This window comes from Brevundimonas sp. 1080, assembly GCF_040545985.1.
GTDB lineage: Bacteria > Pseudomonadota > Alphaproteobacteria > Caulobacterales > Caulobacteraceae > Brevundimonas.
In genome coordinates, this window is record NZ_JBEPMW010000001.1 from 665,442 (window position 1) to 720,387 (window position 54,946).

A 54,946-nucleotide genomic window follows, 5' to 3' on the forward strand; every position below is an offset into this window, starting at 1 on the left:
ACGAAGTTCAGCACTGCGCCAGCCATCATCATCAAGACGCCCGGTCCGAACTCTTCACTCAACATCGCGCTTTGGCCATAGGCCGACAGAATGCTGGGCGCGCCGACCAGAAGCGCGGCTGAGCCGAAGAGAACGGCGGCGTTCTGCTTGATCGCGCCGAAGGTCCGCTTGATCACACGGCCAAGGTCGAACACCCCGCTGCCTCTTCCGCCGCCTGTCGCCGAGACGGTCACCTTCGGCGGTAGCATGGCGATGATCTGCTGTGCGCGTCCGTCGGTCTCGGCGATGAAATCGACCCGCTGGCTGCGTTCCAGAACCGAGGGCGGCTGGACGTCCTCCTTCGTGAACGAATAACGCTCGCCGTCGTCGCCGAGGATCAAACCGAATCCGGTCGCCTCGTCGAACGTTTGAACCTCACCCCGCAAACCTGCCTCCCCTGCTGATGCGTCGCACGGTTGTAAAAGCTGCACCGCAGCCTCGCCAGCGCATTTGTCATGTCAGTCCGTGCGTCGAACCTCGAACAATCGCCTGTCCTCGAAAGCCCGGCCGTATGTAGCAAACACTTTTGCGGACAATGGTATTAAGAGCGCTGCGGATGTTCAAAAGCGCTGCGGGAAATGGTCGGTCGACTTGGGGTTCGTCTGCACTGTGTTGCTGACAGTCGCGTTTGCCATGCCCGCGTTTGAGACCCATGCCTTTGCGGCGGAAATCTCCGGCGGCACCCAAGTGGTCGAGAGGGGTCGCCGGCGTTGATGGTCAATGTCTTGACTGCGGCCCGGCCTGCGCCAACGGCAGCCGTCATGCGCCGCATTCTACCATGTCCAGCGACTTGGCTACGCCGCGTTTCAGCGCGGTCTTCGGCCAGCCCCAGGCGTGGAACGACTGCATCGCGGCCCGGCCGTGCGCTGGGCGAGGATCGATCAAAACCATGCAGACATACTAGCTGATGACCGGCGCCGCCGTGATCATCGCATTAGGCGCGGTCTTCGCCACCGCGGACATTCCGGACCGACCGCCGACCGAAGCAAAGCACGCCGAGAGCGTTTGAATAACTCCGAGCAAATAAAATTAGGTTAGAGCTCAATATCTAATACAGGACGCTGCATACCGATAATTCGCACCTGCCATTTCTATTCTGATTCATTACTAACGTACCGCCTAAAGCGCAGCGGCGTTTTTCAGCAGAGGAAGGAACAAACTGCAAGAACATTCCATTCCGATGTTATAAATTTAAAAGCACAAATCGAACTCGAAATCTCCCCGCAACACTCCGGGCTGAGCGAATGCGATCCCCTAAGCACTAATCCCCCTCGTCACCCACGGGTTGGTGGGTGAAGCCTTTTGCTCCGCTCAAAGACTTGGCGTCACGGCTGATTTCGACATCGCTTTCGGCATAGGCGATCAGCAGGCGAGACAGGTCTTCCAGCGCGCTTTCGTGGATGCGTTCATAGCCGTGGCTGGCGTCGATGCCGAAGGTGACCAAGGCGGTCCGGATGTCGGCGCCGGCTTCCAGGGCCGAGGCCGAGTCCGAGCGATAGTATCGGAAGACGTCCTTCTGGTGCGGGATGTCGTGGTCGCGGGCCAGTTGAACCAGTTTGCGTGACAGGTGCCAGTCGAAGGGTCCTGTCTGGTCGGCCATGGCGATGGTGACGCCGAACTCCGAAGAGTTCTGACCCGGTGCGGTCGTGCCATTGTCGACCGTCACCATGGCGGCGACATCCGGAATCAGCACCGACGAGGCTCCCAGCCCGACCTCCTCGGCGATCGTGAACAGCCACCAGGTATCGACCGTCGGCGTGCGATCTTCGCGTATCATACATTCCAGCGCGGCCAAAAGGGTGGCGACGCCCGCCTTGTCGTCCAGATGGCGCGAGACGACGAAGCCGGTATCGATGAACTCGGGCTGCGGATCGATGGCGACGATGTCGCCGACATCCACGCCCAGGGCCAGGGTGTCTTCGCGGCCGTGGGTCACGGCGTCGATGCGCAGTTCGACCTGGGCCCAGTTCACCGGCTGGGTGTCGACCTCTTCGTTGAAAGTATGGCCTGACGCCTTCAACGGCAGGATGGTGCCGCGATAGGCGCCGCCCTCGGAGAAGATCGTCGCCCGCGCACCCTCGGCGAAACGCGACGACCAGTGACCGATCGCGACCAGTTCCAGCCGGCCGTTCGCCTTCACCTGTTTGACCTGCGCGCCCAGGGTGTCGACGTGGGCGACGATGGCGCGCGCCGGTTTTGGCGTCCGGCCCGGCAAGCGTGCGCGAAGGGCGCCGCGGCGGGTCATCTCATAGTCGAGGCCCAGCCGCTCGAGTTCTCGACACAAGAGCCAGACGGCCTCGTCCGTATAGCCGGTTGGGCTGGGCGTGTTCAGCAGGTCGGCCAAGCGGGCCTTCAGGTAGTCGAGGTCTATCGCGGGGCGGGCCAAGGGGCCTCCTTCAGGCTTCGGGTCGCGAAAATGTCCGCGCAGCGGCCGGTGCGGACAGTGGAAAGAGCAGATCCACGAAACGCTCGGCAGTCGGTTGGGGTTCGTGGTTGGCCAGGCCGGGGCGCTCGTTCGCTTCGATGAAGGCGTAGTCGGGTTCGCGCGGCGACTTCACCATCAGATCGATGCCGGTGACCGGAATGTCGATGGCGCGCGCGGCGGCGACGGCGGCGCGGATCAGGGCCGGATGCACCTCATCCGTCACATCATGGATGGTGCCGCCCAGGTGCAGGTTGGCCGCCTTGCGCACCAAAATCTCGGCCCCTTCCGCCGCCACGTCGTCGAGACGATAGCCGGCCTCGGCCAGGGTGCGTTCCGTCTCGGCGTCGATCGGGATGGTGGATTCCCCACCGGTGGCGGCGGCGCGACGACGGCTTTGGTGTTCGACGAGGGCGCGCAAGGTCGAGCGGCCGTCGCCGAAGACGCGCGGCGGACGACGCAGGGCGCAGGCGACGACCTTGTAGTCGATCACCACCAGCCGAAGGTCCTCGCCCTGAACCTGTTCCTCGACCAGAACCTCGGAACAGATGCGGCGTGCCCGAACCAGAGCCGTCTGGACCTCGCTCATCGTTGTCAGGCCGACCGCGACGCCTTGCCCCTGCTCGCCGCGCGCCGGTTTGACGACCAGAGCGCCGAACTTGCTCAGCGCTGCGTCGATGGCCGATGGGCTTTCGGGATCGATCCTCTCGGGAACGCGCACGCCGGCCGCCTCGACGATGCGTCGCGTCATCCGCTTGTCGTCACAGATGCTGAGCGCGACGGCCGAGGTCAATTCCGACAGACTTTCGCGACATCGGACCGACCGGCCGCCCCAGTTCAGGCGAAACAGCCCGCCCTCACCGTCGATGATCTCGGTATGGATGCCGCGCCGACGCGCCTCGTCCACGATGATGCGGGCATAGGGATTCAGGTCATGATCGTCGGTCGGGCCGACGAACAGGGCCTCGTTGATCGGGTTCTTGCGTTTGACCCCAAAGAAGGAGACGCGACGGAAACCCAGCTTTTCGTACAGGGCGATGGCTTGATCATTGTCGTGCATGACCGACAGGTCCATGTGCGCCAGGCCTTGGGTCTTGAAATGTTCGGCCAGACGCCGAACCAGGGCCTCGCCGACGCCCGGCTGGGTCGCCTGGGGATCGACCGCCAAACACCATAGCGAAGAGCCGCATTCCGGATCCTGAAAGGCGCGGGCGTGGTTGACGCCCGTCACGGTGCCGATCACAGCCCCCGTCACGGTGTCCTCGGCGACGAAATAGGTCAGGGTCCGGTCGTCCCGATGCGACCAGAAGAAGTCAGGCGGAACCGGCACCATCTTGCGCTTGGCGTAGATGTCGTTGACCGCCTGCGCATCCGTTTCCGACGTCAGACGGCGCACGGTGAAGCCTCGGGGCTGACGTCGGCTGGCGCGATAGGTCGCCAGTTCCAGCCGATAGGTGTGCGACGGATCCAGGAACAACTCCTGCGGCGCCGAGGCCAGCAGGACGTGCGGATTGCGGACATAGAAGGCGATGTCGCGCCGGTCCGGCCCTTCGGCGCGGAGGGCCTCGACCAGCGGCTCGGCCGTCTCGAAGGTCTGGGCGAACAGCAGTCGGCCCCAGCCGCAATCCAGCACGGCATCGGGGTTCGGTCCGTCCCCGGACTGAACCGGGGGCTTCAGGCCCTCGTGCCGCAGACGTTTCAGCCGATGCGCCTTTGATCGCTCGGGGCGGATATCAGACGCCATGCTGCTGCATCCACATTTCCAGCACTGCGACCTGCCAGAGTTCGGAGCCGCGAAGGGGTGTGATGTGCTCGGTGGGATTGCCGAACAGGGTGTCCAGATAGCCCCGGTCGAACAGGCCGCGATCGCGCGCCGCCTGATTGGTCAGGGCCTCGCGCACCATCTCCAGATACGGACCCTGGATGTATTTCAGCGCGGGCACGGGGAAATAGCCCTTCTTGCGATCAATGACCTCGGAGGGGATCACCAGACGCGCCGCTTCTTTCAGCACGCCCTTGCCGCCTTGCGCCAGCTTGTGCTCGGGCGGGATGCGGCCCGCCAGTTCGACCAGCTCGTGATCCAGGAAGGGCACGCGCGCCTCCAGACCCCAGGCCATGGTCATGTTGTCGACCCGCTTCACCGGGTCGTCGACCAGCATCACCTGGCTGTCCAAACGCAGGGCTTGGTCGACCGGCGTCGCTGCGCGGCCTTGCGCGAAATGGGCCTCGACCAAGGCGCGGCTGACGTCGGTGTCGGCCATATAGGCGCCGTTCAGCTGGGTCTTCAGCGTGGCATGGCTGCGGTCGAAGAAGGCCTTGGCATAGGTTTCGACCGGATCGGTCGCGCCCAGCATCGGCGGATACCAGTGATAACCGGCGAACACCTCGTCGGCGCCCTGGCCGGACTGCACCACCTTGATATGTTTCGAGACTTCCTGGCTCAGCAGGTAGAAGCCGACGTTGTCGTAGGAGACCATCGGTTCCGACATGGCGCCGATGGTGCCCGGCAGGGCCTCCATCAGCCGCTGGTGAGGCACGAAGATCTGGTGATGCTTGGTGCCGTAATGTTTGGCGATCAGGTCGGAATAGAGGAACTCGTCGCCCTTCTCGCCATTGGCCTCTTCGAAACCGACGGAGAAGGTCATCAGGTCCTTCTGACCCAGTTCGGCCAGCAGACCGACGATCAGGCTGGAGTCCACTCCACCCGACAGCAGCACGCCTACCGGCACGTCGGCGACCATGCGGCGCTTCACGGCTTCGCGCAGACTGTCCAGGACCCGATCGCGCCAATCTTCGGCCGTCAGGGCCGCGTCCTCAGCATGGCGGGTCATGTCGGGCTGCCAGTAGAGGCGGTCCTTGGCCCTCCCATCCGCCTCGATCACGCGGATGGTGGCCGGCGGGAACTTCTTGACGCCCTTCAGGATCGTGTGCGGCGGCGGCACGACCGCATGGAAGGTCATGTAGTGGTGCAGGCCGACGGGATCGATGGTCTTGTCCACGTCGCCCGCCGCCAGCAGGGCCGGCAAGGTCGAGGCGAATCGCAGACGCTTGCCCTGTTCGGTCAGATACAGCGGCTTGATGCCGAAACGATCCCGGGCGATCACGGTGCGGCCGGTGTCGCGCTCATGCAGCACAAAGGCGAACATGCCCTTGAATCGCTCGACGCAGGCTTCCCCCCACGCCTTCCAGGCCTTGATGATGACCTCGGTGTCGCCGTGCGAGAAGAAGCGGAACCCCATCCCCTGCAGCTCTTCGCGCAGTTCGGGATAGTTGTAGATGCAGCCGTTGAACGCCAGGGTCACGCCCAGGTCAGGGTCCACCATCGGCTGCTGGGCTTTCTCACTCAGGTCGATGATCTTCAAACGGCGGTGACCCAGCCCCACCGAGCCGCGCATAACAATGCCGGAGCCATCCGGTCCACGCGGCGAGAGCGCATCGGTCATGCGTTGAACGGCGCCGGCATCGGCCGGTCGTCCGTCGAAATTGATCTCGCCGCTAAGACCGCACATAGGTCCTCCTTGAATTGTGGAAGCAGCGGGTACAAATGGTTAGGGCACGAAAGAGTTCAACCCGAATGGCCGATATTTCCCATGAGCCAAGCCCTGACGCGGCGGTTGACGCCACCGCATCCCTTGTCCGGTCAGTCCGACGCATCGCCCAGGCGATCGATGTTCGGTCTCGAGAAATTTCACGTCTGACCGGGCTGACGCTGCCGCAGCTCCTCGTGCTGCAATCCATCCGCGCATTGGGTGAAGTCAGCACCAGCGCGATATCGCGGGACGTTTCCATGTCGGCGCCGACCGTCGTCGCCGTGCTGGACAAGCTCGAAGCCAAGGGCATGGCCGCCCGCTATCGCTCCACCGTGGATCGCCGCGTCGTCCATGTGCGTTTGACCGACGCGGGGCGGCAGGCATTGCAGACGTCCCCGGGCCTGCTCGGCGACGGCTTTCTCGCCGCCTTGGCTGAACTTCCACACAGCGAACGACTGGCGATGGCTGAAGCTGTCGAACGCCTCGCAGTTTTGATGCAGCCTCGCGAAGCTCAGGCCTCTTTGAAGCCGCATTATCAGGGTGTCAGGCCCTCATAAGCGGCTCGGGATGGCGAGCCGGCGAACAGCCGGAAACGGTGATCCTGACCTGTCTGTTCCAACGCTATCTTCTGACCTCGAGCCAATCAAAGAGGCCAAAACAGCAAGATGAGCGATGGCCCCGTGACCAGAACGAGCGCGCTCAAAGGCGCGCCCAGCCTGGGATAATCAGAAAACTTGTAGCCCCCAGGTCCCATGACCAGCGTGTTGCACTGGTGACCGATGGGCGTCAGGAAGTCGCACGCCGCGCCGACCGCGACCGCCATCAAGAATGGATCCGGATTGTAGCCAAGCTGCTTGGCCAGCGTCGCTCCGATCGGGGCGACGATCAGAACGGTCGCCGCATTGTTCAGGAAGGGCGTAACCGCCATTGAGGCGAGCATGACGCCGGTGATAGCAACAACGCCCGGCAAGCCTGTGAACACGTGACGAAGCAGTCCCGCGATCAGGTCGGACCCTCCTGTGGATTGGATCGCGTCTGAGACGGGAATGAGGGCTGCGATCAGAACCAGCAGAGGTCCATCGAGAGCGGCATAGGCCTCACGCATCTTCAAGCCGCCCAAGGCGACGATCACGACGGCGGCGCCGAAGAAGGCGACGGCGACTGGAACCAGGCCAAGGCCGACGAGGGTCATGGCGCACGCAAGAACAACAGCCGGCATGAAGCGCCTGCGCACGCTCCCGAGTTGAACCTGACGCTCCGCCAGGGGGAGTAAATCCAGCGCCCTCAGCGCGACCGGCAGCGCCTGTTCGGCGCCTTGAAGCAGGATGATATCGCCGGGCGCCAGTTTTGCCGTCCGCAGATGCTGGGTGAGTTGAAAGCCGCTTCGCGACACGCCCAACAGATTGATCCCGTGCTGGCCGTACAGATCCGAGCTTCGAACAGACTGCCCTTGAAGCGGGGAGTTTCGGCCGATGACCGCCTCTACGATCGCAATCTCCTCGGATGCGGTCGCTATGGGAACCGGGCGATCATCGCGGATGAGATTCATCTGAGCCCGACTGACGAAGCCCTCCAGCGCCTGCTGCTCGCCCTCGATCAGCAGCGCGTCACCCGCTTTGACGACGACATTGCCTCTGGGACTCAGCCGCCGTTTCCCTGAACGGATCAGCGCCATGATCTTGACCTCGTCGTCGCCGAGGGCGGCAAGAGCGGACACGGTCATAGACCCCGGAGCCCAGCCTTCAGGCGCCCTGACTTCCGTGGCATAGGCGTTGGCGGCCAAGGCCGCGCTCATGGACGTTGCGCCCTGTCGATCGCGGGGCAACAGGCGATAGCCGAACGCCAAAAACGCCAAGGCGATCAGCGTGAGCGCTAAGCCCACTGGTGCGTAGTCGAACATGGCGAAGGGTTCGCCAACGATGCCTTGGCGCACTTCGGCGACGATGATGTTCGGAGCGGTCCCGACCAGGGTGACCATGCCGCCCGCCATGGCGCCGAAAGCCATTGGCATCAGGAGCCGGGACGGAGACGACTTCGTCTGGCGCGCCACCTGAAGCGCCACCGGCATCATGATCGCCAGGGCTCCGACATTCTTCGTCGCCATGGAAAGCAACGTCACAGCGCCGGTCAGAACCGGGACTTGAGAACGCTCAGTCTTTAGCAGCGGCATCACCCGCCGCATCGCGAGTTCAATGACCCCCGATCGGGCGAAGGCGGCCGAAACGATCAGCGCGCAGGCGATGATGACGGTGACGTCGTTTTTGAAACCGTCAAATGCAGCCTCGGCGGGGATGATGCCGATCGCCAATCCTGCAACCAACGCGACGACCGCGACCAGGTCGTAACGAAACCGACCCCAGATGAAGGCGCCGATTGTCAGCCCGACAAGGCCGAAGGCCAGTCCCTGTTGAAGCGTCACTCGCCTAGCGCCCTTGCATTATGAGCAGAGAGCGTAGGCTCGATGCTAGAAGGCAGCCAGCTCTCTGGGGCTGCCAACGTCAGAAGAGCATCTGCCGTCAATCCTACATAGCGCATGCATCGACAGGGCGATGCCCTTAGCCGACCGCCACAAATGCCCGCCCCTTCCTGTCGCATTAGTGGCCGTGTAGAAAGCGGGCTTCTCGAAGGTCTGCAATGAGCCATAAGCAGACATTCCACCCCGACTGCTCAAACTCGCCTTAGCTTGCTTTTCGCGTCTTAAGTTGGATTCGTGCCAGCCTTAACTTGCACTGACAATGACGATGGCGACCCCGGCAGGACTCCAACCTGCGACCTCGGCTTTAGGAAAGCCTTGCTCTATGCAGCTGAGCTACGGGGCCACGCCTGACGCCGTAGCGGGTCGGGGCGGCGGGGGGAAGTCGGGGCGGCGAAAAAGTCGGGCGGCGGCTAGACGACTGCGGCGTCGGGCGTTTGTGGTTAAGGGGCATTAACCTACAAGATATCGCGGTGAACAAAGGACGAAACGGGCGATGTCAGCGATTCGGTCCTGATTCGTTTCGTCCTTGTTCCTCAAGAACGGAACGGCCGTTAACCGACGGGCGGGACGTGGGCGGTCAGGGCGCGCAGGCCCTCAAGCAGGCGGTCGGAATCGGCGCTGGTCTGGCCCTGGGCGGCCAGGGTCAGGCGAAGCGCGCGGACGTGAACCTCGACCGAGGGCCATGACCAGCTGCCGGCGTTCTTCATCCGGTCGGCGATCTCGCACAGGCTGAAGGCGGCCTCGAAGAAGGTTGGGACGTCCAGATAGCCGGCCATGTCGACCATGGCGGAAGCGAAGGCGTAGATTTGGTCCGGGGCATCATGCGGGCGGGTCGCGCACAGGGCCTCGATGGCGTCGACGTTGGCCGTCAGCAGGGCGAAGACATGGTCGCGCTGTTCATCCAGCGCCTGGTTGGCGCGGGATTCGGCCTCGATGATCAGACGGCCGCCGGGTCGCGCCATCTGACGCTGGAGCGAGGTGTGAACGCGGCGGACGGTGGAGGGTTTGGGCGCGGCGACAGGCTCGGTCACAGGCTGACCTTCATCGGCTTCATCAGCATGTCGATCTCGTCCTGATCCATGTTTTCCTCGACCGCCTCGCCCAGATCGCCGGTCAGGTCGCTCTCGCGACGACCGTCGGTACCGGGAGGCGGTCCATAGTTGTGCACCCGGCGGTCGGGGCCGATGTAATGTTCGGACTCGACAAAATCGCGGTCCTCCCCGCCCAACCAGATGATCCGTTTCAACAGCAGCGACGGCGACAGGGGCTTGGCGACGATGAAGCTGGCGCCGCAGTCGCGGCCCTGGTGGACCTTGGCCTGTGAGGCGTGGCCCAGGATCATGATGACGGGCACATAGCGGGTCGGCGCGGGGGCGTCGCGCCGCAGCCAGCGCACGAAGTCATAGCCGTCCATGTCCGGCATGATGCAGTCGATCAGGATCAAGTCGACCGAGCGGCGCGCCAGCAGTTCGACGGCCGCCTGGGCCGAGGCGCATTTGATCTGCTCCTTGCAGCCGAAGCCCTGGACGATGGAACCCAGCATATCCAGCGACGTGGGCTGATCGTCGATCAGAAGGACCGTCGTGTGCGCCAGATTGACCCGATCGCTCTTGGACATGGCGTCAGAACAGCATGAGGTCGCCGGCGTCGGCGTTCGATTGCGGGCGATGCTCGCCGGCGGCGGGACGAAGGCGGCCGGCCATGTCGGCCAGCGACAGGCGGCTGACGGCCTCGGACGGGCTGGCGCCGCCGCCCAGCATGCGCAGGACGCCGGACAGAGCCTCGAGACGCTGGGTCAGGGCGTCCAGGGCCTGGGCCTGGGTCAGGGCGTTGGGACGTTCCTCGGGCGGGGCGCGGCGGACCAGATCGCTGACCAGGGCCTCGATCCCGTCGATGCCTTCGCGCACCAGCATCAGCTCGTCGGCGACGGCGGCCAGCAGATCGGCGTGTTCGGGAGGGGCGCTCATGCTCAGAACAGTTCCAGGGCGCCGGTATCGACCGGGGCCATGACGGGCACGGGTTTGGGGGCGACGACGTCGGTGACGGCGCGTTGAAGGGCGCGGCCGGTGACGGGCCAGTAGTGCAGGCGCCGACCGCCGTCGCCGCGCAGACTGCCGCCCACGACGGGAATGCCTTCGTCGCGCAGGAATTTCTCAGCGAAGTCGGCGTTGCTGCGCCCGACGTCGCGCAGGCTGTCGAACATGCGGCCGCCGCCGAACAGCTTGGCCTCCAGCCGATCGCGACGGGCGCCGGCCTTGAGCATGTCGTTGATCAGCAGTTCCATCGCATAGGCGCCGTAACGACGTCCCGCGTCGGTGCCTGCGCCCGAGCCTTCGGGCAGCAGGAAGTGATTCATGCCGCCAACGCCCGCCAGCGGATCGCGCACGCACATGGCGACGCAGGACCCCAGGATGGTGCTGAGCACGACATTGGGATCAGACGTGATGAAATGCTCGCCCTGACCGACGTGAACGCGCTTTTCGACCGTGTCCTTCAGGGCGGTGAAACTCATGTCAGAGGACCGAAAACGGCTTCCAGCTTGCCCTTCAGCTGGGCGACGGTGAAAGGCTTGACCAAGTAGTTGTTGACGCCAAACTGCACCGCACGTTGGACCAGCTCGCGGTCGGCGCGGCCCGTCAGCATGATGAAGGCAGTCTTGGAGGTGGGGGGATGGGCGCGCACGGCGCGCAGCAGGCCCAGACCGTCCAGGTTCGGCATATTGTAGTCGGAGATGATCAGGTGCGCGGGCTTGGACACGATCTCGCGCAAGGCGATTTCGCCGTCGGCGGCCTCGCGGATCTCGCGCACGCCGAGTTGTTGCAGGCTGGTGCGGACCAGCGAGCGCATCGTCATCTGATCATCGACGACCAGGCAGTGAAGTGAGGCGGCGGCGGGCATAGGTTACGCTCCCGATTAGGCGACTGACCGCGCAGCCGGATCGGCGCACAGTTCGAGAATGGCGGTGGACAGGCGGTGCAGCGGCAACTGCCGCTCCACGGCGCCGATTTCATGGGCGGCCTTGGGCATGCCGTAGACGACGCAAGTCGCCTCATCCTGGCCCAGGGTGCGGCCGCCGGCCTGGCGCATGGCGAGCAGGCCCTTGGCGCCGTCACGGCCCATGCCGGTCAGGATGACGCCAGTCATCGGACGCTTCAGCCGGGCGACGGAGTCGAACATCACATCGACCGACGGGCGGTGGCCGTTGACGGGATCGCTGGCGATCAGGCGGCAACGGGGCGTCAGGCCGCCGGACACCTCAAGATGGGTTGCGCCGCCGGGGGCCAGATAGATGTGGCCCGGCTTCAGCGGGGCGCCGTTCACCGCCTCAGTCACGGTCGGGGCGCAGACACGGTCCAGACGGGCGGCGAAGCTGGCGGTGAAGGTCGCCGGCATATGCTGGGTGATGACGGTCGCGGGGCAGTCCAGAGGGAAGCCGCTGAGCACGGTCAGCAGAGCCTCGACCCCGCCGGTGGAAGAACCGATGGCGAGGATCTGATTGGGGTCGGCATGATAGGCGCGCGGCGCCTCGGCGGCGGCGGGCGTATCGCCGCGGGCGCGGACGCGCGAACGGGCGGCCGTCTTCACCTTGCCGATCAGGTCGTGGAAGGCGTCGACGCTGGCCACCGCCGGCTTGGCCACAGCGTCCACGGCGCCGATCTCGAGCGCGGCCAGGGTCACGTCCGTGCCCGCCGCCGTCAGGGTCGAGACCATGACCACCGGCATGGGCCGCAGCCGCATGATCTTTTCCAGGAACTCCAAGCCGTTCATGTTGGGCATTTCGACGTCGAGCGTAATGACGTCGGGGTTCAGGGCCTTGATCGCGGCGCGGGCCTCGATGGGGTCGGCGGCGGTGCCGACGACCTCGATCTCAGGATCCGACTTCAGGGCGGCCGAGATCAGCCCGCGCATGGTCAGGCTGTCGTCGACGACGAGGACGCGGACGGGGCTCATGCGCCACCCAGGCGATAGGTCGTCAGGCCGGCGGTCTGAAGCTGGCTGGTCGCCGGGCCGGAGACGCGTTCGGAGTGACCGATGTAGAGGGTCGCGCCGGGGTTCATCAGCGGGGTGAACCGCTTCCACACCCGCTCCTGGGTGGCGTCGTCGAAGTAGATGACGACGTTGCGGCAGAAGATGACGTCAAACTTGCCCTTCATCGGCCAGTCGCCGATCAGGTTCAGCTCCTTGAAGCTGACCAGACGCTTCAGCTGCGCGCCCGCGACCCACTGGCCGCGATCGGCGCGGTCGAAATATTTGCGCCACAGGGTGACGGGCGCGGGCTCCAGCGCCTCTTCGGAATAGACGCCGTCATGGCCTTGGGCGACCATGTTGGGATCGATGTCGGTGGCCAGGATTCGCACATCCAGCTCGGCCGCTTCGGGCAGGGCCTGAAGCACGGTCAGGGCCATCGAATAGGGCTCCTGCCCGTTCGAGCAGGCCGCCGACCACAGACGGACCCGGCCGCCGGCGCGGGCGCGCGCCGCCAGTTCGGGCATGACCCGGTCGCGCAGGTCGTCGAAATGGTGCGGCTCGCGATAGAAGCGGGTGACGTTGGTGGTCAGGGCCGCCGTCATCTTCTGACGCTCGTCCACGCCGTCCACGCCCTCGACCAGGGCGCAGTAGTCGCGGAAGCTGGTCAGACCCAGGGTGCGCAACCGCTTGGCCAGGCGCGAATACACGAGCGCGGCCTTGCCCTCGTTCAGGGCGATGCCCGCGTGGGCGTGCAACATCTGGGCGATGTGGCGGAAATCCTCGGCGGTGAAGACGAACTCGCCCTCGACGATGGATCCCCGGCCGGCGGCGGCGGTCATGCGGCTTCGGCCTCGACTTGCGGCAGGATGTAATCCAGTTCGATCAGGCTGATCATGCGGCCGTCGATCGAGAAGATGCCCTTGACGAAGGTCTTGACCTGATCGCTGGCGACGTCGGGCGTCGGCTGGACCGAAGCCTCGCTCATCTGCAGGATGTCGGACACGGCGTCGACCAGCAGGCCAACCATGCGGCCGCCGATATGGGCGACCATGATGACGTGGCGCGCCGTCGGTTCCGAGGTCGTCAGGCCGAAGCGCGCGCCCAGATCGATGATCGGCAGGACCGTGCCGCGCAGGTTGATGACGCCCTTCATGTAGCCCGGCGAGCGGGGCAGAGGCGTCGCCGGCGTCCAGCCGCGGATTTCGCGCACTGACATGATGTCGACGCAAAATTCCTGACTGCCGATGCGGAAGGCGATCAATTCACGCTGGAGATCTTTGGCTTCGGTCATGGTTCAGCTCGCGAGCTTGAAGTCGGGACGGACGGATTTGCGGCGCATGTCGGTGACCAGCACGTCGACATCCAGGATCAGGGCCACGCGCCCGTCGCCCAGGATGGTGGCGGCGGCGACGCCCTCGACCTGCTGGTAGTTGGTTTCCAGGCTCTTGATGACCACCTGACGCTGGCCCTGGATGGCGTCGAACAGAAGGGCCGCCTGCTGGCCGCCTTCGGTTTCGACGACCACGGCGACGCCTTCGGTCGGGTTCATCGGCTGTTCGCGGAAGCCCATGATCAGGGCCACGTCGATCAGCGGCAGGAAGCGATCGCGGAAGCGGATTACGGGATCCACGCCGCCGACGAAATGCAGGTCGACGGCTTGCGGGGTCAGGCTCTCGACGATGGCCGGCAGCGGCGCGATCAGCGTCTGTTCAGCGGCGGTGACGACCATGCCGTCCAGCACCGCCAGCGTCAGCGGCAGGCTGAGGGTGAAGGTCGAGCCCTTGCCCGGAACCGAGCTGATGGAGATGCGACCGCCTAGGGCCTGGATCGACCGTTTGACCACGTCCATGCCCACGCCCCGGCCCGAGATGTCGGACACGACGGCGGCGGTTGAGAAGCCCGGCGCGAAGATCAGATTGTCAATCTGTTCATCGGTCAGGGGCGCGTCGGCGGCGATCAGACCCTTGTCGACGGCGATCTTCTTGACGCGTTCGCGATTGATGCCGCGGCCGTCATCGGAAATTTCGATGACGATCCGGCCCGAGCGGTGCAGGGCCGCGAGACGCACCGTGCCCTCGGCCGGCTTGCCGGCGGCGACGCGCTCCTCGGGCGTTTCCAGACCGTGGTCGATGGCGTTGCGCAGCATGTGGGTGATCGGCTCGGCCAGGCGTTCGACCACGGTCTTGTCGACCTCGGTGTCCTCGCCGGCCGTGACCAGACGGACCTGTTTAGAGACCATGTCGGCGACTTCGCGGACCAGGCGCGGCATGCGCTGGAACACCGACTTCACCGGCTGGGCGCGGATGGCCATCACGCTGTCCTGGATCTCGCGGGTCAGCAGTTCCAGGTCTTCGAGACCGAGCGCGATGCCCGAGGAGCGGGCCAGGCCGCTTTCCAGCACGCGTTGCGACAGCATCGCTTGCTGGATGACCAGTTCGCCGACGACGTTGATCAGACGATCCACGCGGTCCAGATCGACGCGGATCGTCACCGGCGCGGGCGCGACAGGGGCGGAAGCCGGCGCGGGGGCCGCCGCCACGAGTGCGGCGACAGGGGCGGCAACCGGCTCGACGACCGGCGCAGCGGCGATCGGGGCCGGCGCGGGCTCGGGCTCCAGGGGAGCGAAGGGCACGACCTCGGCCGCCGGCTCGGCGGCGGCGACGGAAGCCTTGGCCAGCAGGGCGGCGATATCCAGATCGTCGCTGGCGGGCAGGACGGCGGCCGGTTCGTCTTCGAACGCAGCGAGTTCGTCACCGCCGGCGCACAAGGGCGTGATGGTCAGATCGCAGTCGCTTTCGACGAAGTCGAAGACCTCGCGCACGGCCGCCTCGTCGACGGCGGCGGCCAGATCGACTGTCCAGGTCAGGCAGCCGTCCTCGATCGACAGCGCGTCCAACGTCGGCGTCTCGCTGTCGTCCACGACGACCGTGACCGGGCCGAGACGACCCAGCTCGCGCAGCAGCAGGCTGGTCTCGTTGGCGTTCACGTACATCCGGCCCATCGGCTTGAACACGATGCGCCAGCCGACCGACGGCGCGTCGGCGCCCAGGTCGGCGCCCAGGTCGGCGATGGGCAGGGGCGCAGGCTCATCCAGCGCCATGTCGAAGGCCATGGGGGTGAAGCCGAAATCGTCTTCGTCTTCCTCGACCTCGACCGGCGCCTCGCCGCCATGGGTCAGGACCTGCATTTCGGCGACCAGGGCGGCGGACCGCGCCTCGTCCACCGGCGGGATCAACCCTTGCGCGGCCTGGATGTGATCGGCCAGCACATCGGAGGCGCGCAGCAGAGTCTTGATGGTGATTGCGTCGCACGGCTTACGGCCCGCGCGCAGTTCGTCCATCAGCGTCTCGAAGACGTGGGCGAACCGGACCAGGGCCTCCAGGCCGAAGGCCCCTGCCCCGCCCTTGACCGAATGAACGGCGCGGAAGACGGCGTTGATCGTCTCCAGGTCGGTCTGACCCTGTTCAAGCAGCATCAGCTTGGCTTCCAGGTCCGCGAGCAGTTCGTCGCACTCCTGGAAGAAGGTGGCTTTGATGGCTTCGAAGGCGTCCATTAGGTCGGTGTCCGGCGGGCTTCAGCGATCAGAGTCGGGCGATCAGGCGGCGACGCGGCGGACAGCGTCCACCAGCTTTGCGGGGTCGAACGGCTTGACGATCCAGCCGGTGGCGCCGGCGGCGCGGGCGCGCGCCTTCTTCTCGACGTCGCTTTCGGTCGTCAGCACCAGCACCGGGGTCGTGCGGTGGTTCGGATCGGCGCGCACGCCCTCGATGACGCCGAAGCCGTCCATGCGCGGCATGTTGATGTCGGTGATGATGACATCGGCGCCCTTGGACGCCAGGGTCTCCAGACCGTCCACGCCGTCCACCGCCTGGATCACGGTATAGCCCGCGTCTTCCAGCGCCATCAGCAGCATGTCGCGCATGGTGCGTGAATCGTCGATCGTCAGAACGGTCTTGGTCATGCCAACGCCCCCTCGGTGTTGAAGTCCGGCGCGCCATAGGCCGCCCATTGTTCCGTCCAATATTGGGACACAGACCCTAAACTTAGGTTGACGCCGTCGGCCGCCCACGTCTTTCGGGCCGACAGCAGGATCTGCAGGCACAGGCCGCCCAGGCGCTGAACGGCGGAGGCGTTCAGGACCACCGGATGACCGCGCAGGGCCAGCAGTTCGGCCTTCAGCGGCTCGGCCGCATTCAGGTCCAGCACGTCGGACAGGATCAGGGTTTCGGTCATCAGAACTCCTCCCAACCGTCTTCGACGGCGGCGGCTTGAGGCTTGGGCGCGGCGCCGCCACGGCCGATGGTCTTCAGCGCGGCGACCATGTGGCTGGAGCGAGCAGCGGGCTTGGAGACCGGCGCAGGGGCGCGAACCGGCGCAGGCGCAGCGGCGCGCGGCGACGAAGCGCCGACGCGGAACTGGGCCACCGAGGCTTGCAGGCTCTCGGCTTCCTGGGCCAGCGAATGGCTGGCGGCGGTGGACTGCTCGACCATGGCCGCGTTCTGCTGGGTCACCTGGTCCATCTGGTTCACGGCGGTGTTGACCTGGGCCAGGCCGACGGCCTGTTCCTGGGCCGAGGCCGCGATTTCGGTGACCAGGCTGTCGATCTCGGCGACCCGGTCCACGATGCGTTGCAGGGCCTCGCCGGTCTCGCCGACCAGTTTGACGCCCGAGCCGACCTGACCCGTCGAGGCCGAGATCAGGGTCTTGATCTCCTTGGCGGCTTCGGCCGAACGCTGGGCCAGGGCGCGAACTTCGGAGGCGACCACCGCAAAGCCGCGACCGGCCTCGCCCGCACGAGCGGCCTCGACGCCCGCGTTCAGGGCCAGAAGATTGGTCTGGAAGGCGATCTCGTCGATGACGCCGATGATCTGATTGATCTGAGTGGACGAGCTTTCGATGGCGGTCATGGCCTGGACGGCGTCGCGCACGATCACGCCGCTCTTCTCGGCGTCGCCGCGCGCAGCCTGGACCACGTCCGAAGCCTGGCGGGCGCCCGAGGCGGTCTTGTTCACCGTCGCGGTGATTTCATCCAGGGCGGCGGCGGTTTCCTCCAGCGAGGCGGCCTGCTGTTCAGTGCGGCGCGACAGATCGTCGGCGGCCTGCGAGATTTCGCCGGCGCCCGAGCGAATGCCCGAGACATTGTTGACCACGACCGAGACGGCCTGCTGCAGCTGGGAGATGGCGGCGTTGAAGTCGGTTTTCAGCTGAGCGGACTTGGCGCTGAATTCGATGTCGATGCGGTGGGTGAGATCGCCGTTCGACATGGCCGAAAGACCTTGGCCCAAGGCTGCGATGGCCCGGGCGTCCTCGGCGGCTTCGCGCGCCTTTTCGGCCTCGCGTTCGGCGCGTTCCTGCTCGGACATAGAACGCTGCGACAGCGCATCTTTTTCGACGCGGACCTTCTCGATCGCGGCGTCGCGGAAGGCCACGATGGCCTGGCCCATCTTGCCGAACTCATCCTTGCGCTCGGCGCTGGCGACCTTGATGTCGGTGTCGCCAGCCATCAGCTTTTGCATATAGCCGATCATCGTGAAGATCGGGCGCACGATGGAGCGCGTCGCGACGAAACCGGCGATGACGGCGATCACCAAGGCCGAGATCAGGCCCACGATCGTGGCGATCAGCGCGGTGCGGCTGGCGGCTTCCTGGGCCTCGGTCGAGGCCTTGCGCGCCACATCGTTGGCGCTCTTGATCTGATCGATCGTGTCTTCGATCGGCGCGACGTAGTTGTCGGCAGTTCCGTTGCGCCCGACCATCTGAACGGCCTGGGCCGCGCGACCGTCTCGGACCATCGCAGAACCGGCTTCCACGACATTCTTGTACCAGGTCGCATTGCCTTCCACGGCCTTGTCGACCAGGGCGGCGCGGTCGGCGGGCAGTTCGCCGCGCAGCTCGTCCATGGCCGCCAGGAACTTGGCGCGATGCGCATCGACGCGTTCAATGTAGTAGGCATCCTGAGACAGGAGGTAGCCGCGGAAGGCGTTCTCCTGGCGCGCCATGTAGAACTCGGCCGTCGCCGTGGTGCGATTGACCTGGTTTTCCACCGTGCGCACTTCGCCGGCCTTCTCCAACTGGAGCAGGCTGGTGACGACGACGACGCCCATGACGGCGATCGCCGCCAAAACGAGACCAAAGGCCGCGAACAGCTTGCGGCCGACGGGCATATTTTCAATCAACTTCAACTCAGCATCCCCCGGTGGATCGGTAACTCAGAACGAATAGGTGGCGGCGGCGACGAAGCGACCCTCATAGGGTTCGCCTGCGCTGTGGCGGTCGGTGTCGTACCAGCGCAGATCGACGGCCAAGGCGTCGGTCAGCTTCTGTTTGGCGCCGACATTCCAGGCGTTGTAGTCGACGCCGCCGTCCGCCATGCGGTTGGCGACGGCAGCCGAAATCTTTGTCTTGGCGGCGACGGCGACCGTGCCTTGCAGCTCCAGCCACCAGGCCTCTTTCGTCGCCGCAAAGCCGTCGGGCGAATAGTTGACGCGCAGGCGCGTCGCCACGGGGCCCAGCTTGCGTGAAGCGTCCGCCTGATATTCCCAGTAGTTTTTGTCGACGCCGGCGCGCGACCCTGGCAGGTCGCGGTTCATGATCCCCAGATCGAAGGTGAAGCCGCCCGCCTTGGGCCGCCAACCGACCATGCTGACGATTTCCAGGTCGTAGCCTTGAGATCCGGCGGCGTCAGAGACGAAGACGCTGGCGTAGCCTTCGCCGAAGCCGGCTTCGGCCTTGGCGAAAGGCGCCACGTCCCGATTGCTCTTGCCCAGCCCTTTGCCGACATACTGGCTGGCGACACCGACATCGAGGCCGAACGATTGGGCCTGGGACGTGATCGGTGCCGCGAGGCCTACTGCCGCGACAACAAAGAAGGCTGACGAACGAAACATGGTGATCCCTGAAGCTTCTGCATTCTGAAGCCCAAGGATGAGGCGATGATTAATATTAAATCTGAACCGGACCGTATGTAGGATTGCGTAACCCATGAGGTGTGTCGCACAGCGTCCGGGCTGCGTCGTTGGCAAGGGTACAGGTCACTCCAAACCGATTTTGAGCGAATACGTATGTTCACGTAGTCGAAACAAGCCTATACAAAAGTTGTCAGAAAAGCGGCGACGCCCGTCAGCCCAAGTTTTGGCGAGTTCTCGCATCCCAATTCATACTCCGGTGAAATATATCCAGCGGCCCAGGAACAGCACGAAGACATGATCTTCAGGTCCAGGACATGGTGGAGCGGGGTCTTGATCGCGTGCTTGGCTGTCCTTGTGGCGACGCTGGTTCGTAGCGCGCTCGAACCGTTTGGAAACTTCTATTATCTGCCGCTGGTCCCGGCGGTGATTGTTACGGCTCTGCTGGCGCAAAGGGGGGCGGTCGTGCTGGCGATCCTGTTGGCCATCGGGGCCAACCTGTGGCTGGTGCATCGCGAGAGCGTGCTGGATGCGGCGACCAACGCCGCGCTTTTTGCGATCATCGCTTGGGTCATCGCCGAGGTCTGTCGTCGGCTGATCGACGCCTTGGAGCAGGCTCGCGCCCTGACGCGGGATCTGGCGCTGCGCGAGATGCTGCTCGACACCATTGTGGCCACGACGCCGATCGTGACGCTGGACCGGGAAGGACGCACGCGCCGCGTGACCCCGGCCGCCGCCGACCTGCTGCGCGTGGATCGAGAGGCGGCGATGGCGCAGCCTTTCGGAACGCTGCTGCCCGGCTTCGACGATGCGGCCCTGGCGAAGGCTCGCCAAGGGGGCGAGGTTCTGGGCCCGTCCTCCGGACCTTGGACGAGCGGCAATATAAATACACCCGGGCCGTCGCTGACGCTTCACGCCAATGTCCTGCCTGACGACATCGCTCCCGAACACATCGTCCTGACGCTGGGCGATCAGAGCCAGGCCGAGACGATCCGCAAGGGCGAGCGCGACCTGAACGACAAGCTGAGCAGCGTCTGGCGTCTGAACTCGATGGGCGAAATGGCTGCGACCCTGGCCCACGAACTGAACCAGCCGCTGACCGCCGCCACCGTTTATTTGCATGCCGGCCAGGCCGAACTGACCCGGCTGGGAACGGTCGCGGAAGGGCCGGCCAAGACCATCGATCTGGCCAAGACCCAATTGCTGCGTGCGGGCGACATCATCCGGCGCATGCGCGAACAGGTGGCGACAGGTTCGCGGTCCTTTACCGAGGAGCGCGCCTCGCTGATCGTCCTGGACCTGGCGCCGGTCTTCGCCCTGACGGGACAGGACACCGACACGACGATCACTCTGGATGTCGAAGAGGACGACGATCAGGTTCTGGCCGACCGCATTCAGATTCAGCAGGCGCTGGCCAATCTGGTGCGCAACGCCGTGGACGCCGTCATCGGACGCGAGGGCGCGCGGGTGACGGTGACCGGCCGGACGCTGGGCGCGGACGGCTATGAGATCGCGGTGTGCGACAATGGCGACGGCATCCCCGAAGACAGAATCGACAGCATCTTTCATCCGATGGCGACGACCAAGGCCGGCGGCATGGGTCTGGGGCTGTCGGTCACGCGTTCTATCGTCGAGAGCCATGGCGCGACCCTGGTCGTCAGCCGGAATTCTCAGGGTGGAGCGACCTTTTCGTTTCGTCTGCCGCGTCCAACGGAGTCCGAAATCTGATGAGCCCGCACTCCGTTTTCATCATCGACGACGACCCCGCCATGCGCGACGCCCTGGTGCTGATGCTGCGCGGGGCTGGCTACCGGGCGCGCAGTTTCGTCAGCGCGGACGACTTTCTGGACAATCTGCCCGAAGACCGCAGCGCCTGCGTCATTACCGATGTGCGGATGCCGGGACTTCAGGGTTCCGAGCTGGTCGGGCGTCTGAAAAGCCTGCGCGGCGACACCTGGCCGGTGATCGTCATCACGGGTCATGGGGAGGTGACGCTGGCGGTTCAGTTGATGAAGGCGGGCGTCGTGGATTTCGTCGAAAAGCCGTTCGATCCGCAGCGAATGCTGGACGCGGTTTCCAGCTGTCTGGCCTCCCTGACCAGTCTTGAGGCCGAGCGGATCGCGCGCGAGGATGCCAAGGCCCGACTGGACACCCTGACCCCGCGCGAGCGTCAGGTATTCGACGCCCTGATCGACGGCTGTTCCAACAAGGAGATCGCCCAAAGGCTGGAGATCAGCCCGCGCACGGTGGAAATCTTTCGCGCCAAGGTGATGACGAAAATGCAGGCCGCGAACCTGTCCACCCTGGTCCGGATCGGAATGCGCGCCGGCGACGCTTGAGCCCGAAGAGATTCGTCGCCACCTTAGTCGCGACATGAGCGACCGGTCCGCAGGCCTCGCCCCGTCCCGCGTGACTGCGGTCCTGGGGCCCACCAACACCGGCAAGACCCATCTGGCGGTCGAGCGGATGCTGGGTCACGCCTCCGGCATGATCGGCCTGCCGCTGCGGCTGCTGGCGCGCGAGATTTATGAGCGGATCGTCAAACAGCGCGGCGCGGCGGCCGTCGCCCTGATTACGGGCGAGGAAAAGATCGTCCCGCCGCGCCCGCACTATTTCGTCTGCACCGTCGAGGCCATGCCGCTGGAGCGATCGGTCGAGTTTCTGGCCATCGACGAAATCCAGCTAGTCGCCGACCCCGAGCGGGGTCACGTCTTCACCCAGCGGCTTCTGCACGCGCGCGGCAGGTTCGAGACGATGTTCCTGGGCGCCGGAACCATGGAGCCGCTGATCCGCCGCCTGGTCCCAGACGTGGAGATCGTGACGCGCGACCGGCTGTCCACCCTGTCCTATGCGGGCTCCAAGAAACTGACACGCCTGCCCCGCCGCAGCGCCATCGTCGCCTTCTCGACCGACCGGGTCTACGCCATCGCTGAACTGATCCGGCGTCAACGCGGCGGCGCGGCCGTGGTGATGGGCAGCCTGTCCCCCCGCACCCGCAACGCTCAGGTGGCCCTGTATCAGTCGGGCGAGGTCGATTTCCTGGTCGCCACCGACGCCATCGGCATGGGGCTGAACATGGATGTGGACCATGTCGCCTTCGCGGGGTTGAGAAAGTTCGACGGGCGGCGCACGCGTTGGCTTTACGCCCATGAGATCGGCCAGATCGCCGGGCGGGCGGGCCGGCATCTGCGCGACGGCACCTTCGGCGTCACGGCCGAGGCCGAGGATCTGGACCCCGACCTGGTCGAACAGGTGGTCGAGCATCGGTTCGATCCGATCGAGGCGGCGGAGTGGCGGAACGCCCGGCTGGATTTCGACACCCTGCCCGATCTGCTGCGCTCGCTGACCGTGACGCCGCAGCGTTCGGGGCTGAGCCTGACGGCGGAGGCGCTGGACGAGACCCTGCTGCGTCGCCTGATCAAGGACGAGGACATCGCGCGCGTGGGGCGCTCGCGCGGGGCGGTCATGCGTCTGTGGGAGGCGTGCCAGTTACCCGACTTCCAGAAGACGACGCTGGATGAACACGCCCGGCTGGCCAAGGACGTCTTCCACGCCCTGACCGGCAAGCGCGGCCGGCTGACCGACGACTGGATGGCGCCGCGCTTCGCCTTCGTGGATCGCGACGACGGTCAGATCGACCAGCTGTCGGCGCGGCTGTCGGCAGTGCGCACCCTGTCCTACATCGCCAACCGGCCGGACTGGGTTCACGACGCGCAAGGCTGGCGCGACAAGACCCGCGCGCTTGAGGACCGGCTGTCCGACGTACTACACGAGCGGCTGACCGCCCGGTTCGTGGATCGCCGCACCACCGCCCTGATGCGAGCGCTGAACGTGCGCGAAGACACGTTTGCAGGCGTCGCCGATGACGGCGATGTCACGGTCGAGGGTCAGGTCGTCGGCCAGCTGGAGGGCGTGCGCTTCCACATGGAGAAGGGCTCGTCGGCCCTGGAAGACCGGACCCTGCGCCAGGCGGCCGTGCGTGCGGTGACGCCCGAGATCAATCGACGGCTGGGGCGTCTGGCGGCCGAGACCGACGACGGGTTTTCGATCACGCCGGACGGGGCGGTGCTGTGGCGCGGCGTGCTGACGGCGCAGATCAATGCGGAGCCGCAGGGGGTCGATCCCTTTACGCCCTCCGTGCGCCTGCTTGGCGATCTGGGACCGACGCCCGCCCGCGAGCGCGCCCAGCGCCGGATCGAGGCGTGGCTGGCGGCGGAAGCGGGCCGTGCGCTGCGCGATCTGCGACGGCTGCGTCAGGCGGTGGAGTCGGGGACATTGAAGGGCCTTCCGCGCGGCATCGCCTTTCGCCTGATCGAGGCCGGCGGCGTGATCGACCGGCGCGAGGTCGAGCGCGATCTGGCTGCGCTGAGCCAGGTGGAGCGCCGTACGCTGCGCAGTTTCGCCATCCGCATCGGGGCGCATTCGGTGTGGCTGCCCGGCCTTCAGAAGCCGCGCGCGCGCCATTTCGCCCAGGCCTTCGTCGCCGCGCCGTTGATCCCGGCGACGCCCGATCTGATCCCCGCGCCCGTGGAGCCGCCGTCGGCGCGGCTGTTGTCCGCGCACGGATTGCGATTGGCGGGACGCTGGCTGGCGCCGGTCGAGACGCTGGAGAAGATGGCCGAGCTGCGGGCCGCCAATCACGGTCGGCTGTCCGACGAGGCCCTGGCCGATCTGGGCTGGCGCGCCGATCAGGCCAAACAGATCATCGCCGCCCTGAAGGTCGAACGCGCCCGCCTGCCCGACAAGCCGGGCGCAGCGCCGAAGATCGTCAAGGACTCGCCCTTCGCTGCGCTCGCCGCCCTGACGGAGGCGCCGCCGGCGCGGCCCAAGCGTCGTCGTCCGCGTCGAAAGGCGAAGGCTTGAACGAGAACGCCTGTCGCATCGACATCTGGCTGTGGCGCGCGCGGTTCGTGAAGACGCGCGGACTGGCGGCCGGTCTGGTGGAGCGGGGGGCGGTGCGGCTGACGCATCAGGGGCGCGAGACGCGGCTCGACAAACCCAGCCGATGCGTTCACGTCGGCGACTTACTGACCTTCGCCCAGAACGGACACGTCACCAGCCTGAAGGTCGAGGGGCTTGGCGAAAGGCGCGGGCCTGCCGAAGAGGCCCGCGCGCTCTATTCCATGACGTCTTGAGGAATCAAGCAGCGCGACCCGGAGTGCGGCGCGAAGCAGCCAATCGCGCTAGCCTATTACTTTTGGATCACGAACTCGCCTTCGATGTGCAGCTTCACCTCGTCGGAGACGGCCGGCAAGGCGTAGTTGATGCCGAAGTCCGAGCGTTTGATGGTCGCTTCGCCGTCGAAGCCCGCCTTGTAGGCGCCCATGACGGTTCCGGCGCCGTTGAACTCGACCTCGATGGTGACGGGCTTGGTCACGCCCTTCAGGGTCAGATCGCCCACCACGGTCGCCTCGTTGGCGTCATCGGCGTCGACCGTAACCGAGCGCGAGACGAAGGTTGCGGTCGGGTATTGGGCGGTGTCGAAGAAGTCGGCGGTCTGCAGGTGGGCCTTCAGACGGTCGTCGTTGGGCGCCACGTCGGTCAGCGGGATCGTCGCAGTCAGGGTCGAAGCCGACGGGTTGGCCGGGTCCAGCTTCAGCACCGCCTTCACGTTCACGAACTGGCCCGTATAGGTCGACAGGCCGAAGTGATTGACCGACCAGGTGATCTTGCCGTGGCCGGAATCGAGATCGTAGTTCCCGGCGGTGACTTCGGCGGGGTTCTTGGTCAGGGCGGCCTGAGCCACGACCGCGCCGCCGGCGATCAGGCTGAGGGCGGCCGCGCCGGCGACGGCGTATTTCATGAAGGGGGTGCGCATGAGAAGTTCCTGTCGATGGGGCGGATATGCAATCAATACAGTTGCGATTGGGCGCTGTTCTGTCAAGGCGCTGCGAATGGCTCTCGCCTTAAGCCGCGCTGTTGACAGTTGGTTGCGTGGCCGCCATGTCGCAGGCCTCCCGCCCACAGACCGACACCCGTTTTTCGCCCAATGACCTACATCGTCACCGACGCCTGCGTGAAATGTAAGTTCATGGACTGCGTCGAGGTGTGTCCGGTGGACTGCTTCTACGAGGGCGAGAACTTCCTCGTGATCGCGCCGGACGAATGCATCGACTGCGGCGTGTGCGAACCGGAATGCCCTGTCGACGCCATCGTGCCGGACACCGAGGACGAGCCCGACGGCAAATGGCTTCAGGTCAATGCCGAATACGCCAAGGTCTGGCCGAACATCACCGTCAAGGGCACGCCCCCCGCCGACCGCGAGCAGTACGAGCGCGAAACCGGCAAATACGAGAAATACTTCAGCCCCAAGCCGGGCAAGGGTTCCTGATTTAAGGACTGGCGGCGCTCAAGCCTTGCCGTATTTGCACGTCCGCCCTGTGGACGTTTTGAAATTCCGCAGATTTGTGATAGGTTCTGTTTCATTGGATCGGGCGGTCCGCGAAATCTTCGCGCCGCCCGTGTTTGCGACAGAATCCCGCCCTAGACGGGATCGGCCAGAGGTTTGGTGATCCGTTTCCGCTTTTGACGCCCAACATCATCCCCTCCGACGGAGCGTTCCGGCGGATGAGATCCTGTTTGCGTTTCCTGCGCCTTCGTTTCGCCCGGCCCTGACCGGGAAAGGACGATTATGACGAGCAAGACTGGTCTGGAGTTCAAGGTTGGCGACGCGGTCGTCTATCCGGCGCACGGCGTCGGCAAGGTGGCGGCGATCGAGACCCAGGAAGTCGCGGGCATGTCGCTGGAGGTCTATGTCGTGACCTTCGACCACGAGAAGATGACCCTGCGCGTCCCGACCAAGAAGGCCGTCACGGCCGGTCTGCGTTCGCTGGCCGCCGACGACGTCGTGACGAAGGCCCTGACCACACTGAAGGGCCGCGCGCGCATCAAGCGCACCATGTGGTCGCGTCGCGCCCAGGAATACGAAGCCAAGATCAACTCGGGCGACCTGATCTCCATCGCCGAAGTGGTTCGCGACCTGCACCGCGCCGACACCCAGCCGGAACAGTCCTATTCGGAGCGCCAGCTCTATGAATCGGCCCTTGACCGCATGGCGCGCGAAGTCGCCGCCGCCAACAAGATCGACAAGGACGCCGCCGTCGAGCTGCTCGCCAAGTCGCTCAGCGCCAAAAAGCCGATCCCGACCGCCGAAGCCGCCTAAGCTTCGAGTCGCGGACTAAAGAAAAGGCCCCGGAGCGATCCGGGGCCTTTTTTGATGCGTCGCAGAGCCGCTGTCAGAAGTATTCGGCGTTGGCCGGGCACTGGGCGCTGATGCGGCGCGCGGTTATGCTGGCGGGGATATAGGGGGTGCCGCGCACGATCTGGGCGCCGCCACGGAAGCTGAAGCTGGTTTCCGTGTAGGTCCCATTCAGGCGGACAGCGATGCGACGGCCCTTGCGGTCCTGGCAGGTTCCCTCGAAGCGGGCATTGCCGTTGCCGACCACGCGGGTCGGATAGGTGCAGCGCCACTTGTTGGTCGACAGGCCGCCGAAGAATCGGTTGATCTCGCTGGGCCGCACGCACTTCTGCTCGGTGTCGCGCTGGCCCACCGCGCTGGTGGTGTATTCCCAATAGCCGGGCAGGACTTCGGACTGAGCCGCAGTCTGGGCGGGCGCGATGGCGGGCGAGGCCAGCATGAAGCCGCCGGCCATCACCGGGGCCAGGACGGCGAGCGCGCGCTTGGGCAGGCGATCGATCAAGGACGGACGGGACATGGAAGCCTTCTGTTCTGCTTGGGTCTCTTTTGAGGTCGTCATCATATGGGCCATACAGGGCGGCATTTGAATGACGGCTGAACGAGGCGTGGGGACGATGGGTCCAGACTCGGCTTGACGCCGAACCGCCTCTTCCCTTATACGGCCCCCTCTCGCGCGGGCTGGTTCCCGCGCGCAACTGTTTCATGCGTCCTCTCCCACGCTCGGGCTGGACGCCGCACCTTAAGGATCTGACGATGTCGCGTCGTTGCGAACTCACCGGTATCGGCCCCATGGTCGGCCACAACGTGAGCCACTCGAACATCAAGACCAAGCGCCGCTTCCTGCCGTCGCTGAAGACGGTCAAGGTCACGTCGGAAGCCCTGGGCCAGACGTTCAGCCTGCGCATCTCAAACGCCGCGCTGCGCACCCTGGACTACAAGGGCGGCCTGGACGTCTTCATCGTCAAGGCCCGCGACGAGCAGCTGTCGATCGCCGCTCAGCGCATCAAGCGCCAGATTCGCGCCAAGCTGGCCGAACAAGCCGCCGCCTGATCGGCGACCGCGACATAGAGTTCTGGAAGAGGCCGGTGGAAACACCGGCCTTTTTATTTGCGCCATTGCCCGCTCGCGCTAGCCTGTCACCTAAGAGAGGGACGGCCTCATGCGCATCAAGATTTTGCTTTTGGCCGCAGCCAGCGCCCTGACGCTGTCGGCCTGCGCCACCGTCGCCCAGCCGGCGCCGACGCCGACGCCGACGCCACGTGAATCGACCGCCTTCACTCTTGCCACCGATCAGCCGCTGACGCCGGAACAGCAGGCGATGCAGTTCGACAAGGCCGATTTGTCGATCAAGGTCCTGCCCGAAGACAAGGCCATCGACGCGGTCGCCGTGCTGGACTTCACCGCCAAGGCGCCCCTGACCGCTCTGGTCGTAGAACTGGACACCCTGCTGACCATTTCCTCGGTCCAGATCGACGGGGTCGAGGTCGCTGTCGATCGCTGGTCCAACCCCGAAGGCCGGCTGACGGTGCAGCTGCCCGAGACCCTGGCTGCGGGCCGGTCGGCAGCTCTGCGCGTCGCCTACGCCGGCCAGCCGCGCGTTGCGCCCCGTGCGCCGTGGGACGGCGGCTTCGTCTGGTCCACCGCGCCGTCGGGCGAGCCATGGATCGCCACAGCGGTTCAGGGCGAGGGCTGCGACATCTTCTGGCCCTGCATCGACAGTCCGCACGGCGAACCGGGTCGGGTCGATCTGCACATCACCGTGCCATCCGCCCTGTCGGCGCCGTCCAATGGCCGCTTCCTGGGCAAGGTCGATCACGGCGACGGCTGGACCACCTGGAACTGGTCGGCGAAATCGCCCAACACCTACGCCATCGCCTTGAACGTGGGGCCATACGAAGAGGTGTCGGGCGACTACGCCAGCCGGTTCGGCAACACGATCCCGATGCGATACTGGCATCTGAAATCGGACACCCCCGAACAGGTCCAGGGCCTGTTCGCCCAGTTCCCAAAGATGCTGGACTTCTTCGAAGCCACCGTCGGCCCCTTCCCCTTCGGCGATGAGAAGATGGGCGTGGTCGAGACCCCGCACCTGGGCATGGAGCACCAGACGATCAACGCCTACGGCAACGGCTACAAGATCGACGGGCGAGGCTATGACTGGCTGTTGCAGCACGAGTTCGCCCACGAATGGTTCGGCAATCAGCTGACCAATCAGAACGCCGACGACATGTGGCTGCACGAAGGGTTGGGGTCATACATGCAGCCACTCTATGCCCGCTGGCTGCTAGGCGACCGCTATATGCAGCGCGAACTGGCCAACCAGCGCGAGGGTTTGATCAACAAATATCCCGTCGTTTCAGGCACGCCCAAGACCGAAGACGAGGTCTACAAAGGCGACGTTGGGCCGGGCAATGACATCTATTCCAAGGGTTCGCTGATCAGCCATTCGCTGCGAATGCTGATTGGCGACACCGCCTTCCACGACGCGGTCACGCGTCTGGTCTATGGGCGAGCCGACCCCAGACCAGGCAACTTCGCGCCGCTTTATCGTTCGACTGGAGACTTCCTCGCGATCATCAACGACGTTACGGGCCGGGACTATGGCTGGTTCTTCCGCGGCTATCTCTATAACGCCGCCCTGCCGATGCTGACCCAGACCCGCGACGGCGATGTGCTGAAGCTGGAGTGGACGACGGGCGACGGCGGTATCTTCCCCATGCCGCTGGAGATCGAGATCGACGGGCGCGTTCAAACCGTGGCCATGACCGGCGGGCGGGGCCAGATCGCGGTTCCGGCCGGCGCCCATGTCCTGATCGATCCGCAGAACAAGGTGCTGCGCCAGATGGACGTGATCGACGAGCTTCAGGCCTATAAGGCGGCGCAGAAGCCGAAGTAGCGACCGGTCAGGCCTCGGCCACCGTCACCGACTGGCGCACCATCTGACAGCGCTCCTGCGTCGTCAGGAAGGCGATGTCCGCCGCATCGCGCCCGCAGGCGATCCGCACCAGGCCTTCGACCGGCGCCAGGCCCGTCGGATCGACCAGCCACCAGCCGTTATCCAGCCAGACCTCGAAGATGGCGTGAAAGTCGGGCGGGCTGAGTTGGTGGGCGAAAGCGCTGACCGCGCGCGCAGGAATGCCCGACGCCCGACACAGCGTCATGCCCAGGTGGGTGAAGTCGCGGCACACGCCGGCCCGGTCGATGAAGGTGCGCGCCGCCGTGGTTTCGGTGTCCGACACGCCGTGCTCGTAGTCGACGTTCTCGCTGATCCAGTTCAGGATCGCCAGCACGCGCGCGCCGCCCGCCGTGTCGCCGAACTCGCGCGTCACGAAGCGGCCGAACTGATCCGACGGGCAATAGCGGCTGGGCTGGAGATAGGGCAGGACCTCGGCAGGCAGTTCGCCCCAGTCATGCTGGGATACGCTAGGCGGCAGGCCCTTCAGCACGCCGTTCTCGACCACCGCCTCATAAGTCAGCTTGACCTCGCCCTCGACGTGGCAACGCAGGGTCCGTGCGCCGAAGTCGACGTCCTCGTCTTCATGAAAATCGACAGGCGGGTCGAAGGTCAGGGTTTCTTCCAGAATGTCCTGGCCCGGCCAGTGGGCGACCTGGATCTTGTAGATGGCGTCCGTCGGCGGATCGAAACGATAGACGAGTTCGGCGCGGACGCGCAGTTTCATGAAAATCTGCCGATCAAAGGGAGATGAGAAGGTTGCTGGTGAACGCCACGCGGTCTGGGCCGTTCCGTGGTGGTCCGCGCCTTCTGGCCTGTGCAAATCGACAAGACAAGACAGTGTGTTAATCTGAGCCCCATGATCGCTTCCCCTGCCCTTCTCGCTCTTCGGGAAGCCACCGCCTCAGCCCACGAAACCCTGGAAGTCCAGGCCCGGATCGAGCCGCGTCTGTCGGACCCCGCCACGCGGGCGGCGACCGTGGCGGCGTTTTACCGCTTCCATGCCGGACTGGAGCCGCTCAGCCATCCGCTGGCGGCGGCGTTGAACGCTGAACTGGGCGCCGGCTTCGAACCGCGATCACGTGCGAACGGGATCGCCCAGGACCTGACGATACTGGGTCAGCGCATTTCTCCGCCCGCGCGTCCGGCTGCGCCCGCCTCGGCCGGCGAAGCCTTGGGCTGGGTCTATGTGGCCGAAGGGTCGATGCTAGGCGGTCGGATCATTCGACGCCGGCTGGCCGCCGAGGGTCGCGATCTGGACGGCCTCGGCTTTCTGGATCCCTATGGCGAAGAAACCGGCGCACGCTGGCGCGCCTTCGTGGACCTGCTGGACCGGGCCTGCCTTGGCGGCCTTGTCACGATCGATCAGGTGGTGAAGGGCGGCGTCGACGGTTTCGCCTTCGCCCACCGCACCTTGCAACCCCAGCCGCAGGAGGCCGCGGCATGACCGAGACGCTCGACCTGGCCGACGCCGCGCTGAATGAGTGCGACCGCGAGCCGATCCACATCCCTCAATCGATCCAGCCGCACGGCTTCATGCTGGTGCTGGATCTGCAATCCCTGACCCTCCGCCAGGGGGCGGGCGCGATCGAGGAGCTGACGGGCCGTAAGGTTTGGATCGACCGCACCGTCGCCGACGTGTTGGGCGATGTCGCCGACCGGGCCGTGCGCGCCATGGCCGCGCATCAGGAGGCCGGCTTCGCCTGTCGCTGGCGCGCGACCAATCGTCTGGAATACGACGTCGTGGTGCATCGTGCGCCGGGGACGACTTCCGGCACGATCAATGATCTGATGATCATCGAGGTCGAGCAGAGCTCGCAGCAGGCCCGGCTCGGCGTCGATCTGATCGCCAACCTGGACGCCGCCGGCGCCGCGCTGGAACGGGCGGTGACGATCCAGACGGTGTGCGAGCGGGCGGCGGACGCCTTCCGTCGCCTGACCGGTTTCGACCGGGTGATGATCTATCGCTTCCAGGACGACGAGGCGGGTCAGGTCGTGGCCGAAAGCCGCGCCGATGGGTCCGGCTCCTTCCTGAACCACCATTTCCCCGCTACCGACATCCCGCAGCAGGCGCGCGCCCTTTATCTGCGCAACCCGGTGCGGGTCATTCCCGACAGCCGCTATACGCCCCAGCCCCTGCGCCCCATCGCGCCCGGCGAGGCGCCGCTGGACATGAGCGACAGCAGCCTGCGCTCGGTCTCCCCGATCCATCTGCAATATCTGCGCAACATGGACGTTCGCGCCTCGGCGTCCGTGTCGATCATCGTCGATGACGCCCTGTGGGGGCTGGTGGCCTGCCACAACGCCTCGCCCAAACTGCTGCCCTATGAGTTGCGCGTGGGCTGCACGGCTCTGGCGCGCAATCTAGCGCGACAGTTGAAGTCCAAGACGGACGCCGACCTCTATCGCGAGCGCACGCGCCTGCGTCGGATGGAGGACGAACTGCTGTCGCGGCTGTCGCCGGACCGCCCGATGCGAGAAGCGCTGGGCGAAAAGGCCGATGCCCTGATGCAACTGACCAGCGCGGATGGTCTGGCCATCGTCAGCGACGGCGATGTGCAGATTTTCGGCCATACGCCGCCCGAAAACGGGGTGCGCGCCATCGCCGCCTGGGTCGCGGGACGCCCGGGGCTGCGTCCGGTCTCATCGCATCACCTGGCCTCGGTTCTGCCGGCCGCAGAGGCGTGGAAGACGCACGCCAGCGGCCTATTGGCCGTCACCCTGCCCCTGGATCAGCCGGTGTCGCTGCTGTGGTTCCGCTCGGAGGTGCTGGAAACGGTGCGTTGGGCCGGCAATCCCGCAACGGCGGAGAAGACTGGCCCCAACGCCATTCTGACGCCCCGCGCCTCGTTCGAAAGCTGGTCGGACACCGTCTCGGGCCGCGCGCACCGCTGGGGCCCCGCCGCCGTGGAATCCGCCGCTCGGCTGAGAGACGCGCTGGCCGACTACGCCGCGGTCCATCAGATCCGACGGCTGAACCGATCGCTGCAGGACCGCCTGTCCGAGCGCGACTTGCGGCTGGAGCAGCAGCAGTATCTGATCCGCGAGGTGAACCACCGGGTTCAGAACAGCCTGACGCTGGTGTCCAGCTTCCTGGGCCTTCAGGCACGAGAACAGGCGGGTGGGTCGGCCGCAATGGCGCTGAACGAGGCGCGACGTCGCGTGCGCGCCGTCTCTGCGGTCCACAGTCGGCTGTATCTGAGCGATCAGGTCACGACTATCGACATGAGCCGCTATATCGGCGAGCTGATCGGCGATCTGGGCTCCAGCATGGGGCCCGATTGGGCCGCCGCCATCGAAACCGATCTGGACCCCGTCTGCATCGAGCCAGGGCGCGCCATCACCATCGGCCTGATCCTGACCGAACTGATCATCAACGCTCAGAAGTACGCCTATGGCGGCAAGCCTGGTCCGCTGCGGATCGCCTTCCAGGAAGACGGCGCCTTCTTCCGCATGACGGTGGAGGACGAGGGCGCCGGCGGGCATCTGGCCGGCAAGGGGTTCGGCTCGATGATGATCAAGAGCCTGGTCGGTCAGCTGGACGGGACGATCGACTACCGCGACCGCGCGCCGGGCCTCAGCGTCGTGTTGCGGTCGCGGATCGACCCGCTCGTTTAAGGCGCGGCCTGACGGCACCTGTGGCGTCAGGTCGCAGGGCGCCGTAAGAGCCGGGCCATGTCCGCCATGGCCTTTCGTCCCTCCTCGCGCGCCTTTGCGCTGATCGTTCTGCTGATCGCGGCCAGCGTGCTGGGCCTGGCGCCTATTCTGGTGCGGTTGACCGAGACGGGACCGGCGGCGGCGGGGTTCTGGCGGTTCCTGTTCGCCCTGCCCCTGCTGACGATCCTGGCGGCGCGCGAGCCGGGCGGCGTCGGCGCGCCGTCGAAATGGGCGCTGCTGGCGGGCCTGTTCTTCGCCCTGGACCTCAGCTTCTGGCACTACGGCATCGTCATGACCTCGGTCGCCAACGCCACGGTGCTGTGCAACCTGACGCCGGTTGTCGTGACCCTGTTCGGCTGGTTCGTGCTGAAGGAGCGGCCGCACCGGCTGTTCATCCTGGCCCTGGCCCTGGCCATGGGCGGCGCCTTCGCCATGGCGGCGGGCGCTGATGGCGGCCAAGGGACCAATCCCATGCTGGGCGACCTGTTCTCCCTGTCGGTGGCGATCTGGTATTCGGGCTATTTCCTGGCCGTGCAGGCGGCGCGGCGCACGGCCGGCGCGATGCGGGTGACCTTCTGGGCGACCCTGCTGGGCGCGCCCCTGCTGCTGATCGTCGCCCTGGCGCTGGGCGAGGCTGTCATCCCCGCCGGGCGGGCCGGCTGGGCCGCCTGCGTCGCCATGGGCGTGATGCACGTCTTCGGACAAGGCGGCGTGGCCTGGGCGCTGGGCAAACTGCCCGCCTCGGTCACGGCCGTGACCATCCTGATCCAGCCTGTTGTCGCGGGCCTGCTGGGCTGGTGGATCTTCGGCGAGACCCTGACGCCGGTTCAGGCCCTGGGCGGCGCCCTGGTGCTGGGCGCCATCGTCCTGGCGCAGCGGTCGCAACGCGCCAAGACCGCCCACGCCGCCGAGCCCCAGCCGCAGGACGCATCGAACGGGCCCAAGTAGCGCGAAGCGCGATAGCTCAAAAAGAAAACGGGCGCGGGAGAAACTCCCGCGCCCGCCTCTAAGCCTTGAAGGCTGGATCGACTTAAAGAACCTTGAGGTCGATCGCCGAAGTCTTGCCGCGCTGGTTTTCCAGCTCGTATTCGACCTTGGCGTTCTCATCGAGGCCCTGAAGTCCGGCCTTTTGAACGGCGGTGACGTGAACGAACACGTCGGAGCCGCCGCTATCGGGCTGGATGAAGCCGTAGCCCTTGGTGGGGTTGAACCACTTGACCGTGCCGGTCGCCATGTCTGCGTCTCCGTAAACGCGCTTTTCCAGGCGGATCCCCCTCGAGGTGACCCGACAATCCATCTGGACAGCTCGTTCAGGCGAAGGAGCGAAACGCGGGTTTGGACCCCACGCGAAATCCGGACTGCAGCGATGTTGTCACCCGGCTTTTCCAGACGGTCAACAGCAAAGCGAGTCGCACCGGACGCATTCAGGCTTAACGACAGAGGCCCCGCGCGGCCCCGTCGATGTGCAGATGGTTGGCGTGGGCGGCGTTGTAGTCGGGCGTCAACACCGTCGAGAACAGCTGGCAGGCCCCGTCGCGCAAGGCGTGCAGGAAGCGGCCGCCCGGCTCGCCCGCCGGCCCGTCGCCGAGCCAATCGTTTAGAACGCTGACGGTCCGACCGTCCTTCAAGGTCACCGCTGCGACATCCAGCGCATTGGCCTTGGCATGTTCGCTGGGCCGCTCGGTCTCGTCCTGCGAGCCGTAGATGCGGCGGCACGAATAGGTGCCGTAATTCTCCACCCGCGCGGGCGCCGAGCCCAGAATGTCGCGCGAGGCCGGGCGCAGCACCTGTCGATCCCAGATAACGTAGCGGACCGCCAGCGGGCACTGCATGACGACATCGGCCGGCGCCAGCGGCGTCACCTCGCCGCCCGTGATCCGCACCGCCCCGCGCACCACGCAGAAGCCGCCATCGTCGCGGTCCGGCGCGCGTTCGACCTGAACCCCTGCATTGCGCAGCGCCTGCATACAGGCCTCGGTCGCGCCTTCGACGGCTTCGGGCGTGGCGGCGGTCGGCACATCGAAGGCGGCGACCTTTGCGGTGGTCGCGCGGCCCAGCGGACGATTCAGATCCAGCGGCTTCCACGGCAGGTCCTGGGGCGGAGCGAAGGCGTTCAACAACGCAAAGCCGGCGCAGACCAGTAGCGCCAGCTCCCACACCAGATTCCACATGTCCGCCAGATCGCGCTTCATTCGGCCCCTCGGAGGCCGGACGGGCCCGGCGCCTTAACGCCCAGCTTCGCAGTCGGCTCCCTCGCCCTTGCTCTCTGCGAGCCCTCGGCCCACTCTCTTGCTATGGGAAAGAAATCCGACGCCTATGACGCCGAGCTGGAGCAAATCCAGCTGGCCATCGTCCAGACCCAGGCCTGGAGCATCGAGCATGGCTCGCGCGTGGTCATCGTGCTGGAGGGGCGCGACACCGCCGGCAAGGACGGCGCGATCAAGCGCCTGACCGAACATATGTCGCCGCGACAGACCCGCGTCATCGCCCTGCCCAAACCCAGCGACCGCGAAACCGGCCAGTGGTATTTCCAGCGCTATGTCCCGCACCTGCCGGCGGCGGGCGAGACGGTGATCTTCAACCGGTCCTGGTACAACCGCGCCGGGGTCGAGCCGGTCATGGGCTATTGCACGCCCGAGCAGTACGCCCAGTTCATGACCGACGCCCCGCGCTTCGAGCGGATGCTGACCGACGACGGGATCATCCTGATCAAGATCTGGCTGGATATCTCGCGCAAGGAGCAGGCCAAGCGGCTGAAGGAACGCCGCGAGGATCCGTTGAAGAAGTTCAAGCTGTCGTCGCTGGACGCCGAGGCCGAGGCGCGGTTCGACGCCTATTCCGACGCTCGCGACCGGATGCTGGACGAGACCGACCGCGACTATGCGCCCTGGACGGTCGTCGCCACCGACGACAAGAAAACGGCGCGATTGAACATCGGCCGCTACATCCTGTCGGTGTTGAGCCACACGAGCATCGACATCAAGAAGCCGGATCCCGACGTCGTGTTCAGCGCCGGAAAGGCCAAGGGCAGACTGGCGCGCTAAAGGCGCCTCAGGCCGTTCTGACGATCCCGCCAGAGGCCGCCACCGGCCAAGGTGTCAGCCGCCCGCCCGCACAGGGACCGCCCTTGCATTCCCCGGTCAGCGGCTCGAACACCGCCCCGTGCCAGCCGCACAGGATCAGCGCGCCGTCCGGCGTCAGATAGCGGTCGATCTCCATCGCGATCGGAAAGCCGGCGTGCGGGCAGCGATCGACCCAGCCCGCGACCTGACCGTCCTTCCTGACCACGAAGCCGTGGAAGAAGGCCTCGCCGATCTGCAGCACGAAGCCGCGCGAGCCGGGGTCGGCGATGTCGCCCTCGGCGCACAGGGCCACGCCGGGCGGCGTCTTCCAGACCCGTTTGCGCTCGGCCGGCGCCTCGGCCGCTTCAGACACGTTCGGCCTTCAGCGGGCGCGATAGCAGGCCGTCGATCAGACCATCGACATCGATCTCGCCGGCCAGCAGGGCGGCGACGCCTTCGGAGATCGGGATTTCCACGCCCAGACGCGCGGCCAGTTCGCGAACCGCCGGCGCGCTTTCATAGCCTTCCGCCACCGACCGTTTGCCGGCCAGGGCCTGTTCGACCGTCTGTCCCTGACCCAGGGCCAGACCCAGGCTCATGTTGCGCGACTGGGGGCTGGAGCAGGTCAGGACGAGGTCGCCCAGGCCGCACAGGCCCGCCACCGTCTCCGCCTGCCCCCCCATGGCGACGGCGAGGCGAGTCATTTCCGCAAAGCCGCGCGTGATCAAGGCAGCGTGGGCGCTGCGGCCCAACTGGCGCCCCTCGGAGATGCCGCAGGCGATGGCCAGGACGTTCTTCAGCGCGCCACCCGCCTCGGCGCCCACCAGATCGGTCGCCAGATAAGGTCGGAAGCCCGGCGCCGACAGGGTGTTCAGCAAGGCCTCGCCCAGCCCCTGATCGGCGCAGGCCAGGGTCACGGCGGTCGGCAGGCCGCGCGACACCTCGCCCGCGAAACTGGGACCGGACAGGACGGCGGCGGGGGCGTCCGGCAGGGTCTCGGCCAGCACCTCGGTCATCAGCTTCATCGTGCCGCGCTCGACGCCCTTGGAGCACAGCACCACCGGCACGCCGGCGCGATAGTGGGGCGCAAAGGCCGTCAGCGTCGCGCGCATGTGCTGGGCCGGCGGCACGGCCAGGATCACGTCGCAGTCGGCCAGATCGGCCAGATCGGCGGTGAATTTCAGGTCGTCGGCCAGAGGCACGCCGGGCAGATAGAGGTCGTTGGCCCGCGTCGCCCGCAGCGTCTCGACCAACTGCTGTTCGCGCGCCTGCAAGGTCGTGTCCAGACCGGCCCGAACGCACACCTGCGCCAGAGCCGTGCCCCAGGCGCCCGCGCCGATGACCCCTACCGTGCGGAATTCCATACGCCCTCCCGAGGCTTGCTTATCGTTCACGCCTTGGCGCCCTTGCGGCCCGGCTTGTGCGAAGGATCGGACAGGGCGCGCGCTTCGTCCAGCGGCCATCGCGGCCGGGCGACGACGTCGATGTCGCTGGTCAGCCCAAGCGCCAGCCGTTCCGCCCCGGCCAGGGCGATCATCGCGGCATTGTCCGTGCAATAGGCCATGGGCGGCGCCAGGAAGTCGAAGCCGTGTTTCGCCGCCGTCGCCTGCAAGGTCGCGCGGATGGTCTTGTTGGCCGCAACGCCGCCCGCGACGACGAAGAGCCGATGCTCATGGGTTTCGGCATAGGCCGCCAGCGCCCGTTCCGACCGATCCGACAACTGGCGCGCGATGGCGTTCTGCACCGCATCCGCCAGATCCGCCTTATCCTGTTCGGTTTCGCAGGTCTGGGCGATACGGAAGGCCGCCGTCTTCAGGCCCGAGAAGGAGAAGTCGCAATCCTTGCGGCCCAAGAGGGCGCGCGGCAGATCGATCTTCGACCCGTCGCCCTGCATGGCCAATCGTTCCAACGCCGGTCCGCCCGGATAACCTAGCCCCAAGGCCTTGGCGATCTTGTCGAAGGCCTCGCCGGCCGCGTCGTCGATGGTGGCCCCGATCCGGCTCATGTCGCCGACGCCGCGCACCTCCAGAAGCTGGCAGTGGCCGCCCGACACCAGCAGCAGCAGGAAGGGATAGGCTACCTCCGCCCCCAGCCGGGCCGACACCGCATGCCCCTCAAGATGGTTGACCGCCACCAGCGGCAGGCCGCGCGCCAGCGCCGCCGCCTTGCCGAAGCTGAGCCCCACCATGACCCCGCCGACCAGACCCGGCCCGGCGGTCGCCGCGATCCCGTCCAGCCCGTCGTAGCCCATATCGGCCTCGGCCATCGCGCGGCGCGTGACCTCAGCGATCATTTCGACATGGCTGCGCGCCGCGATCTCGGGCACCACGCCGCCATAGGCCGCATGGTCGTCGATCTGGCTGTGAACGACCGAGGACAACACCTCCGCCCGACCGCTCGTCAGGCGCACGACCGAGGCGGCGGTCTCATCGCAACTGGTCTCCAGGCCCAGCACCGTCAGCGGACCGGGACGAGGGAGGACATCCCGTCCAGTTGCTGACTTGGCGCCGCTGCTATAGTCGGCGGACATCTCCATCGGGTCGAGGTAGCGACCCGGCGACCGGTGCGCAACGCTCATGACCTTTCCTCTCCGCATCGGCACCCGGCGCTCCAAGCTGGCGCTCGCCCAATCCGGCATGATGCAGCGCGCCATCGGCCGCGCCCTGAACGTGCCCGAGGCCGAAGTCGAGACGGCCGTTCCCCTGGTCGAGATCGTCACCACCGGCGACCGCATCCAGGATCGCCGCCTGCTGGAAGTCGGCGGCAAGGCGCTGTTCACCAAGGAGATCGAGGAGGCCCTGCTGGCCGGCCGGATCGACATCGCCATCCATTCGATGAAGGACGTCCCCGCCGAACAACCCGAAGGCCTATGCATCGCCGCCATCCCCGAACGCGAGGACGCCCGCGACGCCTTTGTCAGCCGCGACTTCGACAGTTTCGACACCCTGCCCTTCAGCGCGCGCCTGGGCACCGCCAGCCTGCGTCGCCAGGCCCAGGCGCTTGCCCTGCGGCCGGACCTGAAGGTCGAGATGCTGCGCGGAAACATCGACACCCGCCTGCGCCGCGCGGCCGAGGGCGATTTCGACGCCATACTTCTGGCCGTCTCGGGCATGACGCGCCTGGGCGTCACCGACCATATCCGCGAGAAACTGTCGCTGGACGCCTTCCTGCCGGCGCCGGGCCAAGGCGCCCTGGCCATCCAGACCCGCGCCGCCGACATCGACGCGCCCCTAAACGCCCAATGGGTCGCCGCCCTGAACCACCCCGAGACCGCCCTGTGCATCGCCGCCGAGCGCGGCGCCATGACGGCGCTGGAGGGGTCGTGCCGCACCGCCGTCGGCGCCTATGCCCGCATCGACAACGACACGCTACATCTGACCACCGAAATGCTCAGCCCGGACGGGTCCGCCCGCTGGCGGCGCGTCGGCGATCTTTTCCAACCGACCGAAGCCGACGCGCGCACACTGGGCCAACGCCTGGGCGGCGAGGTCCACGCCTCGGCCGGCGATCAGGAAGTCGATCCCGCGACCCTGGACGGATGAGCCCCCTAGACGAAGAATTTAGGCCCGCCCGCGTCTGGATCACCCGCGCCGAACCGGGCGCCGCGCGCACCGCCGCCCGCCTGCGCGACATGGGGTTCGAGCCGATCGTCGCGCCCCTGCTGGCGATCAAGAATCTGACCCCGCCGGTTCCTGATCTGGCGCCGTTCGCCGCCCTGGCCTTCACCAGCATCAACGGCGTGGCCGCCTTCGCCGCCCTGACGCCCCGCCGCGACCGTCCGGTCTTCGCCGTGGGCGATGCGACCGCCCAAGCCGCCCATGATGCGGGCTTCGCCGATGTCCGCTCCGCCTCCGGCGACCTGCGCGACCTCGCCCGCCTGATCGCCAGCGCCATCGCCAGCGCCGCCGTCCTGGTCCCTCAAGCGGAAACCCCCGCCGGCGATTTCACCGCCGCCCTCACCGCCGCCGGCGCCCGTAACGTGGCGATCCATTCGCTGACAGTCTATCGCGCCATCGAAACCTCAGCCGCGATGCCGTCGCTGTTCGACGCCGTTCTGATCCACTCCCCCCGCGCCGGAAAAGCCCTCGCCAAGCTTCATCACGCCCCCTTGGCCCAGGCCGTCCTCGCCTGCATCTCTCCCGCCGCCGCGGCCCCGCTCGCCGCGCTGGGCCTGACGCCCGTTGTGGCGAGATCGCCCGACGAGACCTCATTGCTCACGATATTGAACACCGCGCTTGGCAAGCGCGATCCGGCCGTATAAAGACCCCGTCTCGCGCGGACAGCTTGTCCGTCGCAACCGGGCCGCTTTAGCTCAGCCGGTAGAGCACATCATTCGTAATGATGGGGTCAGGTGTTCGAGTCACCTAAGCGGCACCACTTCTCCGAGCGCGGTTCGCGCGGGAGGCGGCGTCTGGAGCTCCGAAATATATCCTCAAGGTTGAATCGTCACCTGCAACGCACGTAGCAATCCCTAGCTAAGCAGCTTTGGCTTGACGGGGTCGGTGTTTTGGGGCCATGGCGCCGCATTATCTATGCCCGCAGGCCGACATGAACGACGCAGTTGATCCCGTAGACATCGCCATCGGCGGACGCATCCGCACCCGTCGTGAGGAACTGCGCATCACCCAGGCGCAGTTGGCCGCCGGCGCAGGCGTGACCTTCCAGCAAATCCAGAAGTACGAGCGGGGCGTGAACCGCGTCTCGGCCGCCCGCCTGCTGCAGATCGCCTCGGTGCTGAAATCGACCGGCGCGGCCCTGCTGGGCGAATTGGAAACGGCCGAGGGCGACGAGCTGGCTTTGGCCGCCCCCGGGGTCGCCGAACTGCTGGCGGCTTTCCGCGGCATTAAGGACGCCGCTCAACGCGACGCCCTTCTAACCGTGGCCAAGGGCCTGCGCGGCTGATCAGGCCCTGTTGCTGGCGCTTTTCAGCAACTGCTCGACCTCATCACGATGATCGGCGCCGTCGAGAGCGGCGCCTGCCAACCACGACTGGATGGCGTCCAGCGCGCGCGCATCGCGACCGTCCGAGCGGCCGGCGTCGGACAGGCTCTGGCGAATGATCTCGATCATGCAGACCGCCTCGACGGCCGAGGTCGGGGCGTGATCGAGAAGCGTGGTTTCCGCCGCTTCCATCGGCGCCAGATCCAGTTCGACGAGTAGATTCTCGCCGCTGGCGGACAACGATGACGATCCGACCTGTTTCGCCAGATTGGCCGTTTCCAGCCACGAGCGGAAAAGCGGCATGAAGGCGGGGGGGGGTTGGGTGTTCATGACATTCAGACTTTCTGTAGCGCCCGGATCGATCCGGGCGCTGATTTGGGACGGGCGTAGGGGGCGCACTGGGCCTCCCAGACGCCGAAGAGGGCGAGAAGCAGGAGCTCGAACCAGACGACCATTCGGGTCGATACGATCGACCACAGCAGGGCGTCGGAGCCGGCGATGCCGGCCAGATGGGTCGAAACCGCGATGAGCTGGGCGCCGGCGGCGAGAAGCAGCCACCATCGGTCGTAACGGAGCGCCAGACCGACCAGCAGACAGAACATGGACACCGACAGGATCGCCACCCCCCACCGGAAGTGCCCGATGAACAGGTGATCGACCAATGGCGTGCCCCAGTTGAGGACGACCAGAGCGACCAAGGCGATCCGCTCCGGCATACGACCCTTCCAGAGCAGAAGCGCCATGACACCGTAGGTCAGACCCACCAGAAACAAGGACAGTGGCGACCCCATTCCGATGGCCGCGATCAAGCGGCGACGGCGAGAACCGGTGCGAACCCAGTGGGTTTGACCGTCTTGTCTTCTTGCGCGCCATCCATATGCCAGCCGACCTGATGGTCGTCGGCGACATGGGCCAGTTCGCAGTGACTGGCGATGACGGCGCTACGAACCTCGGCCAGTTGGCTTAGGCCGCGCACCATATTGGCCAGCGCTTCCTGTCCAACCTCGGCCGCCAGACGCGCCTCGACCCGACCTTCCAACGCGGTCTGAACCAAGCGGCTGACCTCGATCATCGCCTGATCGACGGCGTGTTCCGCGGCTCTGACCTGCCGCGCCACGCGGACGCCGACGTGCATGTTCTTCATTGGCTCACCTTCCTTTAAGCCGTTTGGTCAGCGCATTTCAGCGGGAGCAAGCCGGTCGAAAAGGGATGGAACCACCATGCCCGCCGTCACGATCCCGATGGCGAACAGAAGGGCGATGGCGGCCCCGGCGACGATGATCCCCGCTCTCGCCAGAGCGCCCCGAGGAGGCGCAGGCAGAAGCCAGGAAGTCGTTGAGTCGGAAACCGCATCGTCCGACTGTTCGGCCGACGTGGGATCATTGAGCGTATTGGGGCCGGTGTCGGGAATGAGTATCGACGCCTCTGAGTAGCCAATACTCAGTCGCCTGGCCGCCAGTTTGCGGTCCGAAACGCCCAGCTTGGCATAGGCGCGATGCAGGTGATTGCCGACCGTGCGCGGCGAGATACGCAGGCGCGCAGCGATTTCCTTGTCCTCAAGACCCTGGCCGGCCAGGCGGACACATTCGCTCTCTCTCGTCGTCAGGCCTTCTGGCATGGGGACCCCCTTGGGCCTGTTTACCCTAAAATGAGGGGGAGTCAGCCGATATGCTTACGCCGCAAAGCAGTTTCTAGCGGCTGGGCGCTGCGTCAGATCACTTGAACATATAAGCATATCTTTATATGTCTGTCAGTCTGACACTGACAGGAGCCTCTCTTGGCCGCTCGTTCTTCCTTCCTCTTCACCTCGGAAAGCGTTTCCGAAGGCCACCCCGACAAGGTCGCGGACCGCATCTCCGACACGGTCGTGGACGCCTTCCTGGCCAAGGACCCGGAGGCGCGCGTGGCCTGCGAGACCTTGGTGACGACCCAGCGCATCGTGCTGGCCGGCGAGGTCCGCGCCACCCAGCCGGGTAATACCAAAGAAGAGAACGAGGCCTTCACCCAGAGCATCATCGACAGCCTGGAGCCGCTGGTCCGCGCCGCGGTCAAGGACATCGGCTATGAGCAGGACGGCTTCCACTGGGAGACGGCGGACTACTCCTGCTTCCTGCACGCACAATCGGCCGACATCGCCGTCGGCGTCGACTCGACCAATGAGAAGGACGAGGGCGCGGGCGATCAGGGCATCATGTTCGGCTATGCCTCGAACGAGACGCCGGAGCTGATGCCGGCGACCCTGCAGTACAGCCACAACATCCTAAAGCGCCTGGCCGAGGTTCGCCACGCCGGCGGTTCGCAGCTTGAGCCCGACGCCAAGAGCCAGGTCACGATCGAATACAAGGACGGCAAGCCGGTCCGCGCCACCTCGATCGTCCTGTCGACCCAGCACGCCAAGGGGCTGAGCTCCGAGCAGGTCGCCGAGATCGTCAAACCCTATATTCTCGAAGTGCTGCCGGAAGGCTTCACCGACGAGAACACCGTCTGGCACATCAACCCGACCGGCATCTTCGAGATCGGCGGACCGGACGGCGACGCTGGCCTGACCGGCCGCAAGATCATCGTCGACACCTACGGCGGCGCGGCGCCCCACGGCGGCGGCGCCTTCTCGGGCAAGGATCCGACCAAGGTGGACCGTTCGGCCGCCTATGCCTGCCGTTACCTGGCAAAGAACGTCGTCGCCGCCGGCCTGGCCGACCGCTGCACGATCCAGATTTCCTACGCCATCGGCGTGGCCAAGCCCCAGTCGATCCACGTCGATCTGCACGGCACCGGCAAGATTTCCGAAGCCGTTTTGGAAGACAAAATCCTGGACCTGATCGGCGGCGCTACGCCGCGTGCGATCCGCCAGCATCTGCAACTGAACAAGCCGATCTACGCCCGCTCGGCCGCCTACGGCCACTTCGGCCGCGAGCCGGACGCGGACGGCGGTTTCAGCTGGGAAAAGACCGATCTGGTCGATCAGCTCAAATCGCTGGCGTAAGGCTTCAGGCGGCCTGATCGATGGTCAGGCCGCGCACGCCCGCCAGATTGGCGTCGGTGAGGTCGGCCTGACGGGTCTGAGCGCCGTGCAGCGTCGCACGGCCCAGATCGGCGCCGGCCAGAACGGCGCGCTTCAGGTCGGCGCCCGACAGGTCCGCGCCGCGGAGCACGGCGCCTGTCAGATCTGCAGGCATCAGCCGGTCAGCGGCGATCAGAAGCGGCCCCAGTTGCGCCTCGCGCATGTCCGCTCCGTTCAGTCGCGCGCCCCGCAGGCGCGCCCCGCGCAGGTCGGCGCGCCGCAGTTTGGCCGAGCGCAGGTCGGCATTGTCGAGCTGAGCGCCCTGCAACTGCACCCCCTCCATATCCAGGCCGTAGAAGACCGCGCCCTTGGCCGACAGGGCGGTCAGGTTCAGGCCCGTGATCGACTTCAGCGGACGCAGGTCCACGCCGTTGAAGACCGAAGGCTGCCCCTCGGCTCCACCAGTCTCGCACCAGCGCGCATGTTCGCGCAGCATCTCGGCGGCGGGCATCTTTTCCACGGACTCGCAGGACGACTTGTTGTCGGTCAGCGCGCCCTGCATGTCGGCGCCGTCGGCGCGCCACATGGTCGTCTTGCAGCCCACAAGGATGGCGTCGCGCAGGTCCGCGCCCGACAGGTCCGCCCCTGACAGATCGGCGCCGGCGAGGTCGGCCCCGCGGAAATCCGCCTGTTTCAGATTGGCCCGCACCAGCTTGCAGTCCTTCATCACCGCGCCGGAGAAGTCGGCCTTCACGGCGATGACGCCGGCCATCTTGGAGCGTTGAAGATTGGCCCCGGCCAGGCAGGCGCCGCTGGCCTCGGTCTCGTCGCGGTGGCGCGGCTCTATGACCTTGAAGCCCAATCTGGCGTCGGCGGCCGCGATGGTGCCCTCGCGCAGGTCGGCCTCGAACAGATCGGCCCCCGACAGGTCCGCCCCCCGCAGGCAGGCGCCGCGCAGGTCGGAGCGGCGCAGGCTGGCCTCGGCCAGGATCGCATCCTGCATGTCCGCGCCGAAGAAGTTGGCGTTGTCCAGCTTGGCCCCGGTCAGGTCGCAGCCTTCCAGACAGGCGGCGGCGAAATCGGCGTCGGCCAGATTGCGGCCCTTCAGGCTGAGCCCGGACAGGTCCATCCAGGCGAAGACGGCGCGCGCGCCGCCAGGGCGGGCCTGAAACAGCCGATCGTGCCGGGCGCAGATCACGTCCAGCTCCGCCTGCGTCAGGCGCTTTCTCACGAGGGGTTCAGCGGCAAGGGCCATCGGGGCACATTACGCGCCCTGACTTAAGAAACCTTTGAACGGCGAAGCCGCCTCAGACGGTCAGAAGCCCCTGGGCCTGAAGGGCGTCGGCCAGTTCGCCCGGCCCGGTCCACAGGCGCGTGTAGCCCGCTTCGCCCAGACGTTTCAGCTCAGTGACCAGATCGGCCTTGGGCGAGGCGACGAACCGGCCGTCGAAGCCCGAGCCGTCCTCGCTCATGCGCACCATCGGGCGACCGGTTTCCAGTCGGTGCAGGAAGCCTTCGCACAGGGCCGCGCCCTCTTCGCACATCAGGCCGGTTTCCACGGTCAGCCCTTGCGCGCGTAGCCGCTCGGTGCCGCGCCCGGCCGCAAACGGCGACGGGTCCATACAGGCGATCACGACCCGCGCCACGCCCGCCTCGGTCAGAAAGTGGGCGCAGGACTTGCGGCCGGACGACCGGGCGCCGCAGGGTTCGAGCGTGACATAGACGGTCGAGCCCACGACATCCGCGCCGGCGGCGGGCACGGCCTGCTCCTCGGCATGGGGACGACCGCCCGGCGCGGTGGCGGCCTGGGCGATGACCCGGCCGTCCTTGACGATGACGCAACCGACCGCCGGGTTGGGCCAGGTCTCGCCCATGCGGCCGGTCGCCAAGGCGATCGCCTGGGCCATGAAGGCCTGGTCGGCTTCGCTCCAGCTCATGATGCGGTCGGCAATGTCTCGGCGCGAGCGGCGTCGAGGTAGCGGGCTGCGGTCGGCTTCAGATTCGCGTCGAGATCGATCTCCAGCGGATTGCCCGTGGGGATTTCGACGCCGACGATCTGGTCGTCCGGCACGCCGAACAGCAGTTTGACGATGGCGCGCAGGGAGTTGCCGTGGGCAGCGATCAGCACGTCCTCGCCCGCCTTCAGGCGCGGCGCAATCTCGGCGTCCCAATAGGGCTTCACCCGGTCCAGCGTGGTCTTCAGGCTTTCGGTGTCGGGAATGGCCTTGCCGGCGTAGCGGGGGTCGGCGTTGAAATCGAACTCGCCGCCAGGCGCCAGCGGGGGCGGCGGCACATCGTAGCTGCGCCGCCAGATCCTGACCTGGTCCTCGCCGTGCTTCTGGGCCGTCTCGGCCTTGTTCAGGCCCGTCAGACCGCCGTAGTGGCGCTCGTTCAGCCGCCAGTCCTCGATCACCGGCACATCGGTCAGGCCCGCCGACTGCAACGCCAGGGCGCCGGTGCGCTGGGCGCGCGTCAGGACCGAGGTGAACATCACCGCCGGCTTGAATCCGGCCTCGGCGATCAGTTCGCCGCCGCGACGCGCCTGGGCCTCGCCCTCCGCCGTCAGATCGACATCGACCCAGCCGGTGAAACGGTTCTCGAGGTTCCACTGGCTCTGGCCGTGGCGGAGCAGGATCAGGCGCGGCATTCGGTCGGTCCTTCGAAATACGGCCTTTCGGGGTAGGACGCCCTCCGAAGACGGTCAAGGCTCGCGGGCCTCGCCATTGCTTGTGGCGACGCGCACGCCGGGGTAACGGTCGGATCGATGTCCGACCGTCTTTTCTTTCCTCTGGCGCTCGCCGCCGCCGTCGTGATGATCGCCCTGGCGACCGTCTGGCCCTGATCCTTTAGAAGAGAATCTTGCGCAGATTGATGCGGAAGACGCGCCCCTGCGGGTCCAGATAGTCGCGCTGATAGTTGACCGGTGTCTGACCGTCGCTGCTGGTCACCGAGACACGGTCGTCAAAGATGTTCTGAACGCCGAAACCGATCCGCGTGCCCTTCAGGAACGGGAAGCGCTCGATCCATGAGGTGCGTTGGGTCAGGTCGGCGAAGGCGAACAGATTGACCGTGGTCCGCCCCGAGAAGTCCAGATCGGGCGAACCCAGCGCGTCGCCATTGACCGTCGTGCCCGAGCGCCAGTTGGCGTTGACGAAGGCGCCCACGCCGTTTCTGGAAAGCCCGGTCTGCAGTTGGACCTCATGGCGCGACTGACCGCCCGAGCCGGAGATGGAATCGCCGTCCAGCAGATCCAGCGGCGCCAGACCGTCGCGAATGGTGACCTCGTCCTGGACACGCCAGGTGTGGGTCAGCGACAGGTTGAAGATGCCTTGGCCGGGCTGCATTCCCGATCCCCGCCCGCCGCGCATCCGCCCGCCGCCGCCGGGTCCGCCAGGGCCGCCCGGTCCGCCCATCATCATCATTCCGCCGCCGCCCGGGCCGCCACCAGGACCGCCGCGTCCGCCCGGACCACGACCGCCCGCCGCCGCCGGGTTCGGCTTGCCGAACGGGCGCGAGAAGTTGAAACCCCACTGTACGTCCTGCTGCTCGCGCTTGAAGAAGTTCAGCGGACGGGCATCGATGGACACCAGATTGCCGTCCGCATCGCGAACGAACCGATCCGGTAGGGCTGCTTCCAGATCGGGCGTGATGGCCGGGAAGCTGGAGATTTCGTTGTCCGCCTCGGTGCGGGTGTAGGCCAGGTTCAGGCGGAAATCCTTGTCCGACACCGGTTGCCAGTTCATGCCCAGCTTCAGGATGCGCCGATCCTCGGCCTGCAGATTGGGATCGCCGCCGGTGATGCGGTTGATCTCGACGGTCTGGCCGGTCCGGAAGTCGAAGACCGGCGTATTCGGCGTCGATACTGTCGGGTCGTTTAGCTGCTGGACCGTCGGAGCCTTGCCCTCGTCGGAATAGTTGGCCGAAAACGACAGCCGCTCGACCGGCGACCAGTTCAGCCCTGCCCCGACCGAGGACACGCCGCCGAAGTCGGACAGCTCCTGATAGGCCAGGTTCAGATTGGCCGACAGGTCGCCGATCTTGGGCAGGACGCCGCGCTCGACGTTGGAGATCGGCAGATCGAAGTTGGCCTGGACGCTGCCCGAGTTGCGCGACTGCGACCGATCCACGGCGACACTTGAACCCAGGCTCTCGGAGAAACGCAGGCTCTCGGAATCCAGCGATTGATAACCAGCCCCGACCTTGAAGGTCGAGGTGATGTCGCCGGCCGGCAGTTCATAGGGACGCCCGTTCAACACCAGTTCCGCCGTCGCCGTCTGGGCCACGGAGTTGGCAGTGTCGCGCGGATTGACGATGGCCCGGTCGGTCAGGTCGCCGAACGGATTGACGGTCAGATCGCCTGCGATCAGGGCCCGCAACGCCGTCGCGTTCACACCTCGTCCCGTCGTGGTGTCGGTCTCGACGCGGCTGTATTCCCCCGTCGCCGTCCAGCGCCAGTCGCCGACATAGCCGTCGAACACCGTGCCTAGTTCGGCCGTGCGGGTGTCGGTCTTGCGCGTCAGGGCGCCGGGCAGGTCCAGATAGCTGAACAGATTGACGTCCTGACCGGTCGGCGAAAACGGATTGGTCCCCGGCACGGTCAGCTGAACATTGGGCAGCCCTTGGTAGCTGAAGCTGTTTAAGTCCTCCACGCTGCCGCTCAGCGTCATGCCGACCTTGTCGTTCAGGTCGTGCTTGTAGGTCCCCGACACCGAAAGCTCGTCTGTCTTGGGCAATAGGGTGCGATAGGCGCTAGCCAGTTCGCTTTCGCCGCCGGCCGTCGTGCTGCGATCGATGTCGCGCTCGGTCTCGAACAGGGTGTTGGAGGTCGTGCCGTTGATATCGACAGACCAGCGGTCCGAGCCGGCGATGCGCAGGACATTGTTCTCGCTGGCGGTGGTCGTGCGACCGCCCTGCTCCGGCCGGCTGACGTTGACCGAGGCGGTCAGGGACTTGAAGTCCGCCTTCAGCACGATGTTCACTACCCGCTGATTGGCGCTGTAGCCATAGGACAACGCGGTCTCTTCCGGCAGGACGTCGAAGCGCTCGATAGCCTCGGGCGGAATGCCGCGGATCTCGCGGAAGCCCGAGATACGCCGTCCGTTGACCAAGAAGACCGGAGACCCGCCGCGCGCGCTGCGGGTCTGGGCCTCCAGCAGGGTGATCAGTTCGCCGATGTTGGTCGCGCCGAACGCCTGGATTTGGGCGGTGTCGTAAGAGACGATCGGTTCCTGCCCGCCCAGGGCCACCCCGCGCCGCGCCGCCGTCACTTCCACGTCCGGCAGAACGACCGTCGGCTCCTCCTGCTGGACTTGCGCCTGCGCCTCTACGGGTTGAGCCTCTGTGGTTTGGGCCTGAACAGGCTGGACGACACCGGCGGCGGGGGCCAGCGCAAGCAGGAGAAGCGCGGTCTGGGTCATGGAACGACGATCCGGGAGATGATTTCAGCCCTTGTCAGGACGGGACAAACATGGCCGTAAGACGACACAATTCATGAACAAAGTGAAAGCGTTGCGCACTTTCAACACGACGCAAAAACCTGCGACGGAAAGTCCGCTAAAGCGCGTTAAAGCCTGTTGGGTTGCGTTTGGATGATAGCGCGCAAGGCACGCTCGAACTGACGTCTTCGCCCAACCTCGGAGTCCACCGATGAAGACTCCGCGTTGACCGCCTCCGGGCTTTCGGCTATAGGCCCGCCCTCTTGAGATTTCCGCGCCGTGGACGTGTGCTCCGCGGCGTTTTCCGTTCGAAGGTTTGACATGGCCAACAACCCCGGCGCCCGCAAGGCGATCCGCAAGATCGAAGCGCGTACCGAAGTGAACAAGGCGCGCCGTTCGCGCGTCCGCACCTATCTGCGCAAGTTCCAGGAAGCTCTGGCCGGCGGCGACGCCGCCGTCGCCAAGACCGCCTTCATCGAGGCCCAGTCCGAGCTGATGCGCGCCGTCTCCAAGGGCGTCGTTCACAAGAACACCGGCTCGCGCAAGGTTTCGCGCCTGGCCGCCCAGCTGAAGAAGCTGTCGGCCGCCTGAGCCAAAATTAATCCAACAGCGGACGGAGCAGCTGTCGCTGTTTCGTTGTGGGATTATAAAGCAATATCAACGGCGAAGGCGCGCAAGCTCCTTCGCCGTTTTGCGTTGTGTCGCTAACTGTCCAAATCGAAAACACCGATCGTCGAGCCATGATCCGGCCGAAATTCCAAGCGGTGTCAGGGTTTGACGGAGTCAAACAATTTAACTGCGAATCGACCAACGAATCAGCGTTGACCCACCCGGCTCGCGGCGTAAGTTTTGGCCTCTAACGCACTTCCATCCCAGCACGGATGAAGACGGCGCGAGGCCTATGTTTCGCGTCGGCGGGAGATGTCTGTTCAGAGGTTAGACCCCGTCCGAAAAGCATCGCTTTTCGGCGCAGGAGAAGTCGTCCCTGAACCATCGCCTTGAAGCGCGGAAGGTCGGAATGGTTCTTCTAAGGTGGGCGGGCAAAGATGGTTGGGGGCGCAGCGGCGATGGCAGGCGGAACGAAGACGTCGGGACTGACGGATCCGGACCGCATTTGGAGCGAGGCGTCCGTGCGCCTGCGCGCTGAAATCGGCGATGGCCCGTTCTCCTCCTATATCGCCCCGTCGGCCGTCCGCCTGGACAACGCCGGCCACCTGATCCTGGTCACCCCGACCGCCTATGCTCGCGACTGGGTGCGCAAGAACGCCCTGCGTCGCATGAACGAGTTGTGGCTGGGCCTGGACGGCCTGTCGCGCCGCCTCGAGGTGCGCTGCCGCGCCGAAGTGGGTTCGGCCCCGCCGGCCTCGGCCGTGATGCCGGGCAATGTGGTGGACGCCGCCCCGCGCCTGGCCGCCTTCGCCGCCACGCCGCAGATGGCGCCCGCCGCCCCGATCAGCGCTGACGGCGCCCGCGCGGTGCGCGCCGCCGGTCTGCAGGATCGCCTGACGTTCGACAGCTTCGTCGAGGGTCAGGGCAACGCCTTCGCCCTGGCCATCGCCAAACAGGTGGCCAGCTGGGCCGACGGACACTTCAACCCCGTCTTCTTCTGCGGCCCCTATGGCTACGGCAAGACCCACCTGCTGAACGCCATCGCCTGGGAGGCCCAGCGTCTGCGGCCTGAGGCCAAGGTCGTCTATCTGACCGCCGAACGTTTCCTGTCGACCTTCGTCAAGGCGATGCAAGACCGCTCGACCGCCGCCTTCAAGGAAAGCCTGCGCTCGGCCGACATGCTGCTGCTGGACGACGTCCAGTTCGTGGGCGGCAAGACGTCGACCCAGGAAGAACTGCTCTCGACCGTGACCGCCCTGATCGAGGACGGCAAACGCATCGTCTTCTCGGCCGACCGTGCGCCCATGGCCCTGACCGAGGTCGAGCCGCGCCTGCGCAGTCACCTCGCCGCCGGCCTGACCTGCCCGGTCGAGGCAGGCGACCGCGAGCTGAAGATCGCCGTGGCCCAGAACCGTCTGAAGGCGCTGTCGGCTCTGGGCGTCGTCCAGGGCGAGGCCAACCCGGAGGTCCTGGCCCAGCTGGTGGACCGCACCCCCGGCTCGATGCGCGAGCTCGAGGGCGCCGTGAATACCCTGGCCGCCGCTGCCGGCGCGCGCCTGTCGTCGGTCTCGGTCGATGAAGCCTCGACCCTGCTGGGCATGGCCATGCGCGGCGGGCCCGAGCGCCGCATCACCGTGGACGAGATTCAGAAGACGGTCGCTGACCACTTCAACATGAAACAGGCCGACCTGCTCAGCGAGCGCCGCACCCGTTCGGTCGCCCGCCCGCGCCAGATCGCCATGTATCTGTGCAAGCAGCACACGACCCGCTCCTACCCCGACATCGGTCGCCGTTTCGGCGGGCGCGACCACACCACGGTCCTGCACGGCGTGCGCAAGATCGAGGAGCTGATGCCGCAGGACGATCAGATCGCCCGCGACGTCGAGGCGCTGACTCGCAAGCTGCGGGGCTGAAGCTGTGGAGCAGCGGGTCTGACCCGTTGCTCCCGCCGCGCAATCCGCTAGTGTCCCAGGTCACTTAACCGCAGCCGCCTTGCGAGTCGGCCGCGCCGGGCGAGACGACATGCAGCTGACCATCGAACGATCCGCGCTCCTGAAGGCCCTGGGCCACGTGCAGAGCGTCGTCGAACGTCGAAACACCATTCCGATCCTGTCCAACGTCCTGCTGAGCGCGGGCCGCGACCGGCTGGCCTTCGCCGCCACCGATCTGGACATGGAAATGGTGGACGAGGCCGAGGCCCAGGTTCAGGTCGAGGGTCAGATCACGGCTCCCGCCCACACCCTGTACGAGATCGTGCGCAAGCTGCCGGAAGGCGCCGAGGTCTCGTTGCTCTATTCGGGCGACGATCCCCGCCTGGTCGTCTCGGCCGGCCGGTCGCGCTTCAACCTGCCGGTCCTGCCGGCGGGCGACTTCCCCGTCATGTCCACTGACAGCGCCGGCGCCTCCTATGTCCTGCCCAAGGAGGATCTGGCCCGCCTGATCGACAAGACCCGGTTCGCGGTCTCGACCGAGGAAACGCGCTACTATCTGAACGGCCTGTATCTGCACACGGTCGCCGAGGCTGGCATTCCGCTGTTGCGCGCCGTCGCCACCGACGGCCACCGCCTGGCCCTGGCCGAAACCCCGGCGCCCGAGGGCGCAGCCGGCGGCCCCGGCGTCATCGTGCCGCGCAAGACCGTGGATCAGGTCCGTCGCCTGCTGGACGACGCCGGCGGCGCGGTGGAGGTCACCGTCTCGGCCCAGAAGATCCGCTTCCAGATGGGCGAGGCGTCCCTGACCTCCAAGGTCATCGACGGCGCCTTCCCCGACTATCTGCGCGTCATCCCGCGCGGCAACGACAAACAGGCCGACATCGACAACGCCCTGTTCGCCAAGGCCGTCGACCGCGTCGCCACCATCTCGGCCGAGAAGAGCCGTTCGGTGAAACTGGCGTTCGACAACGACCGGGTGAAGCTGACCGTACGCAACATGGAAGCCGGCCAGGCCGAGGAAGAGGTCGAGATCGGCTATTCCGACGAACCGTTCGAAATCGGCTTCAACGCCCGCTATCTGCTGGACGTCGCCGGCCAGATCACGGGTGAAAACGCCGCCTTCCGCTTCGCCGACCCGGCCTCCCCGACCCTGGTGCTCGATCCGGGCGATCCGGGCGTTCAGTATGTCCTGATGCCGCTGCGGGTGTAATCCTGCCTCACGCGCGTTAGAGAGCGAGCGTGATCACCTCCCTCACACTCACCGACTTCCGCTCCTATGCAGGGGCGCGGCTGGAGATGACCTCCGCGCCTGTCGTGCTGCATGGGCCGAACGGGGCGGGAAAGACCAATCTTCTGGAGGCGATCAGTCTCCTGACCCCCGGCAAGGGGCTGCGGGGCGCCACCGCCGCCGAGATGGGCCGGCGCGAGCCGGGCGAGGCGACAGGACGCGCCTGGGCCGTCATGGTCGAACTGGACGACGAGACGCGGCTGGGCACCGGCGTTCAGACGGCGGGCGCCGCGCGGCGCATCGTGCGGATCGACGGCGAGACGGCCCAGCCGGGGCGGCTGCTCGATTATCTGCGTCCCGTCTGGGCGACGCCGGAACAGGACCGTCTGTTTTCAGACGCGCGCGCCGAGCGGCTGAAGTTCTTCGACCGGCTGGTCTTCGCCGCCGATCCCGATCACGCCGCCAGCGTCTCCGCCTATGAAAAGGCCCTGCGCGAGCGTTTGCGCCTGCTGAACGACGCTCAGGACGGGCGTGAAGCCGACCCCGTCTGGCTGGACGCCCTGGAGGCTCGGCTGGGCGAGGCCGGAGCCCGGGCCGCCCTCGCCCGCGTCGCCGCCCTGCACGCGCTTCAGGCCGCCATCGACGCCCGCAGCGATCGTCCCTTCCCCCAGGCCGACCTGGGTCTGGACGGCGCCGCCGAACAGATGGCCGAAGCGGGCGCCGAGGAGGACGAGATCGCCGCCGCCATCCGCGAGGGCCTTGCCAAGGCCCGCGCCCGCGACGGCGCGGCCGGCCGCTCGCTGTTCGGGCCGCATCGCACCGACCTGACCGCGCTTCACCGCGAGAAACAGCGCCCCGCCGCCGAGGGCTCCTCGGGCGAGCAGAAGGCCTTGGTCCTGAACCTGATTTTGGCCCAGATCGCGCGGCTTTCAGATCATGCTGCGCGCCCGATCCTGCTGCTGGACGAAGCCCCCGCCCACCTCGACGAGACGCGCCGCACGGCCCTGTTCGACGAGATCACGGCGCTGGATCTTCAGGCCTTCATGACCGGGACGGAACGCGACCTGTTCGCCGGTCTGGAAGGCCGCGCCCAGTTCGTCCGCGTGGCCGGCGGCGCGCTGGAAACCGACTAGGCTCTCATCGCGGAATTCCTCGCTTTTTCGCCGGAATTTCCTATATGTTGCGGGCTTCGGCGCGGTGCGATCCCGCCGTCGATTCGAGCGCCGGGTCCGGCGCTCCATCCCCGTCCCGGTCGGGACTTCAGAGCCAATGACTTCATGACCGATCCGATTGCCGACCTGCCCGAATACGGCGCCGATTCCATCAAGGTTCTCAAAGGCCTGGACGCCGTGCGCAAACGCCCCGGCATGTATATCGGCGACACCGACGACGGCTCGGGCCTGCACCATATGGTCTATGAGGTGGTCGATAACGCCATCGACGAGGCCCTGGCCGGCCACGCCGACCTTGTTCAGGTCATCCTGAACAGCGATGGCTCGGTCACCGTGACCGACAACGGCCGCGGCATTCCCACCGGCATCCACGAAGGCGAAGGCGTCTCGGCGGCCGAGGTCATCATGACCCAGCTGC

The 54,946-nt window shown here is 66.3% G+C and carries 57 protein-coding genes and 2 tRNA genes (2 of these 59 only partly in view); 23 read left to right on the forward strand and 36 right to left on the reverse strand.

Annotated elements, in window-relative coordinates; all coding sequences use genetic code 11:
- The 5 genes from ABIC32_RS03450 to ABIC32_RS03470 form a co-directional block, all read right to left on the reverse strand.
- Positions 1-380, reverse strand: the 5' portion of a protein-coding gene (locus tag ABIC32_RS03450; RefSeq protein ID WP_354072345.1) for a DUF7847 domain-containing protein. 547 nt of this gene lie to the left of the window's left edge; 380 of the gene's 927 nt are visible here — the first part of the coding sequence; the start codon lies at positions 378-380; its stop codon lies off the left edge, out of view.
- 418 nt (positions 381-798) lie between these two features.
- Positions 799-930 (reverse strand): hypothetical protein, encoded by a 132-nt coding sequence (locus ABIC32_RS03455; protein ID WP_255520800.1) that lies wholly within the window; start codon positions 928-930, stop codon positions 799-801.
- 370 nt (positions 931-1,300) lie between these two features.
- Positions 1,301-2,425 (reverse strand): osmoprotectant NAGGN system M42 family peptidase, encoded by a 1,125-nt coding sequence (locus ABIC32_RS03460; RefSeq protein WP_091749452.1) that lies wholly within the window; start codon positions 2,423-2,425, stop codon positions 1,301-1,303.
- 10 nt (positions 2,426-2,435) lie between these two features.
- Positions 2,436-4,205, reverse strand: a complete 1,770-nt coding sequence (gene ngg, locus ABIC32_RS03465) for an N-acetylglutaminylglutamine synthetase (protein ID WP_354072348.1) — start codon at positions 4,203-4,205, stop codon at positions 2,436-2,438.
- Positions 4,195-5,970, reverse strand: a complete 1,776-nt coding sequence (locus ABIC32_RS03470) for an N-acetylglutaminylglutamine amidotransferase (RefSeq protein ID WP_354072350.1) — start codon at positions 5,968-5,970, stop codon at positions 4,195-4,197. The genes ngg and ABIC32_RS03470 overlap by 11 nt, the downstream gene beginning before the upstream one ends.
- Positions 5,971-6,035: 65 nt before the next feature.
- Here ABIC32_RS03470 and ABIC32_RS03475 point away from each other — a divergent pair, with 65 nt between their 5' ends.
- Complete coding sequence (locus ABIC32_RS03475; RefSeq protein ID WP_354072352.1) at positions 6,036-6,548, forward strand: MarR family winged helix-turn-helix transcriptional regulator; 513 nt, start codon at positions 6,036-6,038, stop codon at positions 6,546-6,548.
- Between the two features lie 86 nt (positions 6,549-6,634).
- Here the strand turns inward: ABIC32_RS03475 and ABIC32_RS03480 are convergent, their stop codons facing one another.
- From ABIC32_RS03480 to ABIC32_RS03550, 15 genes are all read right to left on the reverse strand, one after another.
- A complete protein-coding gene (locus ABIC32_RS03480) occupies positions 6,635-8,410 on the reverse strand; it encodes an SLC13 family permease (protein WP_354072354.1) in 1,776 nt (591 codons plus the stop codon).
- A 323-nt stretch (positions 8,411-8,733) separates the two neighbouring features.
- Positions 8,734-8,810, reverse strand: a tRNA-Arg gene (locus ABIC32_RS03485).
- Positions 8,811-9,018: 208 nt separating this feature from the next.
- Entirely contained in the window at positions 9,019-9,498 is a 480-nt protein-coding gene (locus ABIC32_RS03490; protein ID WP_354072356.1) for a hypothetical protein, read from the reverse strand.
- On the reverse strand, positions 9,495-10,085 hold the full coding sequence (locus tag ABIC32_RS03495; protein WP_199061605.1) for a response regulator: 591 nt from the start codon (positions 10,083-10,085) through the stop codon (positions 9,495-9,497). The genes ABIC32_RS03490 and ABIC32_RS03495 overlap by 4 nt, the downstream gene beginning before the upstream one ends.
- Positions 10,086-10,089: 4 nt before the next feature.
- The gene (locus ABIC32_RS03500) at positions 10,090-10,434 is read right to left on the reverse strand and encodes a DUF8776 family protein (RefSeq protein ID WP_045811565.1); all 345 of its coding nucleotides are present in this window, start codon (positions 10,432-10,434) and stop codon (positions 10,090-10,092) included.
- Between the two features lie 2 nt (positions 10,435-10,436).
- A complete protein-coding gene (locus ABIC32_RS03505) occupies positions 10,437-10,979 on the reverse strand; it encodes a chemotaxis protein CheD (protein ID WP_354072358.1) in 543 nt (180 codons plus the stop codon).
- A complete protein-coding gene (locus tag ABIC32_RS03510) occupies positions 10,976-11,365 on the reverse strand; it encodes a response regulator (RefSeq protein ID WP_039246211.1) in 390 nt (129 codons plus the stop codon). The genes ABIC32_RS03505 and ABIC32_RS03510 overlap by 4 nt, the downstream gene beginning before the upstream one ends.
- A 15-nt stretch (positions 11,366-11,380) precedes the next feature.
- A complete protein-coding gene (locus ABIC32_RS03515) occupies positions 11,381-12,418 on the reverse strand; it encodes a protein-glutamate methylesterase/protein-glutamine glutaminase (RefSeq protein WP_354072360.1) in 1,038 nt (345 codons plus the stop codon).
- Entirely contained in the window at positions 12,415-13,275 is an 861-nt protein-coding gene (locus ABIC32_RS03520; RefSeq protein ID WP_045811562.1) for a CheR family methyltransferase, read from the reverse strand. The genes ABIC32_RS03515 and ABIC32_RS03520 overlap by 4 nt, the downstream gene beginning before the upstream one ends.
- On the reverse strand, positions 13,272-13,727 hold the full coding sequence (locus ABIC32_RS03525; RefSeq protein WP_039246217.1) for a chemotaxis protein CheW: 456 nt from the start codon (positions 13,725-13,727) through the stop codon (positions 13,272-13,274). The genes ABIC32_RS03520 and ABIC32_RS03525 overlap by 4 nt, the downstream gene beginning before the upstream one ends.
- A gap of 3 nt (positions 13,728-13,730) precedes the next feature.
- On the reverse strand, positions 13,731-15,989 hold the full coding sequence (locus ABIC32_RS03530) for a chemotaxis protein CheA (protein WP_354072362.1): 2,259 nt from the start codon (positions 15,987-15,989) through the stop codon (positions 13,731-13,733).
- A 42-nt stretch (positions 15,990-16,031) separates the two neighbouring features.
- Positions 16,032-16,397 carry a response regulator gene (locus ABIC32_RS03535; RefSeq protein ID WP_039246220.1) on the reverse strand — a complete coding sequence of 122 codons (366 nt, stop codon included), beginning with the start codon at positions 16,395-16,397 and terminating at the stop codon, positions 16,032-16,034.
- Positions 16,394-16,669 carry an STAS domain-containing protein gene (locus ABIC32_RS03540; protein ID WP_174086067.1) on the reverse strand — a complete coding sequence of 92 codons (276 nt, stop codon included), beginning with the start codon at positions 16,667-16,669 and terminating at the stop codon, positions 16,394-16,396. Before ABIC32_RS03540 ends, ABIC32_RS03535 begins: the two co-directional genes overlap by 4 nt.
- The gene (locus ABIC32_RS03545; RefSeq protein ID WP_502909308.1) at positions 16,669-18,600 is read right to left on the reverse strand and encodes a methyl-accepting chemotaxis protein; all 1,932 of its coding nucleotides are present in this window, start codon (positions 18,598-18,600) and stop codon (positions 16,669-16,671) included. The genes ABIC32_RS03540 and ABIC32_RS03545 overlap by 1 nt, the downstream gene beginning before the upstream one ends.
- Positions 18,601-18,645: 45 nt before the next feature.
- Positions 18,646-19,323, reverse strand: coding sequence for a TorF family putative porin (locus ABIC32_RS03550; RefSeq protein ID WP_354072366.1), 678 nt, complete (start codon positions 19,321-19,323; stop codon positions 18,646-18,648).
- A 363-nt stretch (positions 19,324-19,686) separates the two neighbouring features.
- Between ABIC32_RS03550 and ABIC32_RS03555 the strand changes: the two genes are divergently transcribed.
- The 4 genes from ABIC32_RS03555 to ABIC32_RS03570 are packed head-to-tail and all read left to right on the forward strand — an operon-like array spanning position 19,687 to position 24,476.
- Complete coding sequence (locus ABIC32_RS03555; RefSeq protein WP_354072368.1) at positions 19,687-21,069, forward strand: sensor histidine kinase; 1,383 nt, start codon at positions 19,687-19,689, stop codon at positions 21,067-21,069.
- Entirely contained in the window at positions 21,069-21,680 is a 612-nt protein-coding gene (gene fixJ, locus ABIC32_RS03560) for a response regulator FixJ (RefSeq protein ID WP_039246224.1), read from the forward strand. The genes ABIC32_RS03555 and fixJ overlap by 1 nt, the downstream gene beginning before the upstream one ends.
- Before the next feature lie 34 nt (positions 21,681-21,714).
- Positions 21,715-24,204 (forward strand): helicase-related protein, encoded by a 2,490-nt coding sequence (locus ABIC32_RS03565; RefSeq protein WP_354072370.1) that lies wholly within the window; start codon positions 21,715-21,717, stop codon positions 24,202-24,204.
- Positions 24,201-24,476, forward strand: a complete 276-nt coding sequence (locus ABIC32_RS03570) for an RNA-binding S4 domain-containing protein (protein WP_354072372.1) — start codon at positions 24,201-24,203, stop codon at positions 24,474-24,476. The genes ABIC32_RS03565 and ABIC32_RS03570 overlap by 4 nt, the downstream gene beginning before the upstream one ends.
- 56 nt (positions 24,477-24,532) lie before the next feature.
- Here ABIC32_RS03570 and ABIC32_RS03575 read toward each other — a convergent pair whose 3' ends face one another.
- Positions 24,533-25,159: a YceI family protein gene (locus ABIC32_RS03575; protein ID WP_205681763.1), complete on the reverse strand. Its 627-nt coding sequence runs from the start codon at positions 25,157-25,159 to the stop codon at positions 24,533-24,535.
- 171 nt (positions 25,160-25,330) lie between these two features.
- Between ABIC32_RS03575 and fdxA the strand changes: the two genes are divergently transcribed.
- Positions 25,331-25,672, forward strand: a complete 342-nt coding sequence (gene fdxA, locus ABIC32_RS03580; protein ID WP_017505910.1) for a ferredoxin FdxA — start codon at positions 25,331-25,333, stop codon at positions 25,670-25,672.
- Positions 25,673-25,972: 300 nt separating this feature from the next.
- Positions 25,973-26,503, forward strand: coding sequence for a CarD family transcriptional regulator (locus ABIC32_RS03585; RefSeq protein WP_055753908.1), 531 nt, complete (start codon positions 25,973-25,975; stop codon positions 26,501-26,503).
- Positions 26,504-26,576: 73 nt separating this feature from the next.
- Here ABIC32_RS03585 and ABIC32_RS03590 read toward each other — a convergent pair whose 3' ends face one another.
- Positions 26,577-27,056, reverse strand: coding sequence for a DUF3617 domain-containing protein (locus tag ABIC32_RS03590; protein WP_038294089.1), 480 nt, complete (start codon positions 27,054-27,056; stop codon positions 26,577-26,579).
- A gap of 236 nt (positions 27,057-27,292) precedes the next feature.
- On the opposite strand from ABIC32_RS03590, the gene rpmB reads away from it, so the two are divergent.
- Both rpmB and ABIC32_RS03600 read left to right on the forward strand, forming a co-directional pair.
- Positions 27,293-27,589, forward strand: coding sequence for a 50S ribosomal protein L28 (rpmB, locus tag ABIC32_RS03595; protein ID WP_026108540.1), 297 nt, complete (start codon positions 27,293-27,295; stop codon positions 27,587-27,589).
- A 109-nt stretch (positions 27,590-27,698) separates the two neighbouring features.
- Positions 27,699-29,435, forward strand: a complete 1,737-nt coding sequence (locus ABIC32_RS03600) for a M1 family metallopeptidase (RefSeq protein ID WP_354072375.1) — start codon at positions 27,699-27,701, stop codon at positions 29,433-29,435.
- A gap of 7 nt (positions 29,436-29,442) precedes the next feature.
- Here ABIC32_RS03600 and ABIC32_RS03605 read toward each other — a convergent pair whose 3' ends face one another.
- Positions 29,443-30,219, reverse strand: coding sequence for a transglutaminase-like domain-containing protein (locus ABIC32_RS03605; RefSeq protein ID WP_354072377.1), 777 nt, complete (start codon positions 30,217-30,219; stop codon positions 29,443-29,445).
- Between the two features lie 132 nt (positions 30,220-30,351).
- Between ABIC32_RS03605 and ABIC32_RS03610 the strand changes: the two genes are divergently transcribed.
- Genes ABIC32_RS03610 through ABIC32_RS03620 form a run of 3 tightly spaced genes read left to right on the forward strand, consistent with a single transcriptional unit; the run spans position 30,352 to position 34,097 of the window.
- Complete coding sequence (locus ABIC32_RS03610; protein ID WP_354072379.1) at positions 30,352-30,939, forward strand: biliverdin-producing heme oxygenase; 588 nt, start codon at positions 30,352-30,354, stop codon at positions 30,937-30,939.
- On the forward strand, positions 30,936-33,110 hold the full coding sequence (locus ABIC32_RS03615) for a histidine kinase dimerization/phosphoacceptor domain -containing protein (RefSeq protein ID WP_354072381.1): 2,175 nt from the start codon (positions 30,936-30,938) through the stop codon (positions 33,108-33,110). Before ABIC32_RS03610 ends, ABIC32_RS03615 begins: the two co-directional genes overlap by 4 nt.
- A gap of 57 nt (positions 33,111-33,167) precedes the next feature.
- Positions 33,168-34,097, forward strand: a complete 930-nt coding sequence (locus ABIC32_RS03620) for a DMT family transporter (RefSeq protein ID WP_354072383.1) — start codon at positions 33,168-33,170, stop codon at positions 34,095-34,097.
- Positions 34,098-34,179: 82 nt separating this feature from the next.
- On the opposite strand, the gene ABIC32_RS03625 is transcribed toward ABIC32_RS03620, so the two are convergent.
- Positions 34,180-34,383 (reverse strand): cold-shock protein, encoded by a 204-nt coding sequence (locus tag ABIC32_RS03625; protein WP_017505920.1) that lies wholly within the window; start codon positions 34,381-34,383, stop codon positions 34,180-34,182.
- A 196-nt stretch (positions 34,384-34,579) separates the two neighbouring features.
- A complete protein-coding gene (locus tag ABIC32_RS03630; RefSeq protein WP_354072385.1) occupies positions 34,580-35,341 on the reverse strand; it encodes an extensin-like domain-containing protein in 762 nt (253 codons plus the stop codon).
- Positions 35,342-35,443: 102 nt separating this feature from the next.
- On the opposite strand from ABIC32_RS03630, the gene ppk2 reads away from it, so the two are divergent.
- Positions 35,444-36,193 (forward strand): polyphosphate kinase 2, encoded by a 750-nt coding sequence (gene ppk2, locus ABIC32_RS03635; protein ID WP_354072387.1) that lies wholly within the window; start codon positions 35,444-35,446, stop codon positions 36,191-36,193.
- 7 nt (positions 36,194-36,200) lie between these two features.
- Here the strand turns inward: ppk2 and ABIC32_RS03640 are convergent, their stop codons facing one another.
- Genes ABIC32_RS03640 through tsaD form a run of 3 tightly spaced genes read right to left on the reverse strand, consistent with a single transcriptional unit; the run spans position 36,201 to position 38,741 of the window.
- Positions 36,201-36,584, reverse strand: a complete 384-nt coding sequence (locus ABIC32_RS03640) for a Rieske (2Fe-2S) protein (protein WP_055753900.1) — start codon at positions 36,582-36,584, stop codon at positions 36,201-36,203.
- Complete coding sequence (locus ABIC32_RS03645) at positions 36,577-37,575, reverse strand: NAD(P)H-dependent glycerol-3-phosphate dehydrogenase (RefSeq protein WP_354072389.1); 999 nt, start codon at positions 37,573-37,575, stop codon at positions 36,577-36,579. The genes ABIC32_RS03640 and ABIC32_RS03645 overlap by 8 nt, the downstream gene beginning before the upstream one ends.
- Positions 37,576-37,601: 26 nt before the next feature.
- Positions 37,602-38,741 carry a tRNA (adenosine(37)-N6)-threonylcarbamoyltransferase complex transferase subunit TsaD gene (gene tsaD / locus ABIC32_RS03650; protein WP_502909309.1) on the reverse strand — a complete coding sequence of 380 codons (1,140 nt, stop codon included), beginning with the start codon at positions 38,739-38,741 and terminating at the stop codon, positions 37,602-37,604.
- Positions 38,742-38,787: 46 nt separating this feature from the next.
- On the opposite strand from tsaD, the gene hemC reads away from it, so the two are divergent.
- The 4 genes from hemC (at position 38,788) to ABIC32_RS03670 (ending at position 41,113) form a co-directional block, all read left to right on the forward strand.
- Positions 38,788-39,753, forward strand: a complete 966-nt coding sequence (hemC, locus tag ABIC32_RS03655) for a hydroxymethylbilane synthase (protein WP_354072393.1) — start codon at positions 38,788-38,790, stop codon at positions 39,751-39,753.
- A complete protein-coding gene (locus ABIC32_RS03660; RefSeq protein ID WP_354072395.1) occupies positions 39,750-40,472 on the forward strand; it encodes a uroporphyrinogen-III synthase in 723 nt (240 codons plus the stop codon). Before hemC ends, ABIC32_RS03660 begins: the two co-directional genes overlap by 4 nt.
- Before the next feature lie 40 nt (positions 40,473-40,512).
- Positions 40,513-40,588 (forward strand) — tRNA-Thr (locus ABIC32_RS03665).
- Positions 40,589-40,759: 171 nt separating this feature from the next.
- Positions 40,760-41,113 carry a helix-turn-helix domain-containing protein gene (locus ABIC32_RS03670; protein WP_039246365.1) on the forward strand — a complete coding sequence of 118 codons (354 nt, stop codon included), beginning with the start codon at positions 40,760-40,762 and terminating at the stop codon, positions 41,111-41,113.
- On the opposite strand, the gene ABIC32_RS03675 is transcribed toward ABIC32_RS03670, so the two are convergent.
- The 4 genes from ABIC32_RS03675 to ABIC32_RS03690 are packed head-to-tail and all read right to left on the reverse strand — an operon-like array spanning position 41,114 to position 42,770.
- Positions 41,114-41,482 (reverse strand): hypothetical protein, encoded by a 369-nt coding sequence (locus tag ABIC32_RS03675; protein WP_354072397.1) that lies wholly within the window; start codon positions 41,480-41,482, stop codon positions 41,114-41,116.
- 5 nt (positions 41,483-41,487) lie between these two features.
- A complete protein-coding gene (locus ABIC32_RS03680) occupies positions 41,488-41,943 on the reverse strand; it encodes a hypothetical protein (RefSeq protein ID WP_055807023.1) in 456 nt (151 codons plus the stop codon).
- A 14-nt stretch (positions 41,944-41,957) separates the two neighbouring features.
- The gene (locus ABIC32_RS03685; protein ID WP_354072399.1) at positions 41,958-42,296 is read right to left on the reverse strand and encodes a hypothetical protein; all 339 of its coding nucleotides are present in this window, start codon (positions 42,294-42,296) and stop codon (positions 41,958-41,960) included.
- A 27-nt stretch (positions 42,297-42,323) separates the two neighbouring features.
- Positions 42,324-42,770, reverse strand: coding sequence for a helix-turn-helix domain-containing protein (locus ABIC32_RS03690; protein WP_354072401.1), 447 nt, complete (start codon positions 42,768-42,770; stop codon positions 42,324-42,326).
- Between the two features lie 159 nt (positions 42,771-42,929).
- Here ABIC32_RS03690 and metK point away from each other — a divergent pair, with 159 nt between their 5' ends.
- Positions 42,930-44,135: a methionine adenosyltransferase gene (gene metK / locus ABIC32_RS03695; RefSeq protein WP_354072403.1), complete on the forward strand. Its 1,206-nt coding sequence runs from the start codon at positions 42,930-42,932 to the stop codon at positions 44,133-44,135.
- Positions 44,136-44,139: 4 nt separating this feature from the next.
- Here metK and ABIC32_RS03700 read toward each other — a convergent pair whose 3' ends face one another.
- The 4 genes from ABIC32_RS03700 to ABIC32_RS03715 all read right to left on the reverse strand — a co-directional run bounded on the left by ABIC32_RS03700 (position 44,140) and on the right by ABIC32_RS03715 (position 49,570).
- Complete coding sequence (locus ABIC32_RS03700; RefSeq protein WP_137722504.1) at positions 44,140-45,408, reverse strand: pentapeptide repeat-containing protein; 1,269 nt, start codon at positions 45,406-45,408, stop codon at positions 44,140-44,142.
- A gap of 52 nt (positions 45,409-45,460) precedes the next feature.
- Positions 45,461-46,090, reverse strand: a complete 630-nt coding sequence (locus ABIC32_RS03705) for a bifunctional diaminohydroxyphosphoribosylaminopyrimidine deaminase/5-amino-6-(5-phosphoribosylamino)uracil reductase RibD (RefSeq protein ID WP_354072405.1) — start codon at positions 46,088-46,090, stop codon at positions 45,461-45,463.
- Positions 46,087-46,800, reverse strand: a complete 714-nt coding sequence (gene gpmA, locus ABIC32_RS03710) for a 2,3-diphosphoglycerate-dependent phosphoglycerate mutase (RefSeq protein WP_354072407.1) — start codon at positions 46,798-46,800, stop codon at positions 46,087-46,089. The genes ABIC32_RS03705 and gpmA overlap by 4 nt, the downstream gene beginning before the upstream one ends.
- Positions 46,801-46,999: 199 nt before the next feature.
- The gene (locus ABIC32_RS03715) at positions 47,000-49,570 is read right to left on the reverse strand and encodes a TonB-dependent receptor plug domain-containing protein (protein ID WP_354072408.1); all 2,571 of its coding nucleotides are present in this window, start codon (positions 49,568-49,570) and stop codon (positions 47,000-47,002) included.
- Positions 49,571-49,909: 339 nt separating this feature from the next.
- Here ABIC32_RS03715 and rpsT point away from each other — a divergent pair, with 339 nt between their 5' ends.
- The 5 genes from rpsT to gyrB form a co-directional block, all read left to right on the forward strand.
- Positions 49,910-50,179: a 30S ribosomal protein S20 gene (rpsT, locus tag ABIC32_RS03720; protein ID WP_017505938.1), complete on the forward strand. Its 270-nt coding sequence runs from the start codon at positions 49,910-49,912 to the stop codon at positions 50,177-50,179.
- 455 nt (positions 50,180-50,634) lie between these two features.
- On the forward strand, positions 50,635-52,110 hold the full coding sequence (gene dnaA / locus ABIC32_RS03725; RefSeq protein ID WP_502909302.1) for a chromosomal replication initiator protein DnaA: 1,476 nt from the start codon (positions 50,635-50,637) through the stop codon (positions 52,108-52,110).
- A 109-nt stretch (positions 52,111-52,219) separates the two neighbouring features.
- The gene (gene dnaN, locus ABIC32_RS03730; RefSeq protein WP_055806769.1) at positions 52,220-53,338 is read left to right on the forward strand and encodes a DNA polymerase III subunit beta; all 1,119 of its coding nucleotides are present in this window, start codon (positions 52,220-52,222) and stop codon (positions 53,336-53,338) included.
- Positions 53,339-53,367: 29 nt separating this feature from the next.
- Positions 53,368-54,489: a DNA replication/repair protein RecF gene (gene recF, locus ABIC32_RS03735; RefSeq protein WP_307508901.1), complete on the forward strand. Its 1,122-nt coding sequence runs from the start codon at positions 53,368-53,370 to the stop codon at positions 54,487-54,489.
- A 144-nt stretch (positions 54,490-54,633) separates the two neighbouring features.
- Positions 54,634-54,946, forward strand: partial view of a DNA topoisomerase (ATP-hydrolyzing) subunit B gene (gene gyrB / locus ABIC32_RS03740; RefSeq protein WP_354072413.1) — the beginning only. Its footprint extends 2,114 nt past the window's final position; the window shows 313 of its 2,427 coding nt (coding positions 1-313); it begins with the start codon at positions 54,634-54,636; its stop codon lies beyond the right edge, outside the window.

Excerpts from the sequence above, each read along its gene's own strand:
- ABIC32_RS03625 (WP_017505920.1), bottom strand. The coding sequence starts at position 34,383 with ATGGCGACCGGCACGGTCAAGTGGTTCAACCCCACCAAGGGCTACGGC.
- ABIC32_RS03590 (WP_038294089.1), bottom strand. The coding sequence starts at position 27,056 with ATGTCCCGTCCGTCCTTGATCGATCGCCTGCCCAAGCGCGCGCTCGCC.
- ABIC32_RS03620 (WP_354072383.1), top strand. The coding sequence starts at position 33,168 with ATGTCCGCCATGGCCTTTCGTCCCTCCTCGCGCGCCTTTGCGCTGATC.
- ABIC32_RS03550 (WP_354072366.1), bottom strand. The coding sequence starts at position 19,323 with ATGTTTCGTTCGTCAGCCTTCTTTGTTGTCGCGGCAGTAGGCCTCGCG.
- ABIC32_RS03575 (WP_205681763.1), bottom strand. The coding sequence starts at position 25,159 with ATGCGCACCCCCTTCATGAAATACGCCGTCGCCGGCGCGGCCGCCCTC.
- fdxA (WP_017505910.1), top strand. The coding sequence starts at position 25,331 with ATGACCTACATCGTCACCGACGCCTGCGTGAAATGTAAGTTCATGGAC.
- tsaD (WP_502909309.1), bottom strand. The coding sequence starts at position 38,741 with ATGTCCGCCGACTATAGCAGCGGCGCCAAGTCAGCAACTGGACGGGAT.
- fixJ (WP_039246224.1), top strand. The coding sequence starts at position 21,069 with ATGAGCCCGCACTCCGTTTTCATCATCGACGACGACCCCGCCATGCGC.
- ABIC32_RS03520 (WP_045811562.1), bottom strand. The coding sequence starts at position 13,275 with ATGACCGCCGCCGCCGGCCGGGGATCCATCGTCGAGGGCGAGTTCGTC.
- ABIC32_RS03670 (WP_039246365.1), top strand. The coding sequence starts at position 40,760 with ATGAACGACGCAGTTGATCCCGTAGACATCGCCATCGGCGGACGCATC.
- ABIC32_RS03475 (WP_354072352.1), top strand. The coding sequence starts at position 6,036 with ATGGCCGATATTTCCCATGAGCCAAGCCCTGACGCGGCGGTTGACGCC.
- hemC (WP_354072393.1), top strand. The coding sequence starts at position 38,788 with ATGACCTTTCCTCTCCGCATCGGCACCCGGCGCTCCAAGCTGGCGCTC.
- ABIC32_RS03705 (WP_354072405.1), bottom strand. The coding sequence starts at position 46,090 with ATGAGCTGGAGCGAAGCCGACCAGGCCTTCATGGCCCAGGCGATCGCC.
- ABIC32_RS03675 (WP_354072397.1), bottom strand. The coding sequence starts at position 41,482 with ATGAACACCCAACCCCCCCCCGCCTTCATGCCGCTTTTCCGCTCGTGG.
- ABIC32_RS03615 (WP_354072381.1), top strand. The coding sequence starts at position 30,936 with ATGACCGAGACGCTCGACCTGGCCGACGCCGCGCTGAATGAGTGCGAC.
- ABIC32_RS03630 (WP_354072385.1), bottom strand. The coding sequence starts at position 35,341 with ATGAAGCGCGATCTGGCGGACATGTGGAATCTGGTGTGGGAGCTGGCG.
- ABIC32_RS03455 (WP_255520800.1), bottom strand. The coding sequence starts at position 930 with ATGGTTTTGATCGATCCTCGCCCAGCGCACGGCCGGGCCGCGATGCAG.
- gpmA (WP_354072407.1), bottom strand. The coding sequence starts at position 46,800 with ATGCCGCGCCTGATCCTGCTCCGCCACGGCCAGAGCCAGTGGAACCTC.
- ABIC32_RS03610 (WP_354072379.1), top strand. The coding sequence starts at position 30,352 with ATGATCGCTTCCCCTGCCCTTCTCGCTCTTCGGGAAGCCACCGCCTCA.
- ABIC32_RS03690 (WP_354072401.1), bottom strand. The coding sequence starts at position 42,770 with ATGCCAGAAGGCCTGACGACGAGAGAGAGCGAATGTGTCCGCCTGGCC.
- rpsT (WP_017505938.1), top strand. The coding sequence starts at position 49,910 with ATGGCCAACAACCCCGGCGCCCGCAAGGCGATCCGCAAGATCGAAGCG.
- ABIC32_RS03680 (WP_055807023.1), bottom strand. The coding sequence starts at position 41,943 with ATGGGGTCGCCACTGTCCTTGTTTCTGGTGGGTCTGACCTACGGTGTC.
- ABIC32_RS03545 (WP_502909308.1), bottom strand. The coding sequence starts at position 18,600 with ATGCCCGTCGGCCGCAAGCTGTTCGCGGCCTTTGGTCTCGTTTTGGCG.
- ABIC32_RS03540 (WP_174086067.1), bottom strand. The coding sequence starts at position 16,669 with ATGACCGAAACCCTGATCCTGTCCGACGTGCTGGACCTGAATGCGGCC.
- ABIC32_RS03600 (WP_354072375.1), top strand. The coding sequence starts at position 27,699 with ATGCGCATCAAGATTTTGCTTTTGGCCGCAGCCAGCGCCCTGACGCTG.
- ABIC32_RS03645 (WP_354072389.1), bottom strand. The coding sequence starts at position 37,575 with ATGGAATTCCGCACGGTAGGGGTCATCGGCGCGGGCGCCTGGGGCACG.
- ABIC32_RS03565 (WP_354072370.1), top strand. The coding sequence starts at position 21,715 with ATGAGCGACCGGTCCGCAGGCCTCGCCCCGTCCCGCGTGACTGCGGTC.
- dnaN (WP_055806769.1), top strand. The coding sequence starts at position 52,220 with ATGCAGCTGACCATCGAACGATCCGCGCTCCTGAAGGCCCTGGGCCAC.
- dnaA (WP_502909302.1), top strand. The coding sequence starts at position 50,635 with ATGGTTGGGGGCGCAGCGGCGATGGCAGGCGGAACGAAGACGTCGGGA.
- ABIC32_RS03525 (WP_039246217.1), bottom strand. The coding sequence starts at position 13,727 with ATGACCGAAGCCAAAGATCTCCAGCGTGAATTGATCGCCTTCCGCATC.
- ABIC32_RS03715 (WP_354072408.1), bottom strand. The coding sequence starts at position 49,570 with ATGACCCAGACCGCGCTTCTCCTGCTTGCGCTGGCCCCCGCCGCCGGT.
- ppk2 (WP_354072387.1), top strand. The coding sequence starts at position 35,444 with ATGGGAAAGAAATCCGACGCCTATGACGCCGAGCTGGAGCAAATCCAG.
- ABIC32_RS03505 (WP_354072358.1), bottom strand. The coding sequence starts at position 10,979 with ATGAGTTTCACCGCCCTGAAGGACACGGTCGAAAAGCGCGTTCACGTC.
- ABIC32_RS03700 (WP_137722504.1), bottom strand. The coding sequence starts at position 45,408 with ATGGCCCTTGCCGCTGAACCCCTCGTGAGAAAGCGCCTGACGCAGGCG.
- ABIC32_RS03510 (WP_039246211.1), bottom strand. The coding sequence starts at position 11,365 with ATGCCCGCCGCCGCCTCACTTCACTGCCTGGTCGTCGATGATCAGATG.
- ABIC32_RS03530 (WP_354072362.1), bottom strand. The coding sequence starts at position 15,989 with ATGGACGCCTTCGAAGCCATCAAAGCCACCTTCTTCCAGGAGTGCGAC.
- ABIC32_RS03605 (WP_354072377.1), bottom strand. The coding sequence starts at position 30,219 with ATGAAACTGCGCGTCCGCGCCGAACTCGTCTATCGTTTCGATCCGCCG.
- ngg (WP_354072348.1), bottom strand. The coding sequence starts at position 4,205 with ATGGCGTCTGATATCCGCCCCGAGCGATCAAAGGCGCATCGGCTGAAA.
- ABIC32_RS03470 (WP_354072350.1), bottom strand. The coding sequence starts at position 5,970 with ATGTGCGGTCTTAGCGGCGAGATCAATTTCGACGGACGACCGGCCGAT.
- ABIC32_RS03515 (WP_354072360.1), bottom strand. The coding sequence starts at position 12,418 with ATGAGCCCCGTCCGCGTCCTCGTCGTCGACGACAGCCTGACCATGCGC.
- ABIC32_RS03660 (WP_354072395.1), top strand. The coding sequence starts at position 39,750 with ATGAGCCCCCTAGACGAAGAATTTAGGCCCGCCCGCGTCTGGATCACC.
- rpmB (WP_026108540.1), top strand. The coding sequence starts at position 27,293 with ATGTCGCGTCGTTGCGAACTCACCGGTATCGGCCCCATGGTCGGCCAC.
- ABIC32_RS03495 (WP_199061605.1), bottom strand. The coding sequence starts at position 10,085 with ATGTCCAAGAGCGATCGGGTCAATCTGGCGCACACGACGGTCCTTCTG.
- ABIC32_RS03585 (WP_055753908.1), top strand. The coding sequence starts at position 25,973 with ATGACGAGCAAGACTGGTCTGGAGTTCAAGGTTGGCGACGCGGTCGTC.
- ABIC32_RS03500 (WP_045811565.1), bottom strand. The coding sequence starts at position 10,434 with ATGAGCGCCCCTCCCGAACACGCCGATCTGCTGGCCGCCGTCGCCGAC.
- ABIC32_RS03685 (WP_354072399.1), bottom strand. The coding sequence starts at position 42,296 with ATGAAGAACATGCACGTCGGCGTCCGCGTGGCGCGGCAGGTCAGAGCC.
- ABIC32_RS03535 (WP_039246220.1), bottom strand. The coding sequence starts at position 16,397 with ATGACCAAGACCGTTCTGACGATCGACGATTCACGCACCATGCGCGAC.